The sequence below is a fragment of the Acinetobacter sp. GRABPA_MV_2 genome, assembly GCF_056725885.1.
Genome location: NZ_JBWZNA010000005.1, coordinates 115,343 through 172,857, shown reverse-complemented (window position 1 = coordinate 172,857; position 57,515 = coordinate 115,343). Strand labels below are relative to the sequence as shown.

The window sequence follows — 57,515 nt, the reverse complement described above, 5'->3', positions numbered from 1 at the left end:
AGTAAACCAAATACTGAAAGCTGGTTAATATCATTAAAGAAATGGAAGAATAAAAAGCCAAGTAGCATCACTGCGACAATACTAATTCGGCGGCTAAATTTAAGAACTTTAGGTAAGTGTTTATCGTGTCGTGAAAGCAACTTAAAACGCCACAGTGCGGGCATAATCAAGTCATTACTGAGCATGATAGATAAGGCAACAGATGAAACCAGTAACATGCCTGTTGATGCAGAGAACCCGCCTAAAAAGGCCAGTAGGGCTAACCACTCTTGATTATAACTTAGTGGTAATGAGAGCACCGCAACATCGGGCACGGTTAGGAATTTTGGCGCAGCATGCAATGCCCAGCTTGCAATTGGGATAATAGCTAAAATCGTTAAAATCAGATAAGCCGCAAACCATTTACGTGCACCACGAATGTGCTTTTCATCGCGTAATTCGACAACAGCCACATGAAATTGGCGGGGTAAACAAATAATTGCTAGTCCGGCCAATAATGTCTGAATCCAGAAAGTTTCAGGCACCCCAAACAATTGCACTTCTTGAAAGGTTTGGTTTACGTCGGCTGAGACTTGTACCAAGTTTGCAGGTGCTTCAAAAATAAAAAATAAAGCGACGCAGATCAGTGCGAATAGTTTGACAAAAGATTCAAATGCCACCGCTAACATGAGGCCACCATGCTGCTCGGTATTTGCAATCTGCCTTGTACCAAAAATCATGGCTAAGATTGCAAGTACACTGGTCAAAAGCAAAACACTATTGGTGGTCGTATGAATATGAGCATTTTGCTCTAAAATGACTGAGGTACTTAAGGCAATTGCACGTAACTGTAGGGCGAGGTAGGGAATAATCGCAATAACTGCCAAGATCGTAACCAGCGAAGCCAATACACCGCTTTTGCCATAACGTGCGGCAACAAAGTCGGCAATTGAGGAAATCGCGTGGTGTTGACGTACTCGACCTAAACGTCGCCAGATGTCATAACCAAACCAGACAAATAAGAGGGGACCTAAATAAATAGGTAGGAAAATAACGCCTTCTCGGACGGCAGCTCCGGTTGCGCCATAAAATGTCCAAGATGAACAGTAAACACCTAAGGTCAAACTAAACAGGAACATGCGGCCACGAGTACTCAGACGACTAGCATGCTTTTCGCCAAAAAAAGCACAAATAAATAAGAGTGCTATATAAAGAGTGAGTACCCCAATAATCAGCCAGCTGTTCATATGACCTACATGATTAAAACCTTGCGCCTATCATACCGCAAGCAGAAACAAAGCTATAAATTGATTAAATTTTAACGACCAAAGTCTAAGTTACGAATTACACGTTATTTTGCTAATTTGAATAATGAGAAACTACTATTAAAAAAGTGACCAAGGTTGGGCACAGGCAAGGAGTTTGGTTATGGATCAAAGCCAAGTAGAACAGATTCTACGCAATCCAAAGTTTCAAAAGATGGTCAAGAAAAAAAGTGCATTAAGCTGGACGCTCACAATCATTATGTTAGTGCTTTATGTGGGCTTTATGCTACTTGTTGGCTACAACAAAGAATTTTTGATGAGTTCATTTAGTGGTGGTGTAACGACATGGGGTATTCCACTAGGCTTAGGAATTATTGTTTTATCTTTCCTACTGTGTGGCGTGTATTCCTATATCGCAAACAATACCCTTGACCAGTTGAGTGAAGAAGCGTTGAAGGAAGTTGAAGCCATCACGCATGAGAAAGGATTACACTAATATGAAATGGAATTCATTAAAAGCGAAAGCCTTATTGGCAGCAGCATCGCTATATTCAACTGTTGCTATGGCTGGTCCAGATTTGGGTGAAGCCGAACAGCAAGCCACCAACTGGCATGCCATTATTATGTTCTTGATCTTTGTTGGTTTCACTTTGTTTATTACTAAGTGGGCTGCAAAGCAAACTCAATCAGCACAAGATTTCTATACTGCAGGGGGCGGAATCAGCGGTTTCCAGAATGGATTGGCAATTGCCGGTGACTATATGTCAGCAGCATCTTTCCTTGGTATTTCCGCGATGGTGTTTAGTTCGGGTTTTGATGGCTTACTTTATTCTCTTGGGTTTATGGTAGGTTGGCCAATCGTTTTATTCTTGATTGCGGAGCGTTTACGTAATCTGGGTAAATACAACCTTTCAGATGTAGTGTCATTCCGTCTTGAAGAAAAACCGGTCCGTACCTTAGCTGCCTTGAGCTCGCTTGTTGTTGTCGCATTTTACTTGATTGCTCAAATGGTAGGAGCTGGCCAGCTCATCAAATTACTATTTGGTTTGAACTACAACATCGCTGTTGTCATCGTTGGTCTATTAATGATGGCATACGTAATTTTTGGTGGCATGTTGGCAACGACATGGGTACAGATCATTAAAGCGGTCATGTTACTGAGCGGTGCGACTTTCATGGCATTCATGGTGATGAAAGCGGTTGGTTTTAGCTTCAGCAACATGTTTACTCAATCAATTGAAGTATTCAGTAAAGTTCACAGTATAAGCTTTGAAGAAGCCGCAAAAATTATGGGTCCGGGTAAACTTGCCGCAAACCCGATTGATGCGTTGTCTCTTGGTTTAGCACTCATGTTTGGTACAGCGGGTCTTCCACATATTCTTATGCGTTTCTTCACAGTAAAAGATGCAAAAGAAGCGCGTAAATCGGTTGTAGTTGCAACAGGTTTCATTGGTTACTTCTATCTTTTAACTTTCATTATTGGTTTCGGTGCGATCCTTTTCGTATCAAACAACCCACAATTCCTTGATGTTGCGAAAATGGCTATGACAGGCAAGCTTGAGCTTGTTGGTGGTAACAACATGGCAGCCGTGCATTTAAGTGACGCTTTAGGCGGTGACTTATTTATGGGCTTCATTTCAGCAGTGGCATTCGCAACGATTCTTGCTGTTGTGGCTGGTTTAACACTTTCAGGTGCATCTGCAATCTCACACGACTTATACGCTAACGTATTTAAGAAAGGTCAAACGACTCCAGCTTCAGAACTTCGCATGTCAAAAATTGCGACACTTGGTTTAGCAATCTTTGCCATGATTTTGGGTATTTTGTTTGAAAAGCAAAACGTAGCGTTCATGGTGGGCTTAGCGTTCTCTGTGGCATGTTGTGCAAACTTCCCGATTCTTGTTCTTTCAATGTTCTGGAAAGGTTTAACCACCCGTGGTGCAGTTATTGGCGGTGTAGTTGGTCTTGTAACAGCGGTAGTACTTATTGTTCTATCTAAAGCGGTTTGGGTAGATACTTTAAAAATCTCTGATACACCAATTAACCCATTCAATGGTCCTGCATTATTTGCGATGCCATTATCATTCCTGTGCTGTTGGTTCTTCTCGGTGACTGATAACTCTGCACGAGCTAAAAAAGAACGAGCTGCATTCGATGCCCAATACGTTCGCTCAATGACAGGTATCGGTGCTTCAGGTGCTTCAGATCACTAAAATCAAAATGGATTAAATATCTATCTCATTAAAAGCCCTGCGGGGCTTTTTTTGTTTATCTCATACCTAAAGGCAAAGAAGCTCTTTAATAAAGAACAACTTGTTTGTGCTATTTTCTGTACAGTATGATTTCCTATAATCCAAAATATAATGAAAAAGGAAAATAATTAAATGCGTTCTATCATTGAGTTCTGGGCGAGCTTTCGTTTGCTACCTTCTGCATGGTTGCTGCTTGTGCAATTCATCTTACTCATTTTGGCCATGCTGACTTTTCATGATGTATTTTACCGAACCATAACGTGGGCTTTGGGAGTGCTTGCCTTACTTATTATTGCTAAGGTGATTCGCCAAACCCCAATGTTCACTTTTTTGGGGTTAACGTTTGTTAGTGGAGCGATAATATCTTCAGTCTTTATTTTATTAGGTTATAGCAATTTAACGATCCAGATTTTTGCTCATAGCTGTGAAGCACTAGCTTATTTTTCGGCAGCTTATGGCTTATTTCGTTATATGTTCGCTGATCGATATTTAACAAGAGATGAATTGTTTGCCGCTGCCGCGGTTTTTACCTTGCTTGCATGGGGCTTTGCATTCCTCTACAACATTTGTCAGCTATTGATTCCGACTAGCTTCCAAAATCCAAACAATGTTCATCATTTGCAGACTTGGTTAGATCTACTGTTCCTGAGCTTTAGCTTACAGTCAGCAACAGGCTTATCTGATTTAATGCCGCTTAGTCCACCAGCACGCGTTTTAGCCATGCTACAAATGTTTTGTGGTGTGATGTATCTCGCTTTGATCGTCACGCGTTTAATTGCTTTACAGTACATTGCCCATCCGACAAAAAAGGATTCAGGCAAATAGTGGAGAAGGTGTTTCAATTTATTTACACCTTTGTAACTGCAATATTATTTAAGTTTAACTAAAGTATTATCGGCTTTCTCTATTGAAAGATTTAACTTTGTTCATTCTGTGAATGTCTTTATTGGCTTTATGCCTGTCACTTTTCATTAAAATAACATGGAGGAGTTATGCCTTCCAAACAACCAAGTTGGTTCGCAAACGTTAATCCTAACGTATTTTTTGGTACGGTCATTATCATTGCTTTGTTTTTGGCAGTTGTTGTGATCGCTCCGAGTTCTTTTGAACTTCTAACGCAGCAATTAAAACAATGGATCACCGATTCATTTAGCTGGTTTTATGTTTTATCTGTTGCTTTCTTTCTCATTTTATTGATTTATATCGCCTGTTCATCAATAGGTCGGATTAAATTAGGACCTGACCATAGTCAGCCTGAATATAATAATGGCTCTTGGTTTGCCATGCTGTTTACAGCAGGGATGGGTATCGGTCTCATGTTCTTCGGAGTTGCCGAACCTGTCATGCATTATGTTAATCCACCAAGTGGAGATGCTCAGACTATTGAGGCAGCACAGCAAGCATTAAGGGTGACCTTCTTCCACTGGGGCTTGCATGCGTGGGCTATTTACGCAGTGGTCGGATTGGCATTGGCTTATTTTGCTTATCGACATAATTTACCCTTAAAGACTCGTTCAGCCCTCTATCCACTGATTGGTAAAAAGATTTATGGGCCTTGGGGCGACAGCATCGATATATTCGCAACCATTGGTACAGTATTTGGTGTAGCAACTTCTCTCGGGTTTGGCGTTACCCAGATTAACTCTGGTTTACATTATTTGTTCGGTGTCGAGCAAAGCACCCATATTCAAGTATTACTCATTATTTTTGTGAGCATTTTAGCTTCCTTGTCTGTGTTCTTAGGTCTAGATAAAGGGGTGAAACGCTTATCAGAGCTAAACTTAGTCTTAGCCTTAATATTATTAGTCTTTGTTTTTATTGCTGGTCCTAGTATTTATTTACTCCAGACTACTATTCAAAACACTGGTCAATATATCTCTAATCTTTTTACCATGACATTCAATTTATACGCTTATCAGCCAAATGGATGGATTGGTGGTTGGACAATTTTATATTGGGCTTGGTGGATTTCTTGGTCGCCATTTGTGGGTATGTTTATCGCAAGGGTTTCACGTGGTCGTACCATTCGAGAATTTATTGTAGGGGTTCTACTCATCCCGACAGGCTTTACCATTATCTGGATGGGCTTTTTAGGAAACGCTGCATTATTTAGCATTATCCATGAACATCAAGCCACTCTCATTCAGGCTGTTCAGCAAGACTCTTCAGTTGCTCTATTTGAGTTTTTAGGACACTTACCGTGGTCAGGTGTTATGAATATTCTGGCTACCATTTTAGTGGTTTTATTCTTTGTGACCTCTGCTGATTCGGGAGCATTGGTAACAGACTACTTAACTGCAAAAACTGAAAATTCACCAACTTGGCAGCGTTTGTTCTGGACAGTACTGATGGCTGTACTCGCCATTATTTTATTGTTAGTCGGTGGTTTGGCTGCACTTCAATCTTCAATCATTATGAGCGCATTGCCGTTTACTGTGGTTATGCTGTTCATGAGTTGGGGATTAATCAAAGCATTGCATCTTGATGTCACGAAAATGCAAGCCATTCAAGAAGCACGTATTACCCCACGTGCCATTCATAATCCAAGAAGCTGGCAACAGCGGCTAGGTTTAATCATGCACTATCCTCATAGTGAAGAAGAAGTAAGAGAATATATCGAAAAGCAAGTGGCTCGTGCGTTTGAAAATATTAAACATGAATTTAGGCGCCGCCATTAAGAAGTTTCAATTACTCAACTTGAGGATGGGATGCAGCTTCGGGTCGATCATCACAATGAAATTAATTTTATTTATAAAGTTGTTTCACGTGAAACAGTGCCACCAAGTTTTTTAATTGGGCGTACTGAAGCCGAAGATGGGCAATATTTCCAGGCTGAAGTCTTCTTAAGAGAGGGCGGACAGAACTATGATGTAATGGATTGGACGCAAGAAGATTTAATCCAAGACATTATTGATCAATATGAACGTCATTTATATTTCTTAAATATTGTACGAAGTTAATATTTAGCTATAAAAAAAAGGACTCAATTGAGTCCTTTTTTAATTCGATTTCTAAATTAAATTAGAAGCGGAATTTAGCATTTAAGCCGATAGTTTGTGTATCGTAGCTAGACTTTTTAACGTCAGCTTTCATGTACGATGCACCAACTGCTACAGCTGGAGTAATGAAGTAGTTTACGTTACCACCCCAAGCTTGACGGAATTCACCAAGGTCATTGCCTTTGATGTCAGCTGAACCATCGTTACCAACGAAAGAAGCGCCAACGCTTAACTTAGGAGTTAAGTAAAGGTCAGTTTTCAAACCGTATTGGTTTTCTTGACCGAAAGCACCAGCAGCTTCAAAACCAATTGCCATGTTAGTTCCATCGATTGGACCTACATATTTAGCACGAGCTGTAACAGCATCTTGGTCGTCTTGAATCGCAGCAGTTTGGTTCGCAGCAGTGTAGATACCGTTGCTGATGATACCGAAGTTATCTAAAGCGAATTGGTTAGCAACGCTTGTATAACCAACAGTCATCAAGAAGTTAGGTAACAACATAGCACCAACTTCTAATGCATAACGGTCACCGTTGTCATCACGAGAGATAGCGTTTTTACCATCAACATCAGTGTGGTTATAAGTTGCGCTAGCGTATACAGGAAGGTAAGGAGTAGGAACGTAAGCCTCACCTTTAACACCGTATGTACCAACGTGGTAGTTTAAACCGTTGTTTTGGTCATACTGTTGGTAGCTATAACCTAAAGATACGCTAGAAGCTTGGTTCAAGAAAGCTGCTTCAGCTAAAGGACCCTTAGCGGTATCAACATTTTTTAAATAGAATGTACCAGCAACGTCACCAGTGAAGTTTTTATCATTTGCAGTTGTGTCAACATATTCAGATTGACCTTGAACTTCAAATTGATAAGCATGAGCACCGGTCATGGCTAATAATACAGCAGTGGCTAAACCAAGTTTTTTCATAATCATTTCCAGCATTAACAAGAGATAAAGCTGGGGTCATTGTATTGTAACAATTTATGAAGTCAATAATGGAGTAAAAGTAATGTTAAAGATATTTGACACTTATGTTAAAATTGGTGGAAAACTAATCAAATGAAAAGTAGTTTGTCAACCTGATAAAAAAATGAACATTTACAATAAGCTAATAATTATATTTCATCAGGAATTGAGAAGTAAATGTTAAAAAGATATTACAATTGCGATTGGAAAAATAGATTGTAGCAATCGGTTTTAACGTTAACAAAAATATAACTATGATTACATTGTGGGTGAAAAATAGCCATTTTATTATCAAATTCGTTTTATTTTGAGGAATAGTTAACAATATTTGAATTAGTTTAACTAAAAAATTTAACTATTCTTAATTATTATATAAGTGAATAAAATAAAAGAAATCTCTATTTTAAATTGAAAAATCGATTAAAGTTTTAATCCTGATTAATTTAATCGACTTTACAAAAGTAGAGATAAATCACATAATTTATTTGCAAAGTTCACTACCTAACGTTTTTAGGATTTAAAGTGCTTTCCCAGATACGATGTGTATGACACATCAGATTTTACGAGCTCAGCTTTCCCCAAGGTTGAGCTTTTTTTTATCTATAAGAAAATCTAAAAAACTACAATAAGAATTACGTGAAATTTATTTAAAAAACAGTTGATCAAAAAGAACCCAGCTTAAAGAAGCTGGGCAATGGATGCTGGGAGAAAACATCCAAGAGGACAAGTAAATATGTTTTATTATCATCACTAAAAACGCTTAATCTGTAAAATGGAGTTTTTTTATAAAAACTATTCAATTTTTCGATTAAACTTATTATTTAAGCTTACAAAGGGTAGGACCCGTATAATTATTAAAAAGAGAAAAGAAAGGTTTAATGATGAAATTCTTGTTATTAAAATGCTAGGATGGATTTAAGCCTAATTTATATCGTAGTAAAAATGGCAGGGCATTTACGGAGTACCAGCTAGAAATGTCAGGATTACGTTCAGAACATATTAGTAATCGACTGTTCTTTTTTATGCTGGTTATTATTTTGTCCTTATTATTCATGGCGATACCACTTATTGTGGGAAGCTATCAGGATTATATAAAAACTAGACAAGCCCTAACCGAAATAAAAAGTTTAAGAGCGGTAGCGGATATTGCGTATAAGGTTTCTAAGGAACGTGCTCCTGCCAATAAAATGATGTCGAGTGGTCCTGATGATTTATTAAAGAATCAACAAGAATTAAAAAAATTTCGCTTAATTGTCGATGAGCAAATTAATTCAAGCATACTTATTTTAAAACAAGCAGGTTATGTTTCATTAGCCAATGAACTACAAACGACCTTCAAAGAAAATCTTAGACAAGCCCGACATGTAGTTGATTATTATGGTGAAACCCCATATAGAGCCAGAACTTCTATTCAAATGGATACTGCCATTTTAGGGATGTTTGGAGTATGGGATAACTGTAGGGAAATACTGCAAAAGCTGATGTTGCAGTTAAAAAGTAAAGATAGCCGTATTTCTAATTACTTTACACTCATTATCGTTCTGACTGATATGCGCGATCAGGCTGGGCGTATGGCATCTAATATTATTGCCCCTCTAAGTTTTAATGAAGAAATTCCAAGTAATAATCGTGCTCGTTCGCTACAAACTCAGCATCAAGCTAGATATTTGTGGATTTTGGTCGATACCTTGCAGCCTGAACAAGCAAAAACTCCAGAATATCGTCGGTTATATTCCCGAGTGAAATCGGAATTTATAGACAAGGGTATACCGATTGTAGAAAAGCTATTAGAAGAAAGCCAAAAGGGGGAGCCATATTATTTAAATGGTACCCAATTAACGGAAGCAATCGTTGATAAATTTACTACTGTGGTTGATTTGCAAAGTTATATTCTTAATGAAAGTGTAGTCATTGCCGCTCAAGAAAATGCGATTGCTCGAAATGGTTTCTTTTTAACTTTATTTATTTCTTTAATTTCATTAGCTACTGCATTACTTACCTTGATATATGCTCAAAGAAGAGTATTTTCTCCTTTAATTAAAGCAAGGACTTTAATTTTAGATTTATCGCATAGTTCTGATCATTGTACAGATGAGATGAATGTCACCACAAAAGGGGAATTTTTTTCTTTGTTTGAAGCGATTGATCGATTACAACGAATGTTGCAACAACGAGATGCTTTTGAATTTCAATTAAAGAATATTGCCAATACTGATCCGCTCACTGGTGTGTCTAACCGTTTAGCTTTATCTGAATATTTAAAAATTGTTGAAAGTTACCCTCAAAAATTTACGCAGACTTGTTTAATGATCATAGATATAGATCGTTTTAAACAGGTGAATGATAAATACGGCCATATTGTGGGTGATCACGTCATTGTGAGTATTGCTGAGCAATTAAAGCAAAATATCCGAAGTTCTGATTTAATTGTTCGTTATGGGGGAGATGAGTTTTTAATATTATTAGAACAGGTGCAATTTGTAGATGCTCGTCTTTTAGCAGAGAAAATTCGGATTGGGATTTCTTTAGAAGAAATTTGTTTATCTGGTTCAGATGAAAAATTGCATGTGTCTGTCAGTATTGGTTTTGCCATAGGCGCGGCGAATTGGATCGAACTCTTGGAGAAAGCGGACCGTTCGCTATTAAGGGCTAAAGCCCGAGGCCGGAATGTAGTTGAGGGATAAAAAAAGCCGGAAATGATTTCCGGCTTTTTATTTTATTACTTCAACATCGGTTTTAAGAAGCGTCCAGTGTGGGAAATTTCAACCTCAGCCACTTGTTCAGGTGTGCCTTCAGCAATGATCATCCCACCGCCTGAACCACCTTCAGGGCCTAAGTCGACAACCCAGTCTGCTGTTTTAATCACATCAAGGTTATGTTCAATCACCACAATGGTATTACCCTTGTTGCGTAGCTCATGCAAAATGTCGAGTAACTTGGCAATATCGTGGAAATGCAAACCTGTTGTTGGTTCATCCAAGATATATAAAGTTTTACCCGTATCGCGTTTTGCTAACTCACGTGCAAGTTTTACACGTTGCGCTTCACCACCAGAGAGTGTAGTCGCAGCCTGACCTAAACGAATATAGCCTAAGCCCACTTGAGTTAAGGTTTCTAAACGGCGGTGGATGACCGGAATTGCGCTAAAGAACTCAGCAGCATCTTCAACAGTCATTTCTAAAACATCAGAAATGTTTTTGCCTTTATAGCCCACTTCAAGTGTTTCACGGTTATAACGTTTGCCATGACACGCATCGCAAGGCACATACATATCAGGTAAGAAGTGCATTGCGACTTTAATCATGCCATCGCCTTCACACGCTTCACAGCGTCCGCCTTTTACGTTAAACGAGAAACGGCCAGCGCTATAACCGCGGGCTTTTGCCTCTGGTGCTTGTGCAAATAACTCACGGATTGGTGTAAATAGACCTGTGTACGTTGCAGGGTTAGAACGTGGTGTACGTCCAATCGGACTTTGGTCAATATCAACAACTTTATCCAGATGTTGTAGACCATCAATCGAGTCAAACTTTTCAGCTGTTAACGTTGTTGCACCATTGAGCTGTGTAGCTGCTAATGGAAGCAAAGTACGGTTAATCAGTGTTGATTTACCCGAACCTGAAACACCAGTGACGCAGGTCATAATACCAAGTGGAATAGTTAAATCGACATTTTTTAAGTTATGACCTGCTGCACCTGAAAGCTTGATGAATTCATCTGGACGTGGTGATTCAGTACGTTTTTTTGGCACTTCAATTTTGAGTTTGCCAGAAAGATACTGTCCTGTAAGGGAATCAGCATGTTTAGCCAATTCATCATACGTACCTTCAGCAATAATTACACCGCCGTGTACACCAGCACCAGGACCGATATCAATAATATGGTCAGCAGCACGGATTGCATCTTCATCGTGTTCAACGACTAATACTGTGTTACCTAAATCACGTAAGCGAATCAGGGTCTGTAATAAACGATCGTTATCACGTTGATGTAGACCAATTGAAGGTTCATCAAGGACATACATGACGCCCATTAAACCTGCACCAATTTGCGAAGCTAAACGGATACGCTGTGCCTCACCACCAGATAGGGTTTCGGCAGAGCGAGCTAGACTTAAATAATTCAGTCCCACGCTCACCAAGAAATGTAAACGCTCTCGAATCTCTTTAAAGATTTTATCTGCAATTTCACCTTTAGCACCTTCAAGGTTTAATCCTTGATAATAGCTTTCAGCGTCACCAATCGACATACGTGTAATGTCAGCAATGGTCTTGTCTTTCACACGAACATGACGTGAAATTTCATTGAGACGTGAACCATCACATGCATCACACGCTGCATTGGAAAGATATTGAGCTAAATCATCTCGTACATAGTTACTTTCAGTTTCACGGTAACGACGTTCAAGGTGCGGTAAAATTCCTTCAAACGGTTGTACGCGAGTGTGTTTACGTCCACGTTCGTCGATATAGCTTAAATCGACTTTTTCTTTGCCCGTACCTTGTAAGAATTTCTTCTGAGTATCTTTATCAAGCTGGTTCCAAGGCGTATCAAGTTGAAAACCAAAATGATCGGCAACTTTTTGCAGCATCGAATAATAATAAGGACGCTGACGATCCCATCCACGAATAGCACCCTCACTAATTGCAAGATCAGGATTTGGAATCAGTTTTTCAGAGCTAAAATGACTGCGTGTACCTAAACCATCACAAACAGGGCAGGCACCGAACGGGTTGTTAAATGAAAACAAACGTGGCTCAAGCTCTGCAACAGCGCGATCACATTCAGGACATGAGTGCTTTGCAGAAAAAACGCGATCAGGATGTTCACCATTCATCCATGATAAAACAGCAATATCACCACCTAAACGCAGTGCAGTTTCAAATGATTCGGCAATACGGTTACCTAAATCTTCACGCACTTTGAAACGGTCGACTACAACTTCGATGGTATGTTTTTTCTTTTTGTCGAGTTCTGGTGGTGTATCAATATCAATGATTTCACCATCCACACGGGCACGAACAAAACCTTGACCTTGTAGCTGCTCGAACAAGTTACTGTATTCACCTTTACGTTCACGAACCACTGGGGCAAGCAACATAAGTGCTGTACCTTCCTCAAGGTTTTTTACCGCATCGACCATTTCAGAAACAGTTTGCGCGACCATCGGCAAATCATGTTCAGGGCAGTAGGGCGTGCCGACACGTGCATAAAGCAAACGCAAATAGTCATAAATTTCGGTAATCGTACCGACGGTTGAACGTGGGTTATGGCTGGTAGATTTTTGCTCAATGGCAATCGCTGGTGATAAACCCTCAATCGAGTCGACTTCAGGCTTTTCCATTTGCGATAAAAACTGGCGGGCATAGGCCGAAAGTGATTCGACGTAACGGCGTTGTCCTTCGGCGTATAGGGTATCGAAGGCAAGAGAAGATTTTCCTGAACCTGATAACCCCGTAATTACCACAAATTTGTCGCGTGGAATATCGAGGGACACATTTTTTAAATTATGGGTGCGTGCGCCTCGAATACGGATATGACTTTGGCTCATAAAACATCTCAATTATGTATTGATGAAAATTTAGGTGTTGATTGCTCAGTCGCAGAGAGGTGTGACTGGTTATAAACAACAGACCCTATATATGATAACGATTTAAAATTGTTCAAGTGGTACAAAATGATTTAAAGCGACAAATTGTGACGGTTAAACGACAATCGACAAAATTTGTTTAATTAAGCAGGTTGTATTTTTAACATTCCTCACTTCAGATTTCTACTCTAAGCAAATTTTAACCAGCAACATAACTTTACTAGACGACTGGTCTAATAGTTGTTTATGATGTATGCATGAAACGATTAAATAAAAGTGAAACCACACGACAGCACATTTTAGATACCAGCTTTGAGTTGGTGCTACGAAAAGGGTTTGTCGGTGTTGGTTTGCAAGAAATTTTAAAGGCTTGTGACGTACCTAAAGGTTCGTTCTATCACTACTTTGCTTCGAAAGAGGCATTTGGCTGTGCATTGCTAGAGCAATATATGGCTGACTATAAAGTGCGTATGGAACAACTTTGGCAACATAGCGAGCAAAGTGCTCATGCCCGTTTAATGGCTCTATGGCAGGCATGGATTGATGATCCGGTAAACGGTAGCTGGGCTGAGAACTGCCTGATTGTGAAACTGGCAGCCGAGGTTTCTGACTTGTCGGAAGATATGCGTCAAATTCTCAATGACGGTGTGCACAAACTAACGCAGCGTTTGGCTCTACTACTCAAAGAAGGGCAACAAGAAGGATCAATTCCAAAACACGTTGAGCCTTTAAAAACTGCGCAAGTCATGTATCAGTTATGGTTAGGTGCTGCTTTACTCACAAAATTGTCGCAAGACAAAGCACATCTACATCTAGCTTTAGAAACCACCCAACAACTCTTAAAACCGATAGAGGAATAAAGCATGCGAAGTATTATCCATCGTAATTTTGGCGAACCTGTAGACGTTTTAGAGCAGGCGGATATGCCAAAGCCGGAACCGAAAGCAGGCGAAGTACGTATTAAAACCATCATGTCTCCGATCCATAACCATGATGTATGGACAGTACGCGGAAGCTATGGCTATAAGCCGACTTTACCTGCGATTGGTGGTAGTGAAGCAGTTGGTATTGTTGATGCGTTGGGCGAAGGCGTTACTCATGTACAAGTCGGGCAACGTATTGCAGTTGCAGCTGTGCATGGCAGTTGGGCTGAATACTTTACTGCACCAGCACAAGGGCTTATTCCGCTCAATGATGAAATTGATGATGAGACAGCAGCGCAGCTGATTGGTATGCCAATTAGTGCTCTCATGCTATTGGACTTTGTAAATGTTCAACCGGGTCAATGGCTCATTCAAAACACGGCGAATGGCGCAGTAGGTAAAACGGTTGCCATGATTGCGCAGGCACGTGGTTTACCTGTCATTAATTTAGTTCGTCGTACTGACGCAATTGCAGAGATGCAAGCATTAGGTATTCAGCATATTGTTGCAACTGATCAACCTAACTGGAAAGAGCAAGTTAAACAAATTCACGGCGACCAACCTCTGATTGCTGGTGTGGACTCGATTGGTGGCAGCGCAAGTGGTGAAATGCTTAATCTGCTCAGTGAAAATAGCTTGCTTGTTTCGTTTGGCAGTATGACTGGTGAAACTATGCAGATTTCATCGGGTGATTTGATTTTTAAACAAGCGACAGTAAAAGGTTTCTGGGCGAGTGTGGTCAACAAAGAAATGCCAGCAGCGCGTAAAAAGGAACTGATTGTTGAACTATTAACGCTAGCGACTCAGAAAAAATTAATCCTACCTGTAGAAGGGGTGTTTAGTTTTGATGAGATTAAAACAGCTGCTCAAAGAGCAACGCAAGGTGCTCGTCAAGGCAAAGTGTTGTTAAAGCCCTAACACATAAAAGATCAGTCGAGAGACTGATCTTTTTTCATATCTTTAAAATAAAAAGGAAAATTGTATGATCGGACAAATTTTAATTGCGCTTATCGCAATATTACATGTCTATATTTTAGTACTAGAGATGTTTTTGTGGGACAAGCCTTATGGCATGAAAGCCTTTGGAAATAATGCAGAAAAAGCAAAACTCACCAAAGTCATGGCACAGAACCAAGGTCTTTATAATGGCTTTTTAGCGGCGGGTTTATTTTGGTCTTTATTGGTAGATGCACCATTTGCCACATCACTTGCCAATTTCTTTTTAGGCTGTGTATTCATTGCAGGTATTTATGGTGGTCTAACTGCCAGCAAAAAGATTATTTATATTCAGGCAGTTCCAGCTTTGATTGCATTGGTTGCTGTTAATTTTCTTTAAAAAGCGCAAAATACAGCGTTTTGGGCTGGAATGACCAGATAGGATCAGCGCATGTGGGCGTTATTTTTAAAATGTATGTTGGGGGCTGGGGTTGTCCTCATTATTTCGATTTTATCGAAAAGTAAGGCATTTTATATTGCAGGCTTAGTCCCGCTTTTTCCTACATTTGCTTTGATTGCTCACGTGATTGTTTTTCAGCAAAAAGGGGCGGAGGCGTTACAAAAAACAGCTCTGTTTGGTCTATGGTCACTTATTCCCTATGCCATTTATTTAATTGCTGTTTATGTGCTGGCAACGCGTATGTCGATGTGGTCTTGTCTAGGACTGGCAACTTTATGTTGGGTTGTGGCCGCGGCAGGTTTGATTTACGGTTGGCAGTTGTTTCAAAGTTAAATTTAAGGCTGACCATTTAAATAATTAAATGGTCAAAGCCTCATCTTGATTTAGATATGATCTAAACCTAACCATTGTCTTTGATGGTAGGCGCTATCCCAAAACAACCATTCAAGTTTTGCACCCATGGTGTAAGCAGCATGCATTTTTTCTAAAGTGTCTGCATCACAACGTGCAGCAACTTTATCTACTGTCGCAATCACATTACGAACGGCGGTATGGAACTCTTCACCTGCGTAAGTATCAATCCATGCTTGGTAAGGGTTATTAGGAATTGATTTGTTCACAATATCTTTACCGACTTCGGCGTAAATCCAGAAGCAAGGTAAAAGCGCAGCGAGTACAACAGGGTAGCTTTCAGACCAAGCAGTGGCTGTCAAAAATGAAGTGTAATGGTGGCCTGCTAATGTTAATGGGGTATTTTTAAATTCTTCTTTAGTTACACCAAAATTTTTCATGAAGTCATCATGCAAACTACGCTCCACGACAATTGCAATTTTAGCTGCATCTGAAAATTGCATAATATCGTCGGCCTCGAAAGCTTTTGCAGCTGCAACGGCAAGCACACGGCCATAGGCCACTAAATATTGAGCATCTTGAATAACATAATGACAAAATGCTTCTTTATCTAAAGTACCGTTAGCAAGTTCCTGATTAAAAGGCAGGTCGAGAATTTTTTGATATAAATTTAAATTACGTTGCCAGAGTTCTTGAGAAAAAAGCATAAAATCATTCCATTTAAAATTAGACAGCTAAACTGGATTTTAAATCAATTTTAAAATACAAAAATAAGAATGATAGATATATCGAAAGAAAATATTTAATCCGATTAATAAGTTAATTGAATATTACAAATTTCTTTATTAAACAGAGAGATAAAGTAAAGGGAATAACGGCACAAAACAACATCGTTTTGTGGTTAATTATCGATATAATAGCGGCGGTTTTAAGAAAGATTAAATTTAGTTCTTGGTATAGGTCTGATCCATGAAGCATTTCCGATTTTCGATATTTTTTACGGTGGTGTGTTTAGCACTGTCCGCGTATTGGGGTTTTACCCACGGACCTGAAGCGGGCGTGTCTACCATGCTTAAAGCTTTAACAATTACAGCCATTTTAGCTGTAATGGAGGTCTCTTTATCTTTTGACAATGCTGTCGTAAATGCATCGGTTCTACGTAACTGGGATCCGTTCTGGAAAATGCTCTTTTTAACGGTTGGTATTTTAATCGCCGTTTTTGGTATGCGTTTAATTTTCCCAGTAGCGATTGTTGCCGTGACTGCGGATATGGGAATGATTGAAGTGGCTAAATTGGCACTCAATGATCCGAAAACTTACTCTGAACGTTTAATGGCACACCACGCAGAAATTTCAGCATTTGGTGGAACATTCTTATTATTGGTATTCTTAAACTTCTTCTTTGACGAAGAGAAAGAAACCCATTGGTTTAGATGGCTTGAAGCTAAACTTTCTAGCTTGGCCAGCGTACCGGCAATGTCTGTTTTTATTGCTTTAATTGCGATGTTAATTATGGCAGCAAATGTTGATGAATCGCAGCGCCTTGCTGTGACTATGGCCGGTATTTGGGGCATTGTAGTTTATATTGGCGTTGAAGTTTTAAGTCATATGTTAGGTGGCGAACCTGAAATTGATGAAGATGGTAATGCCATTATGAAAGATGGATCAGGTGCTGCTTCTGGTGTAGTTAAAGCTGGTATAGGTGGTTTCTTGTATCTTGAAGTATTAGATGCATCATTCAGTTTTGACGGTGTGATTGGTGCTTTTGCAATCACTAGCGATGTTGTCGTGATTATGCTGGGTCTTGCAATCGGTGCTATTTTTGTCCGTTCAATGACAGTTTATCTTGTAGAAAAAGGCACGCTAGATGCTTATGTGTTCTTAGAACATGGCGCACATTATGCAATTGGTGCTTTAGCATTCATTATGATTGCAAGTGGTACAGGCGTACATGTGCCTGAAGTGGTAACAGGTTTAATTGGTGTAGCGTTTATTGTTTGGGCTGTCATTGCTTCAATTCAATATTCGAAGCGCGAGCATCAGTCGCCTTAAGCTAATTTTCAGTAAAGTTCGATAGAATGAAGAGGCTAAATGCCTCTTTATTTTTTTAAGCCCAAATCGTTATTTTAAATAAGGTGTTCCGTATTTTTAGAAACGAATCGGCTTATAATTTACCTAGTTTGATAACGTGTATTGATATGATGAATGCTTTGGAACGTCGCTCAACTTTTGCCTTAAGTAGTATTTTCGCACTACGCATGTTGGGCTTGTTCATGATTATTCCTGTCTTTTCTGTAGTTGGACAGTCATATCAATATGCGACTCCAGCACTCATTGGTTTGGCTGTAGGTGTCTACGGCTTAAGCCAGGCGATTTTGCAAATTCCATTTAGCTTATTGGCAGACCGTTTTAGCCGTAAACCGCTTGTGGTATTTGGTCTATTACTGTTTGCGATTGGTGGTGCAATTGCGGGTTTATCTGACACGATTTATGGCGTAATTATTGGCCGTGCTATCGCTGGTGCTGGTGCAGTTTCAGCAGTAGTCATGGCGCTTTTAGCTGATGTGACGCGTGAAGAACAGCGTACTAAAGCCATGGCTGCAATGGGCATGAGTATTGGTCTGTCTTTTGTGGTGGCTTTTAGCCTTGGGCCTTGGCTCACAAGCCTTGTCGGTATTTCTGGTTTGTTCTTTGTGACAACCATTATGGGCTTGATTGCGATTGCGATGTTATTGCTTGTACCTAAAGTGACTCGCCACCATCGTAATTATCAGCAAGGCTATATGGCGCAGCTTAAGCAAGTCATTCAAATGGGTGATTTAAACCGTTTGCATGTTTCGGTTTTTGCATTGCATTTATTGCTGACAGCCATGTTTATTTATGTGCCTTCACAACTCATCGAGTTTGCGCATATTCCTTTGGCGAGCCATGGTTTGGTGTATTTACCGCTGTTAGTCATTAGCCTGTTCTTTGCATTTCCAAGCATCATCATTGCTGAAAAATATCGCAAAATGCGCGGGATTTTCTTAACAGCAATTACAGGCATTATTGCAGGTTTGCTGCTGCTCATATTTGGTTATCAATCCAAATATGTATTACTTGCAGGTCTAGGTATTTTCTTTATTGCATTTAATGTGATGGAGGCTTTATTGCCTTCTTGGCTGTCGAAGTCTGCTCCAATTCAGTCAAAAGCGACGGCTATGGGTGTAAATGCCAGTAGTCAGTTTTTAGGTGCTTTTTTTGGTGGCACACTAGGTGGTCAATTATTGATGTTACATAATACTGCGATTGGATGGAGTGTCTTAGCAGGGATTGCTATAATATGGTTGCTAATTAGTTTTGGTTTAGCTCAGCCGCGGTATTTGTCATCAATTGTGTTGCCATTGCCGCAAGTGCAACAGGTGAATGAGTGGACCACACAGCTATTAGCAATTCGTGGTATCGAAGAAGTTGTGGTGATGCCTGACCAGCAAGTTGCTTATATTAAAGTCGATAAACAGTCTCTAGATGATGCTGCGCGACGTGATTTAACGCAGTTGTTCGGTAAAGAGGTAGCCATTTAAGCATAACTCTTATAAAGTAAAACATAGAAATGTATAGGATGAAGACAGCTAATGCGTGGTGTAAATAAGGTTATTTTGGTTGGTACTTTGGGTCGTGATCCTGAAACAAAAACTTTTCCAAATGGGGGCTCGTTGACCCAATTTTCAATCGCGACAAGTGAAGCTTGGACTGATAAAAATACCGGTGAACGTAAAGAACAAACAGAATGGCACCGTATTGTTTTGCATAACCGTTTAGGGGAAATTGCTCAGCAGTTCTTGCGTAAAGGTTCTAAGGTTTATATTGAAGGTTCACTACGTACGCGTCAGTGGACAGACCAAAATGGCCAAGAGCGTTACACGACAGAAATTCGTGGCGACCAGATGCAAATGTTAGATGCTCGTCAACAAGGTGAACAAGGTTTCGCTGGCGGTAATGATTTTAATCAACCACGTTTTAACGCACCTCAACAAGGTGGTAATGGTTATCAAAATAATAACAACCAAGGTGGCGGCTATGGCCAAAACAGCGGTGGTTATGGTAACCAAGGTGGTTTCGGTAATGGTGGAAGCAACCCTCAAGCGGGTGGTTTCGCGCCTAAAGCTCCGCAACAACCGGCTTCTGCACCAGCTGATTTAGACGACGATTTACCGTTCTAATCAAAGTTGCAAAAAAGGCGAGTTTATCTCGCCTTTTTTATTACTCAATTCCAAGCAAACGTATCAGTGCCGTGCCAGCAGCTGCCAAGCAAATCACCAATAACAGCGGTACTTTTTTCCAAACCAAGAACAGTGCTAAGCCAACACCAAATATACGCGCGAACCCCGCAAAATGTTGACCTTCAAAAAATGTTGTCGTCACTGCAATCGCACAGAGCAAAACAGTCGCACCATTTGAGAGTAAAACTTGGTATTTTTCAGAAAAAGAGAACTTGGCACCCAAATGAAAACCAGCGAAACGAATCCCATAGGTTCCAAGTGCTAGTAAGCCGATACCTAAAATAATTAGTAATTGTTGACTCATTTCTTTCTACCAAATATCAAGCCAAAAAGTGAAATCAGAATTGGAAGTCCTGAGGCCAAAAAGGGCGTGGTGATCAGTGCTAAAGTTGATCCGGCAAATGCAACTTTTCGAGTAGATTTATTCTTTAAAGCATTAAAAGTAAGTGCAATTAAAATCGCTGGGAAAATGGCATCTAAGCCAAATGTTTTAGGGTCTGGAATAGCACTTCCAATAAAATAACCCGCCGTTACACCAAGTGGCCAACTGAGCATAATGCCTATACCACATAACCAGTAAGCAGCTTTTTTCGTCTCAAAATTGGGCTGTGCCATACCAAACAAAACGCTTTCATCGTTCATGATATGTGCCCCAAAATATCGAGAGAATTTGCCTCGTATTAGTTCATTGACTGCAATACCAAAAGGTAGATGTCTTAAATTGACGAGTAGTCCTGCAATTGCCGCTGCAATTGGGCTACCACCTACAGCCAAGAAACCAATAAAGATAAATTCGGCAGTTCCTGCGAGCACAAAAACGGATAGGCAAAGCGGGATCCAGAGCGCTAAGCCATAACTTGCAGCAAGTGAACCTAAAGACATACCGACGACACTCGTCGCTAGGCACACAAAGAAAATCGAGCGGGTAGTGTCTTTACTTAGTTTTTTAATCAGAGAGTATGTGGACATAGCATGATATAACGAACGATTTTCCATTATAATGAATAAGTCTGATCGTTTTGTCAAAACGAACGATCGTTTTTTTTATAGAACGGATGTGGTGAATGTCTCAGCCAATTGAAATTATTGCCAAAGGTTTAACGCGTGAACGTCAAAGAGCAGGGCTTTCATTGGCAGAGGTTGCTCGTCGTGCAGGTGTCGCTAAATCTACACTGTCACAATTAGAGGCAGGGCAAGGTAATCCTAGTATTGAAACTTTATGGGCACTTTGTGTTGCACTGAATATTCCATTTGCACGCTTGATGGAAGAACCAAGTAATCAGGTACAAGTGATTCGCTGTGGCGATGGGCCAACAGTGAGTTCTGAGATTGCCAATTACAAAGCAATTTTGTTAGCGACTTGTCCGCCACATGCGCGCCGAGATGTTTATTTACTAATTGTTGAACCAGGCGAAGATCGTCTTTCAGAACCACATCCAGTGGGCTCTGTGGAGCATATTATTGTGGTTGAAGGTAAAGCTTTGGTGGGCTTAATTGATGAAGCTGTTGAGCTTGGTGTTGGAGACTATATTTGTTATCCAGCTGACCAGAAACATATATTTAGAGCTTTGGAAACAGGCACAAAGGCATTATTAATTTCTGAACAAAACTAAAGAAATTCAATCTGATTAAAATAAAAACTAAAAGCCATTTACCAGCATCCCCTACAAAAAGGGCCAATTTTGCGTATAAATTTTGCAATTGGCTCTCTCTTTTATTACAAAAATGGCTCTCGTTTCTTGAGTGCCGAAACGACAAATTAAAGCTATTGGAAGTATGCATACGGAAGCGCCGGATAAGCTCAGTGAATTTACTGTTTTAGGAATTGGGCAGAACGGCTAAATTTTTAGGGGATATTTTTTGGCTTCGGAGGATTTCCGAGACTAGCCGATATCCTCCATATATTAAGGAAAATGATATGGCAGCTCATCAAAATGGTTCTGAAGCCAATCACTCCCAAAGTTTAAAACATGGACTCAAATCACGCCACCTGACCATGATCTCGATTGCAGGGGTTATTGGTGGTTCTCTATTCGTGGGCTCAGGCAGTATTATTTACAATACCGGACCTGTAGTTTTCTTAACTTACGCTTTAGGTGGTCTACTCGTTTGGTTCATCATGCGTATGTTAGGCGAGATGGCCGTTTTAAACCCTGATAGTGGCTCTTTTTCAACTTATGCTGACCGTGCGATTGGCCGTTGGGCAGGTTTCTCAATTGGCTGGTTGTACTGGTGTACTCTGGCCATGCTCATGGGGTGGGAAGCCTATGTGGCAGGAAAAATTCTAAACAATTGGTTCCCCTTTATACCGATCTGGGTCTATATGGTCGTGGTGATTGGCGCACTGGTTGTTGTTAATTTACAAAACGTGAAAAACTATGGTGAATTTGAGTTTTGGTTCGCCCTCATCAAAGTCATTGCGATTGTTATTTTCCTTGTGATTGGTAGTTTAGCCATCATGCACTTGTGGCCTTGGGGTAATCCGGCTGCTTCTGGTATGAGTAATTTAACCTCTCAAGGCTTTATGCCAAATGGCGGCTCATCCGTTATTACAGCCTTGCTTGGGGTCATGTTTGCCTACATTGGTGCTGAAATTGTTACGGTAGCGGCAGCAGAGTCGGCAAATCCATCGAAAGAAATTCGTAAAGCATCGAACTCGGTGGTTTGGCGAATTATTTTATTCTACGTAGGCTCTATGTTTGTTGCAGTATGTTTGATTCCTCACAACAATGAACTTTTGAAAGATTCAACTTGGGGAACCTATAGCGTGACTCTGTCTGCACTTGGTATTCCAGGGGCGCGCCATATCGTAAACTTTGTGGTTCTAACCTCAGTATGTAGTTGCTTTAACTCAGCTCTTTATACGTGTTCACGTATGTTGTTCTCTTTGGCTAAACGTGGTGATGCACCGAAAAGTTTTGGTTCTGTAAACAGTAAAAGCAGTCCATGGGTAGGCGTGATTGTGTCATGCTTCTTCTCTGTGATTGCGGTAGTTTTAACTGCAACCGAGAGTATGAATGTTTATGACTTTTTCATGTTAACAACAGGCGCGGCAACACTGTATGTTTACCTGACTATTGCTTATTCTCAGCTTCGTATGCGTAAAAAGTTAGAAGCTGAAGGCGTGAAAATTGACTTTAAAATGTGGATGTTCCCTTATCTAACTTACGTGGTGATTTTTGCAATTATTGGTGCAATTCTTACCATGTTGATTGAAGGCACCTATTTTAAAGAAGTGATTTACACCACAGCTCTGTTTGGGATTATTGTGTTCTTCGGATTGTTGTCTGAAAAACTGGGTTGGGGTAAAGATCGTAGAGCGACCCATTTAACTCATAGTCATGAAGAAAAGTTAGTTTAAATTTTTAAATAAAAAAGAGCCTTACAAACAGGCTCTTTTTTATTTGTTTTAATAACAGAGGGAAGTTAATTTAGCGTAGGTACGCCTGCTTCACGTAAGCATTGGAGCAAGACGCCAAAAGCCATCACCATATCTTTTTCATTTACACAAGCAAAGCCCATCAGTAAACCACGCTCTGCATGTGCATGCGACTGCATGTAGTATTGAGATAAGGGACGAACTTTGACACCACGTTCAAGCGCTGTGGCTGCAATCGCGACATCATCGCAAGAGTTTGGCAGTTTTAAAACCAGATGTAATCCTGCTGCTTCGTCATATTCATGAATAAATTCGGGGCCAAGATAACGTTGAATTAAGCTCACCAAGTAGTCGCGGCGCTTGCCATAAAGTAGGCGCATACGGCGAATATGCGCTTCATAATGGCCTTCACGAATAAATTCAGCTAGGGCTTTTTGCTCAAGCAAGTGCCCACCACGATAAAGCTCGGCTGCCACAATGCGTAATGGTGAAAATAACGGCTTAGGTACGACTAAATAGCCAATTCTTAAGGATGGATAAATAGTTTTACTAAACGTGCCCATGTACAGCACAGGCGCATCATTTTCTAAACCTTGTAAAGATGGATAAGGCTGACCCGAGAAACGGAACTCACTGTCATAGTCATCCTCGACAATCCAGCTATTATGCTGACGTGCAATCTCAATCAGTTTACGTCGGCGGTTTAGGCTTAAGTGAGAGCCAAGAGGATATTGGTGTGAAGGCGTGACAAAAATAAGTTTTGGTGGCTTTGCCGGATTTTCCTCAGGAATAATGCCTTCAGCATCGACAGGCATCGGCTGAATATCGAGACCATTAATACGCAATGTATTACGCATTCCCCAATAAGCAGGATCTTCAATCCAGATTTTATCTCCCATATCACTGAGCGCACGTGAGACTAAATCAATCGCTTGGTGAATGCCTTCGGTAATAATAATTTGGTCAGCATCGCACTGGACTGAACGCGCAACACGTAAGTAATCTGCCAATGCACTTCGAAGCTCTATACATCCACCTGCATTGCTATAAATCAGGCGATTAATATCGGGTTCGCGGCTTAAGCGTGCTTGAATACGACTAAAAATATGATGTGGGAACTCGGTCACATCGGGTGCTCCCGGCACAAAAGCACCCCATTGGTGTGGCGATGCTGCTGCATAGCCTAATAAGTTAGAACCACGCTGTGACAGCGCATAAGAGCTTTGAACTTTCGGGCTAGAAACCACTTTTTTCTTGTTTTGTGTATTTAAAAAACTCTCTGGTAATTTTTCGGCAACCCATGTGCCGTGCCCCGTACGGGCTTCTAAGTAGCCTTCAGCTTGTAGCTGTTCATAGGCACTAAGCACGGTATTTCTTGAAACATGAATTTCACTGGCTAAGTCGCGTGACGCAGGTAGACGAGTCTTGGGCTGGATGACTCCATCAATAATCGCACCACGCAGGCAACGGAAAAGGCGTTGATGTAGTTTCCCTTCAGTGTCCTGTTGGAGTCGTTGCAGCAAATGATCTCCAAGTAAACTACGCAATTGGCTCTCTCCTACAGTTAAAAAGTGGCTCTCGTCAGTTGGCATCAGACGAGCGAAATTACATGCATAGGCAGTCGTTGTAAAGCACCCTGAAAATTAAGCACAGGATGCAAAAAACCAAAGCTGCAACTGATGATGAAAATATGAGGGAATCAAATGGATAATCAACATTCTGCACTTAACGCACGTAAACAGCAAGCAACTCCACGTGGTGTAGGCGTGATGTGTCAGTGGTATGCGGAAAAAGCTGAAAATGCCACGCTTTGGGACAAGGAAGGCAACCAATTTATCGACTTTGCTGGTGGTATCGCGGTTTTAAATACAGGCCATCGCCACCCTAAAGTGATTGCAGCAGTAACTGAGCAACTTACTAAATTTACTCACACTGCCTATCAAGTAACACCATATGAAAGCTATGTCGCTTTAGCTGAGCGTATTAATGAACGCGCGCCAATTGCTGGTCCTGCAAAGTCAGCTTTTTTCACAACTGGTGCAGAAGCAGTTGAAAATGCGGTGAAGATTGCGCGTTCTTATACAGGTCGTCACGGCATTATCACTTTCGGTAACGGTTTCCACGGTCGTTCATTTATGACGATGGCAATGACAGGTAAAACGGCTCCTTACAAACGTGATTTCGGCGTAATGCCAGCGGGTGTTTTCCATGCACGTTACCCAGTGCCTGCTAAAGGTATTTCAGTAGACGCGGCAATTGAAAGCGTTGAAGATATTTTCAGTGAAGACATTGCACCACATGATGTTGCTGCAATTGTGCTGGAGCCAGTACAAGGTGAAGGCGGTTTCAATGTTGTGCCAGCTGAGTTCTTAAAACGTTTACGTTCAATTTGCGACAAGCACGGTATTTTATTGGTTGCTGACGAAGTGCAATCCGGTTTTGCCCGTACTGGTAAATTGTTCGCAATGAACTATTACGAGACTAAAGCAGACCTCATCACGATGGCGAAAAGCTTGGGCGGTGGTTTCCCTATTTCAGGTGTTGTGGGCCGTGCAGAAGTGATGGATGCACCAAATCCAGGTGGATTAGGCGGTACTTACGCAGGTAGTCCGATTGCGGTTGCTGCTGCGCATGCGGTTATTGATGCGATTGAAGAAGAAAACCTATGCGACCGTGCAAATGAATTAGGTGCAGAGTTAGTCGCTACCCTTAAAGATATTCAGCAAGCAACAGGCGATGTAGTAACTGATATTCGTGCATTGGGTTCAATGGTTGCAGTAGAGCTTGAAACAGCTGAACAAGCAAAAGTTGTACAAAACTATGCAATGGAAAACGGGTTGTTACTTCTTACTTGTGGTAAATACGGTAATGTAATTCGTTTCTTATATCCATTAACCATTCCTGCTGAACAATTCCGTCAAGGCCTTGATATCTTGAAACAAGGTTTTGCAACTCTAAAAGCAGGTAGTGCAAAAGCAATGGAGCAATCTGCATGATTCAAAATAATTTGCAGTATTTATTAAAACATCCTGATATTTCATTAGAAGCACCTGCATCAAATGACTATATCGAAGTTAATGATGCTGCTACAGGTGAAACTTTGGCATGGGTAAAAACCTATGACCGTGCAGGAGTTGAAGCCGCAATTAACCGTTCAGCAAAAGCGCAGGCTGCTTGGAAAAAGCAAACTGCCTTGGCTCGTGCTGATGTGCTATTGGCATGGTACAACCTCATGCTTGAGCACAAAGAAAATCTGGCTCAAATCTTAACTGCTGAGCAAGGTAAGCCATTAGCAGAAGCACGTGGTGAAATTGGTTATGCAGCATCATTCATTCGCTGGTTTGCGGAGCAAGCTCGCCGTATTGATGGTGAAGTTTTAACACCAACCTTGCCAAACCAACGTTTGCTTGTGATTAAACAAGCAATTGGTGTTACTGCTGCAATTACGCCGTGGAACTTCCCAGCGGCCATGATTACGCGTAAAGCAGGTCCAGCGATTGCTGCGGGTTGTTCAATGTTGGTTAAACCGGCAGAGCAAACGCCGTTAACCGCCTATGCGCTTGAAGTATTGGCATTACAAGCAGGCTTACCAGCTGATGTTTTAATTAACATTAGTGGTGATGCGGTTGAAGTGGGTAAAACCCTATGTGAAAGCGATATTGTTCGTAAGTTAAGCTTCACAGGTTCAACTCAAGTTGGCCGTATCTTGATGCAACAATGTGCGCCAACCATTAAAAAGCTTTCGCTTGAACTCGGTGGTAATGCACCAGTTGTGGTATTTGATGACGCCAATCTTGAACAAGCTGTTCAGGGCATTATGGCAAGTAAATATCGTAACAGCGGTCAAACCTGTGTATGTGCGAACCGTATTTATGTTCAAGACGGTATTTATGATGCATTGGCAGAGCGTTTGGTTGAAGCCGTGTCTAAGCTTAAAGTTGGTGATGGCCGTCAAGAAGGTTCAACTCAAGGGCCTTTAATTGATGAAGATGCGATTGCAAAAGTTCAGTCTCATATTGCAGATGCAACTGAGAAAGGCGCAACAGTTCGTATTGGTGGTCAACGCTCGGCACTTGGCGGCACATTCTTTGAGCCAACAGTTTTAACTGGCGTAACGCAAGACATGAAAGTGTCTAAAGAAGAAACTTTTGGTCCGCTTGCACCACTATTCCGCTTTAAAACTGAAGATGAAGCAGTGGCAATGGCGAACGATACCGAGTTTGGTTTAGCTGCTTATTTATTTACTCAAAGCACAGCTCGTCAATGGCGAGTGGGTGAAGCACTTGAGTACGGTATGGTCGGCATTAACACGGGCGCGATTTCAAACGAAGTTGCTCCGTTTGGTGGCGTAAAACAGTCAGGTCTAGGTCGTGAAGGTTCAAAATTCGGCATCGAAGAATATGTCGAAATGAAATACCTATGCGTAGACTTATCTGAGTAAGGAACAAAGCGAGTTCGTTTTGTTCTGAACGAAAACATACAGTTATGCTGTATGTGATGTTTCACAAAAAACCGGTCATGCCCATTCATGACCGGTTTTTTATTTTAAGTCGATAGATAGCCATCACGACTTTCAGGCAAACGCCTGAGTTCATCAATCAGCGTTTCAATGAGTTTTTCAACCACAAGACGTTGGCCTTTTCTCGAAACATAAACCAATTGCAGTGTACCAATATTCGACTTCCAGTCAGGAAGAATATGTATAAGCGTACCTTTACGAATTTCAGATTCGACGGTCAAAAAAGGAAGGTCGGCAATGCCTAAACTATCCATGACGGCATAATACACACCAGCCAAATCATTACTTTTGATTCGTGGTTGATAAGGCACATCAACAGTTTCACCATTACGAATATTGCATAGATGCCAAATAGGATTTTGCTTTTGAGTACCTAAGCTAATACTCGGAAAGTCCTGTAATTCAGAATAATGTTCAATGATGCGACCTTGAAGTAATTCAGGCGAAGCCACCAGACAATGATCGGTTTTAATCACATCACGAACAATTAAATTCGAATCTTCATTGGGTTCAAAATTGGTACGAATCGCGAGGTCGATGTCATCATGCAAGATATCTACTCGACGGCTGGTTAGCTCGAGTGCGATTTCAACTTTGGGGTAGGTTTTTAAAAACTGATTTAAAATTTTTCTAATTTGAAAATGCATCATTAAAGGTGGGCAACTTACTTTTACCAGACCTTGAGGCTCACTTTTTTGCTTTAATAACACGTTTTCTGCACATTCAACTTGAGTAATAACTTTGCAGCATTCCTCATAAAACTCTTGGCCTAAATCGGTCACTTTAAAATGGCGTGTTGTTCTTTGAATCAGGCTGACATTAAATTTATTTTCAAGGTCAATAATGCGTCGGCTGAGCTTAGATTTACTAATATTTTCAGCATCACTGGCCGCACTAAAGCCGCCGTGTTTTACGACCAAATAGAAATAATAAAAATCATCAAAAGAGCTTATCAATGTCCGATCAATCCATTTAAATTTAAGATTAGAGCGCTTAAGCACTCTAATCTTGGCAATAGAACTTATTTTTGTGAGGTATTAAAGCTATAGCTTGTCATCAGGTTGCGGTAATCAGGGATATGATTTGAGAACAATGCACCTAGACCTTCCACATCATTACGCCAGTCGCGGTGTAACTCACACGCCATACCAAACCACGTCATAAGCTGAGCACCTGCTTTTGACATACGGTCCCAGGCAGCATCACGTGTTAATTCATTGAAAGTACCAGAAGCATCGGTAATCACAAACACTTCAAAGCCTTCAGCGAGTGCAGATAAAGCTGGGAATGCCACACAAACCTCAGTCACTACCCCTGCAATAATCAGTTGTTTTTTACCTGTCGCTTTAACCGCTTTTACGAAGTCTTCATTGTCCCATGCATTGATTTGACCAGGACGTGGAATAAATGGTGCATCTGGGAAAAGTTCTTTTAATTCTGGAACTAAAGGACCATTTGGACCATTTTCAAAACTAGTGGTAAGAATAGTTGGTAAATTAAAATATTTAGCAGCATCTGCAAGTGCTAATACATTGTTTTTAAATTTATCTGGATCGATATCTCGAACTAAAGAAAGCAAACCTGCTTGGTGGTCAACTAAAAGAACCGCAGCATTATCCTTGTCTAAACGCACGTAATCTTGAGCCATTTTTTATGTCCTCGTGTTATCAAAATAAATAATCAAAAATTATTGAGTAGGTCGTTATTGCCTAAAATTATGCTAGTTGAGTTTTATGTCGTGATTAAGTCTAAAAAATAGGATTAAGAATTTTAAAAATAGGACGATCTTAAAAAGAGCACATTAAATTCTTAGATTGTCTCATAGATGAAATAATGTGTTGCTAATCCTGATCTATAAACTGCAATTATTGAGGCGTAAAATCAATACCAGTTCAAGAAAATCCTACATATATAGGAGAGATCAGATGAAGAAATTTCTTGGTGCATATCAAAATAACCACATGCATTGGGTGGGTGATGGTTTCCCTGTATATAACCTATTCTCTTATGACCGTTTAGGCCAAACCTTAAGCCCATTTTTGCTACTCGATTATGCAGCGCCTTATACATTCTCGCCAACGACTGAACAGCAAGGCGTAGGTTCGCATCCTCATCGTGGCTTTGAAACAGTGACCATCGCCTACCAAGGTGAGGTGACCCATAAAGACTCAAGTGGCGGCGGCGGAACCATTAAAACTGGTGATGTACAGTGGATGACTGCGGGTGCAGGCGTGTTGCATGAAGAGTTCCATTCTCCTGAATTTGCTGAGCACGGTGGTCTTTTTGAAATGGTGCAATTGTGGGTAAATTTACCTGCTCATTCAAAAATGACGCCTGGAAAATACCAAGCGATTGAAGCTAAAGATATTCCAGACATTGCACTAGACGAAGAAGGTAGTCATTTGCGGGTTATTGCAGGTGAATATGCAGATGCAAAAGGTGCTGCAACTACATTTAGTCCATTAAATGTATGGGATGGTAAATTGGTTAAAGGCCAAAAACATACCCTCTATGTACCTGAAGGTCACACCACGCTTGTTGTGATATTAGATGGCGCGGTTGTGGTTAATGATGCAAATCGTCTTGAAGGTAAAACCGTTGCGATTTTGTCTCGTGAGGGTGTTGAGTTTAGCTTAAATGCTGAAGAAGACACTAAATTCTTGGTGTTGACTGGCCAACCACTCAATGAACCAATCGAAGGTTATGGTCCATTCGTCATGAATACCAAAGCCGAGATTATGGAAGCGATTAATGATTTTAATCGTGGAAAATTCGGTTCACTCATGCAAGAAGGTTAAACTGTTTAATTGTGCTTAATTGTCTATTAAAGCAAAGTAATAAAAAGCCCGCTATCAAGTGTGAATAGCGGGCTTTTTCGCTGTAAAGATTCTATTTTTATGATGGTTTTCATTATTCTCTCGGCATTGTTTTGTGTGATTTGCTTCTCATTATTGTGGGCTAATGATATCTTAAAAAAAGATAGTTGTAAAACAAATGATATAAATATAGTTAAATTATCTTATTTTATTTAAAAGATTTTTTTTAAATTTTTAAAAAATATAGATTTTTATACACTCATCCTCTTTTGTAAAATTTTATGAAAAACTTTTGGGCGGATCTGTTAAATTTTTTCTATATAAATTGATGCAAAAAATAAAAATCTGGTAGTTTTTAATACGGTGTTTTTTTGGGGTATGAGTGATAATCAAAAAAATTCTCGAAAAATGGGACATCATTTTGAATATCGCAATTATTGGCAGTGGAATGGCAGGGCTTGCGGCAGCAAGAATTCTGAAAGATGCAGGGCATACGATCACGATATTTGAAGCACTTCCTGGCCGGGGAATGGATAGCCATAGCATTGAGTTCGATGGTGGAATTATTGATGCACCGCTACGTGTGATGAATCCACATCTGTGGAAGAATACACTCAGCCTTGCTGCTCATTTAGGCATTAAAACCTTCCCAGTTCGTACTTATATGTCATGTAGCTGGTTATTCGAAGATCGTACGGAAACATGGTTAACGACATCTCGTAGCCGTATTGGTAATTTCCCGATTATTAATAACCGTAAAGGCATTCAGCAATATGGCTGGCGTCTTGTGAAAGGGATGTTGCAACTAAAAACTGCGATTCACCAGTTTTTCAAATCTAAAAATCAAGATATTACCCTCGCTGAATTTATTAATCAGAACGATATTGAAGAAGTATTCTGGCACGGTGTGGTTATGCCAGTGCTCTATACAATTTGTACGTGTAATCCAAAAACAATTGGTGATTGGCCTGCAAAAAACTTACTTGAGTTTTTACGTCACTTAACTGATGGAGACATGTTATTGCGCATGAAAGGTGGCACACCTGCATTTGTAGATAGCTTGATTAAAGGCATCGATATCCATAGCGGATCGGCAATTAAGAAAGTTGAATTACAAGGCGAAAAAGTACTGGTTGAAAACAGCCAAGGCGAACAGAACTTATTTGATCGAGTAATTGTTGCAACGCCAACATCTAAAATCGATGAGTTTTTAAATCCTGAACAATTTGCAGAAGATATGAACCTGCTTAAGCAATTCCGCTTTGAGCAAGGTGATCTTGTGATTCATACCGATGCGACCGTCATGCCGCCACGCCGTAAAGACTGGTCAGTGCTGAGCTACATGATGGACCGTAAGTTTACGCGTCAGCAATTTACAGTTTGGATGAATGCGGTTGAACCAACACTCGTGGGTAAAAATCCTGTATTCCAAACTTGGCGTCCAGTGGTTGATATTGACCCTAAAAAAGTTATTTCAAAAGTGACTTTAACGCGTGCGGTTGTAGACTCACAAACGGTTGCTTTAAACAAAGAATTGCAACAACGTCATTTAGACCCAAGCCGTAAAGTATTCTACTGTGGTTCATGGTCGTGTGATGGCTTGCCAATTTTAGAGTCAGCAGTTACTTCTGCCATGCATATTGCTGAAATTTTAGGTGCACCTTTACCATTTGTAGGCTTAAAACCTAAGGTGGAAGTTGCCCCAGAACTCGGCTACTAAAATTGTGAAAACAAAAGTTCGAGCAGCTCTCTCTCGATTCATTCCCCATAAATATGCAATTGATGCATCAAGCTTAGGGGATGATGAAGAGCTTGCTTGGACAAATTTGGGTTTTTGGAAAAATACCCAAAACTACCGTGAAGCTTGTCGCCAATTGGCTGACCATTTGGCACAAGCTGTCAATTTAAATTCAAAAGATCATCTCTTAGATTTAGGCTGCGGACAGGGTGCAAGTTTGTTGCACTTGTTACAGCATTATCAGCCTAAAAGCCTCAGTGCAGTTGAATTGCAAACCCAATGTGTTCATAAAATTCAAAAGCTTATTCCCGAAATAAGCCAGATTTTCTGTGGTTCATTTTTAAATTTAAAACAATTTGAATTTAAACAATACTTCGATGTGGTGATGTGTATTGATGCCGCTTATCACAGTCATTTAAATTCATTTCTAGATTCCATCGCGCCAGTTTTGAATTCAAAAGGCCGATTAGGTTTTCACTACCTAATGCGTGCTGACACATGTCAAAACATGACCGCTCTACAAGAACAAAAGCATCGTTATTTACTCAAAGCAGCAAATGTCGCTTGGGATGCTGTGCCAAATGAAAAAATGCTCAGAGCTACCTTGGAGCAGCAAGGTTTTGTCGATATTCAAATTGAAGATTTATCTGAGCAAGTATTACTCGGTTTTTCGCAATATATTCAAAATCAACAAGGACAAAAACAAAGCCGAGGATTGGCAAATTTTAAAATTCAAATGACTGCAAAGTTATGCCAACAACTCTACCAAAATGGATATGTACGTTATATTCAAACCACAGCAATAAAAAAATAGGATGAGCTATGTCAGCCAAATATCAAGGATCGTGTTTATGTGGAGCTGTGAGCTACCAAAGTGAAGCAGAGCCACGCTATAGCTTTAATTGCCACTGTCGAGATTGCCAAAAGGCCACAGGTTCGGCCTATGCGCCAATCGCTTTTTTTCACCAATCTGAATTGAAAGTAAGTGGTGAACTTAAATATTTTGAGACTTTGGGATCTTCTGGCCGACCTATTAAAAGAGCGTTTTGCCCGACGTGTGGTTCTCAGCTTTTTGGCTTACCTGAAATTGCGCCTGAAATGATTTCAATACGTGCAGGTACTTTGGATGACCCGAGTCTCTATCAGCCTAGAGCAGAGGTGTTTGTGAGCCAAGCCTATGCATGGGATACACTGAACCCAAACCTTAAACACTTTGAAAAAATGATAGAGAAGAGCAAGAAATAAAGCTTAATAAAAAAAGCCAAATATTCCTAAAATAATCATTAAAGTAAGACTGCCAATAGCTAAAAATAATATGGTTTTTCTATATTTTAGCTGCGGCATTTTACTTACAAGGATAATAAGGCATGCAAGTATGATCACTAAGGGCTGAAAAATATTTGATGGCAAAGTAAACATCTCGTTCCTTGTTATTTTTAAATTTATTTTAGAAATAAAGTAATAAACTCATTATATCGTTTTCTTATTTAATTGACGAACAGAACTTGTTTATAAATTCATATTTTTATTTCCATGATAGATAAATCAAATTTTAAATTTAAAAGAATCATGTACGCTTTTTCGTACATATATTCGGGAAATTGGCGTCTTTTTATGGCGTGATGAATTGCCTATGATGAACTCATCAGGAACAGGAAGTTCCGAAACGTAAAACAACAATAATAAGTTTAAGCATCAGGACGTGAGGTATTACAGGAAGTGTACCTAGTAACGAAATACGAAAAAAGCCCAACAGGATGTTGGGCTTTTTTCATTTCTTATTAACGAATTTATTTGCCACCTAAGACAATAGAGTCACAAGGTAGATTGTAAAATCTACAGACAACAAAAAACCCCATAAATCAAATATTCATGAGGTTTAATGATGGTGCCGGCACACGGATTCGAACTGTGGACCTACTGATTACAAGTCAGTTGCTCTACCAACTGAGCTATGCCGGCGATGTGGAGTGAATTTTACAGTTTCTTAAAAAAAATACAAGCCAAAAAATGAGCATTTAAATTTTTTCATATGATTTTTAAATGTTCATAGATTTTGGTCTAAAAAAGTTAGGGTTTTACTACATTAATGTGCTTTGGCATGTGAAGTATAAACCGCTAAAAATATTCCAATTAAAGACAAGACCACGGTTAAACCGACAATCGCACCCCAGCCACCGTGTAACCAGAACCAACCGCCCGCCGAGCCGACAATACTTGAACCCATATAGTAAAAAAGTAAGTAGAGCGAACTAGCATGTGCTTTAGCTTGTTTGCTTTCAGCGCCCACAGAACTACTGGTAAGTGAGTGGGTAATAAAGAAACCTGTGGTAATAAATGCAATACCAATAATAATGCCGAAAAGCGAGCTGAGTAGGGTCATGAGGCTCCCTACAATCATTAAGGCAAAACCACCCATCATCATGGTTTTTTTACCAAAGCGATCCGCTAAGCTACCTGCCAACGATGAAGACACCATGCCAAAGCTATACGACAAGAAAATAAGGCTAATTTGTGTCTGACTGAGTGAATAAGGCGCGCCGCTTAAACGGAAAGTGGCATAGTTAAACAAAGTCACAAAAACACTAGTCAGCAAGAAACCAATCGCAAATAGGCGTAATAATTTTGTATTGCTTAAATGAGCGTGCCACATTTGCATGTGAAAGTCTAAATTCAGCCCTTTTTTCTGCACAAAATTACGCGATGTGGGAAGTAATTTTAAAAAGGCAATTGAGCAAACAAAACAGATTGTCCCAAGTAAGCCTAAGGCGGTGCGCCATGAAAAATATTCAACCAAAATACCCATACCGACACGGCCCATCATGCCACCAAAAGCCGTACCTGCAATATATAAACCCATAGTTTTACCGAGGTGCTCAGGCGCAATTTCTTCGGCAATCCAAGCCATCGTCACTGCGGGTACGCCACCAAGTAATAAACCTTCTAAAGCGCGCGCCATCAATAAACTGTGCCAGTTCGGTGTGAACATAGAGACAATATTAAGAATTGCTGCACACAGCATTGACGTAAAGATTACACCACGACGGCCAAGGGCTTGTGAAAAGGCGCTTGATAGCACAATCGAAATCGCTAAAAAGGCAGTCGTTAATGACAGTGCCAAAGAGCTACTCGCAGGGCTAATCTGGAAGCTTTGGCTAAATGCGGGCAGGAGTGGCTGTACACAATAAATCAGTGAGAAACTGGCAAAACCTACGAGGAATAAAGCAAATCCTGCGTGTTTATAGGCTTTAGTCCCTTTGTGAATCCACTCATGGGAAAGAACAGACTTTGCCTCAGTGTTTAAGGTACTGGGTGTAGATGAAGAGTTCATATCATGACCATGACAGAAAAAGAGCAGTGCCTAAAGGCATGCTGCATCGAGAAAATTCGATAAATTAAAATTAGCAATTTGAGAGGTATTTTTCTAATATATTTAACAATGGATCATGATATGTTTTATATATAGCAATGGAACTCAGGCATATACGCTACTTTTTAGCGGTAGCAGAAGAAAAAAACTTTACCAAAGCTGCGCAACGTTTAAACATGAGCCAGCCGCCTTTAAGCATGCAAATACGAGACTTAGAAGAAGAGCTAGGTGCAGATTTATTTATTCGTTCGCCACATGGGGTGGAGCTGACCGAAGCAGGGCTTGCCTTTTTAAATGCGATTCAGCCTGTACAGCAGCGTGTAGAAGATGCAGCGAGCTTAGTTAAACAAGTGGCAAATGGCGAAGTGGGCCAATTGCGATTAGGCTTTACAGGCACTTCAATGTTGAACCCTTTAATTCCTAAATGCGTTCGTTATTTTCAGCAGCAATATCCGGAAGTGAATTTAAAACTTGAAGAAGCCAACACTTTACTGCTCATCGATTTATTACTTGAAGACCGCTTAGATGTCGCGATTATTCGTTCACCACGAAATATTCCAGATAGTTTAATTATTCAAGAATTATTAGCAGAGCCGCTCATTGCTGCTTTACCTTCAGAGTCTTTTAATCTGGACGATTCATCACAAGAAATTGATTTAACGGCACTACGAGAGCTTGATTTTATTGTCTCGCCACCATCCATTAGCGCAGGGCTTTTCGATGCGATTAAACAAGCCTGCCATGAGCGTGGCTTTGAACCGAAAATTGGACAAAATGCTCCGCAAATTGTGTCGATTTTATCGTTAGTGTCTGCAAATTTGGGGGTATCTTTGGTTCCCGAGTCGACCAAACAATTGCAAATACAGGGTGTGGCTTATCGCTCTTTGAAAGCGCCTGTTCCTACGGTGGGTTTAGGGCTTGCCTATAAAAAACATGCCCCTTCACAAATGGCGATTAACTTTGCCAGTGTGGTGCAAGTCGCTTGTCACCATGCAGAGGAATATCAATAAAATCGACTAGCTTGATTTCGGCGCTTTGTTCATCAATAAGATGCCTAAAATAATAAAAATCGCACCATATAAAAACGATAAAGTCGGCTGTTCATGAATGAAAACCCAAGCCATAAGTGCTGCAAAAATCGGTTCTGAAAGCTCGGTTACTTGTACCTTTGCCGCACTCATATAAGACAATGCTTTAGTGGTACAGAAAAAGCCGAGTATGGTCGGCAGAACAGCTAAGCCAACTAAACCTAAAATGATGTCACTATTAAAAGTAATGGTGTGAAAATTAATTAAAAACGGAACCGCAAGATAAACGCTACCAAACAGCAGTAAGTATTTAGTCAGAAATAGTCCACCGTTTAATTTGAACTTTTTAACTAAAACCGAAAATAAGCCATAACCCGTACCGGCAATAGAAGCGTTGATGAGCATTAAAAGGCTATTTTCGCCTTTCCACGAAATAATACTAATCCCCGCGACAGCCAATAATGTTCCAATAAGAGAGTGAATGTAGATACTTTCTTTTAAAATGAATCGACCAAAAAATAGGGCAGAGATGGCAGCCGAAGCCATAAGTACCACCACAACATTCGCCGCAGCACCGTGGTTGTAGGCAATGGTTTCGAAAAAGAATAAAGAGAAAATCCCTAAAAAAGCACAGATAGCAATTTGAGTAAAAACGCTGAGTTTACTTGGCGTGCTGCTAATAAAAGCAAGCTTTTGGCTAACAGGGACTTTAAATAAAAACACGCTTAAAAAGAAAAAGGCGATAATGGTTTTTAAAAAGGCAATGTCTTGTGGGTTTAAACCACTGTGCATGAGTAATTTGCTAATCACACCAATAGAGGCATTTAAAGCCGCTGCACAAAGTGCAAATAGGGTTCCAGTAATTAAATTATTCACTCTTATAATTCTTCCTAAGTTTTACACATGCAGTCTACATTATTTTTTTGTTGAATATTCAATTAAAATAATCAGTTAACACTTAACACCTTCCATGATTTATTCTGTATTGATTTAACCATTTTTATAAAAACATAAACTCTTCTAAGAGACTTTTGTTTCAGAGAATTGTGATTTATGGAGCTTACTCATATTATATAATTAGTTAATTATTAAAGAATTTTAAAAATGATTAAATCGATTATTTCAGGTTGCGCGGTTCTCACACTTTCGGCTTTGGCGGTCACGCATGCAGAATTTTCTTTTGAACAAGAATTACAACAAGGCTGTAATAAAGTGAAGCAATACGCGAGCTTAGGTAAGAAAAACTACGACCAAAAACAATATAAAAAAGCGCTCGAAAATTTCCAGAACCAAGCCTCTTGGACAGCATTTTGTAAAGCCAATGCAGACGAAACCACAGTTAAATTTACCGACCGAGATATTGAAGTTGCCAACAATAATGTGGGCTTAGCCTATGCCAAATTAGGCCAGCCACTTTGGGCGAGAGCATGGTTTATGCTCGATGAAAAATCAAAATCTAGCCAGTTTAATCTTAAACAGTTACCTGCACCTAAAGCATCAAATGATTTGTCAGGTGAGTACGTCCGTTACTCTGGTTTTGGTGAGTGGGATCACATCACGGTAAGCCGTAAGCAGGGCCAATATGCAGTTAGCTATGCCGGTTTATATATGGGACTTCGAAGCTTGATCTATGGCCCAAATATGGGTGAGTTTGACACTAAAATGCCGACTAATAAAAAGCAAACGGTTTATAAAAATGAAGACTGCCGAATTCAGCTCGACTTTAAAACCAACGCGAAATTAGGTAACTATATTCAAGTTAAACAAAGCGAAGGCGAGTCGGGTTGTGGCTTTGGACATAACGTCTATGCAGATGGAACGTATTTAAAAGTTGAGTCTGGGAAATAAGACCAAACATATAGGAACTAAATAATGAAAAATATATTTGCGCCTTTACTACTTCTTTCGACGGTTATTTTTTCTGCTCACATTTATGCAGAGCCAACTAGCACATGCAAAGAAGTGAAATTCCAAAAGGCCGATCAAACTTGGAGTGGGCACTATTATCTAAATGGTGTGATGGAAGTGGGTTCGGAACTTTTACTTCAACCAGACGGCAAGTTTCAATGGATGCTCGCTGTTGGCGCTTTAGATCAATATGCCGAAGGCACATGGTGGAAAAATGGAGACTGTATTGGTTTAAAACCAGAGGCTAAATTTAAAAAGGATTTAAGCATTTTCCCTGAAAGCCTAACGATTTCGGATAAATCCTTAGATGCGATCTGGGAAGGTGGACGCCAGCAGGGCACATATAGCAAAAATTAAATTAAAAAGTCCGACACAGAGTCGGACTTTTTTTATAGCTTCGTTTTTAATGATTTACCGCAGCAAGTTGCTGAGCGTTATAGCGTGCGCCCATGTTTGGATATCTCGCAATAATCGCGTCGATTTCTGCCAAATCTGCCGCTGTTAAATGAAGGTCTACAGCACCTGCATTTTCCACAAGTCGCTCGATTTTACGTGTACCCGGAATTGGAATAATGTCGTCACCTTGCGCCAAAATCCAAGCCAAAGCCAGTTGAGCCGCTGTTGTGTTTTTGCTTTGAGCAAAGTCGCTAAATGCTTGCGCCAAGCTTTGGTTATTTTTCCAGTTATCGCCTTGATAGCGTGGCAATTGACGACGGAAATCGTTTTCGTCTAGGCTACCCACATCAAGCGTATTGGTGATTAAACCACGTGACAGCGGTGAATACGGCACAAGGCTAATGCCTAACTCGCGAATGGTTTGCAAATGGGTTTGCTCAAACTCACGGGTAAGTAGCGAATATTCATGTTGAACTGCTGTAATTGGGTGAATCGCATTTGCTTTACGAATAGTTTCAGCCGACGCTTCACTGAGTCCTAGGTAACGAACTTTACCTTGTTTGACCAAGTCAGCCATTGCGCCAATGGTGTCTTCAACTGGAACATTTGGGTCTATGCGGTGCGCATAATACAAATCAATTACGTCTGTATTTAAGCGTCTTAAACTGTTTTCGACCGCAACTTTAATCCACTCAGGAGAACCGTCGATATAAGACTCTAAAGAGTTTTTCGGGTTAAGGTTGTCTTCTTTATAGCGAAAGCCAAATTTGGTCGCCAAAAATACTTTGTCGCGGTGTTTTTCTAAAACTTTTGAGAGTAAAACTTCATTTGCGCCGTTGCCGTACATGTCGGCAGTGTCCCAAAAGTTAATGCCGAGGTCTAATGCCTTTTCTAGAGTTGCAATGCTTTGTGTGTCATCTGAGGCACCATAGGCAAAGCTCATTCCCATGCAACCTAAACCAAGTGCTGATACTTTTTCGCCTGTTTGTCCTAAAGTTCTATATTTCATTTTTCACACTCTTTTTGCAAAATCACTTGAGTAGAAAAACTATAAAATGCTTTGGTTCAAACTGACGTATAACATTCAAACCAATAATTATAAAATTCAAACAATCTGTTTTTAGGCCACACAGTCTTCACGGAATTTTTTAGGTGAAAAGCCAGTATTTTTCTTAAAGAAATTGGTGAAATACGCTGAATATTCAAAGCCTAAGCTATAGGCAATTTCGGAAATATTCCAACTGGTGTGCTGTAGCAGCGCTTTGGCTTCTTGCGTAATGCGCGAGCTAATATGTTCAGAGGTGGTTTTACCTGTGGCTTCTTTTACAGCCCGGTTTAAATGGTTTACATGTACCGACAAACCATAGGCATAGTCATTTGCTGTTTTGAGTTTCAGCTGAAAATGGGGCGAGTCGATGGGGAACTGGCGTTCTAATAATTCAAAGAATAAATGGCAAATCCGAACCGCCGCATTGCTATGTTTTTCAAACTGTTGGGTCGGTTGCATTTTCATGGCTTCATGCACAATCAGGTGCAAATAGTTTCTTAAAACGTTGTATTTATGAATATAGTCTGAATTTATTTCAGTCATCATCTTTTTGAAAATAAATGAAATTTCTTCAACTTGTTGATCATTTAAAAAATACAGCGGGTCGCCGTCGACTTTAAACAGCGGTGAGTCTTTTAAAAAACTTTGTCTTGATTCTTGGTTTACAAACTCTTCGGTAAATAGACAAAACCAGCCTGCCTGTTCAGGCGAATTAATTTCCCATGCATAGGGAACCATTGGGTTTGAAAACAGTAAAGCAGGGCGGTCGACTCGTATCCAGCGGTTGGCGTAGTGAAGTTCACCTGTGCCTAAAACCAGTGAAATTTTATAATAATCACGGCGGCTATAAGGTGTGAGGAACGAGCAGGCATCGCGTTGGAACACGTTAAAATGACCAAACGAAGTGGATGGAACCGAGTAATCGCTATCTCTGGTTAAAGAAAAGCGGCGATAAAAATCATGTATGGTTTCCATGTCTTTGCCTGCATGCGTTATCAATTTATTTAAAGTTATAAAATTCAAACTTTATTTACTGTAGCTTTTATTTATAGCGTGATCAATCAGGTCATTTCAGCAGTTTTGAAAATGAATGATAAATTAACAATGAAAAAATGAGCCAATAGAAATAAAAATATTTTATAAATTAATAATATATGAGCGTTGACACTTAAAAACTTGAGAATTATTCTTTGTCTGCAAACTACTCTAGGGTAGAACGATAAGGGGACACCTTCGAGTGTGCTGGTGCTGTACCCAGTCTGCTAACCCCTTTCGTTTTGCCACCATTCTATGGTAGAGCGATAAGGGGACACTTTCGAGTGTACTGGTTCTGTGTGTCCAGTCTGCTAACCTCTTTTCGTTCTGCCACCAATTTTACTATTATGATGATATCATTAAATTTAAGTTGAAGGTCTTTTTAGCTTAAATATCTAATTGAATAAACAACAATAATTATTTAACCAATTTCTATTCAACCTTACATTGACACTCCAAAACACGCGGATTATCCTTTGCCTGCTGGCCACATTGCCAGTCGATTTTGACAGATCGATATAACACACAAGACATCAAAAAGTTCTCTTTTTGGTGGCGAACTCGTTCGTCCCCCTTCGTAGCGGTAGGGCGAGGGAGGGACGCCTTGTGCGTGCTGATTCTTGTGTGTCAGTCTGTCAACCTTCTCTCGTTCTACCACCATCATTTGACAGTGATCGGGTAGAACTCCTTTACACACAAGGAGTCCGCACATGCGCACTATTTCATCTCTCTCATTGGCAACCATTGCCAAAATCTTTGACTCTATACCCAACTGGTCTTTAAAACGGTTTAACCGACTCTAGGTTTTAAGCCATAGGTCATTACGACTAAAAAATCATAGCAACAATAAAACCTGAGATAGGCGAGCACACCTTTTTGTGCGGCTTTTGCATGCCTGTTTTTAGCGCTCAATTTAAGAGTGACGGCATTCCTATCTCTTTTATTTACAACAAAAAATTATTTTAAACGGTATACATGAAAAATTTAGAAGCTTCCTTTCGAGCGACGCGAGCGCTATACACAGCAGCAGAGTTATTTAAACAACATGGCTTCAACAAGGTCGGGGTGGACCGAATTGTTCGCGAGGCCAAAATGACTAAAGCCACCTTTTACAACTACTTTCACTCCAAAGAAAGACTGATTGAAATGTGTTTGTTGGTTCAAAAGGAACAGTTAAAAGAAAAAGTGCGGTCGGTAAGCGAGGCTCGCCAATATCCAGATTTGGTTCATCAACTCAGGCAAATTTACCTTTTACATGCTGACCTAAAAGGTGCCTATTACCTTTTGTTTAAAGCGATTTTTGAAATTAAAAAGCTTTATCCAAATGCCTATCAAACTGCACTCAGATATAGGCGCTGGCTTAAAAATGAAATTTTTTGGGTACTGAGGGAATCTAAAAAAAGAGCCACATATGAAGAGTCTGATATTTTTGTATTTATGATTGATGGCGCGATTTTTGGACTTTTATGTTCAGATCAGGCAAAGGACAGAGATACATTGCTTGAGTATTTTTTAAGGCGGGTTTGATGGAGGGAAGGCCCGACGGGAGTTGGGCTTTAGCGTAATTAAAAAGAAATTTTAAATAGCAAACAGATTAAAGATAAATATTTTCGCTATACGAGAGGTTATTATTTAATTCATTAAATTTAAATAGCTCTCATATATTATTGATTAATTATAAAGGTTAGAAAAAACTATTTTATTTAAGGTTAGACATGAATAACTTCAAAATTCTTTTCATTACTATAGGACTAATGTTTTCAATGAATTTATTTGCTAATCCAATGTTCTCAGATGACCTATTAAAGAGAGCTACAAATGGCGATACATCAGCTCAACTAGAGTTAGCAGATGTTTATATATATGGATGGGGTATCGAAGAGAATGAAACTCAAGCGGAATACTGGGCAACTAAATCAGCCGAAAGCGGTAATGTAAAAGCAATGCAATGGCTCGGTGAGGGATATGCGACTTACGCTGGTCTTGTTGGAGATATGGATCCAACAGATGCTGATGAACATTATAAAAAAGCTTTTAAGTGGTTTTCCAAAGGAACTCAACTAAATGATGCAGATTGTATGGTTGGTTTAGCTAACTTATATAGTAACGGTGACGGAGTTGAGAAGGATACTAAAAAAGCCTTAGAGCTACGTAAAAAAGCTGCTGCTCTTGGTAATAAAGAGGCTATGAGAGATATTGCCTTTATGTATAAATATGGATTGGGCGTAGAGAAAAATTTAGAGACTGCAAAATTTTGGAGTGAGAAAGGAAAGATTTAATAGTTTTATATTTTATATCGAGTTCCATTTTATTTGAGAATGGAAAGACCTAAATCTCTAGTTTTAGGTCTTTAAAAAGGAAAGTTTCTAATGAAGCATAAATTAATAATTATTTTTTCAATTATTTTTGTACTTATAGGTTGTGGAAAGAAATATAAAATTTCTCCTGAGAGTTTACCTGTCGCTCATATTAATCAAGAATACCAACAAATTATTAAGATTTCTGGAGGAAAGGTTATAGATAAATACGCTGAATTAGAAACAAATATTCCAGAAAATCTAGGCGTTACCGTTAAACCTGTTGATGACTTGGATGGATATAATGTTATACAAATCAAAGGAACCCCTAAACACAAAGGAGAATATAGAATTCATATAAGAGCTGATTTCTATGCAGGTGGTGGTGCTGAAATTGACAAGACATATAGCTTTATTGTTCAGGATTAAAAATTATCGCAGAGTCGGGAAATAGCAAAGTAGAGAAGTTGGTAATGACGGTAAAATTTAAACAATATTTCCTAATCTTTATTTTTGGATTATTACTTTCCGCTTGTCAGCCAACATCAGAACATAATGAGAATTTGACTTTGAATCAGCAAGCCTACACTTTGCATATGGGTGAACAAGGTATTCAAGATTTTTCAAAATATAGTGATGGCAATGTAGATAATCATCCAGCTGGTGTTAGCTTTAGAGAACTTCAATTTTCTCCTCCTAATTTAGGAAAATTAATTATAGATAATGGTCCTAACAGTTTGTTAATAGAGCATGTTTTCTCTGTACTAGGTACTCAATATGACAAAAATGAAGGGATCCAAGTTTTAGATATTGATGCTGGCCTCACAAAAGAAGAATTTGCTACCCCAGAGCAGGTTTATCAAAGCTATGTAGCTTTAATGAAACGTATTAATCAGGCTGGTTGGAAAAACTATTTCTTTACAGATGCTCCGCGTATCGCTAAAGAAGATAATATTAAGCATCTATCGAAAAGTCGTGATGTCATTGACCCGAGTTATATTTTTAGCTTTGAGGAGTGGAAAAATATAATAAACAACAGCCCGACAAAATCATTGGGTTATAGGTTGTATGCTAATGGGGTTATTTTAGATATCAGTTTAAAAAGAACAGCTAAGAATGAGCGGAATGAAGAATAATATATGCTTAGATTTAGCTTTCAGAGTGTGCGATACAATGAAAGAGACTCAATTCCTGACTCTGATAAAATGACATCTAGTGAATTCGAGCAAGCGTTTAAAAAAAGATTAATTGAAAATAAAAAATATCGGGAAAAGGAAGAAAGAAAAGCTAAGGCTGAGGGTTATCATATCGATGAAGAATATATAGATCCTGATGTTTGGCCTTATGTTAAGTAATTAATTTTTAAGTTTAAAATAATGAAAAGGCTTAAATTTAAGCCTTTTCGAATAACTCTAATTACCGCTCATTTAAAACCAACTGTTTAATCTTAACTGCCTTCTCGAAGTGATCTAGCTTGTGTACCATAATCCACCAATGCGCTGCTTCCATCAGTAACTCAGGGTTATCATTCTTATTTTTAAAAAAAGCATAAAAAGATAGACCGACATTGTCTCCCTTCTTTTCAATTTTCTCGTCGCATCCCTTAATAAAAATTTCTCTTAATTCATTTCTCATATTTAGTATCACTTCAAGTCTATAAAATTAAGAATTCATATTCCGCTCGCCCCAATCACACATCATATCTAACAAAGGAATTAAAGATTGTCCTTTTTCTGAAAGTCGATACTCAACCTTTGGCGGAATTTGAGGATATTCCTTGCGTGTAATCAGTCCATCTCTTTCCAATTCTTTAAGTGTATTGCTGAGTGTTCTAAACGAAATATTACCAATGCAGCGTTGCATCTCATTAAAACGCATGACATTTTTTTCATACAGCCAGTACATAATAATCATTTTATATTTGCCATTAATTAAAGAAAGAGTGTATCCAAAACCTGTTTCTTCTAATGGCGTATGTGATGGAACGCATTCAGTCATTTTTAAAATCCACACAATATTTTAGTATAGTATATAACACAAATTACCGTACTTATATTTAGGAAAGCACACTTCTATAATCGATTTATCAACTTTTCGATAAGAGTGTTTTCATAATGAAAAAGACATTAGTCATTGTTACTCATCCCCACATAGACCAGTCTGTTGTAAATAAAAGATGGGTAGAGGAACTAGAAAAACACCCAGACCAATTTACAGTTCACCAAATTTATCAAGCCTACCCAGATGGGGTGATTGATGTTGCCAAAGAGCAAGCGCTGGTCGAAGAACACGAAAATTTAGTTTTTCAATTTCCAGTGTATTGGTTTAACTGCCCGCCGCTTCTGAAACAATGGCTTGATGAAGTTTTGACTTATGGTTGGGCGTATGGTTCAACAGGTGACAAGCTTAAAAATAAGAAATTTATGTTGGCTGTGTCTGCTGGTGTAAAAGAAAAAGTTTATTCAGAGTATGGTGAATATAAGCTTTCTTTAGAGCAGATTTTTACTCCATTTAAGCTAACAGCTTTATATATTGGAGCGGACTATCAACCACTTCATGCATTTTATGGTTTAGATACCAATCCATCAGAAGATGATGATATTCCGACGCACCAAGATATAGAAAATAATGCGATTGAGTATGTTCAGAAGTTATTAGCGTTGTCTGAGTAATTTTTAAGGTAGGGAGGCCTAAGCGTGAGAGTTTGGGTCTTTTAAAAGTGAAAAATAGTTTTGCTATCTTTCTGATTTTCGATAAGTCATTTGCAAAAATCAAATTTGTCTATAAGTTGAAAATACAATAATACGTCTTTGGAAAAAATTATGAATATCGCGCCTTTTCCATTTCAAATTACAAACTGGGAAGAAATTGAAGTCACTGAATATAGCGGTGAAACTGGAAAAGCTTATTGGAAAACTCAATTTTTTGGTGAAGAAACAAATAAAATTAGAGTAAGACTTGTCGAGTACTCAGCAAACTACTTGGCTGACCATTGGTGTGAAAAAGGGCACATACTATTTTGCCTAGAAGGTGAGCTAGAAAGTAGATTGAAAGACGGACGAACATTTACTTTAACGTCAGGCATGAGTTATCAAGTAGGAGATAATTCAGAGCCACACCAGTCTTTTAGCCTGAATGGTGCGAAGTTACTTATTGTTGATTAGATTGTCTTTATTTAGATTTATTAAAAAAGTGCAATAAAAAAGACCTAAATCAAAACGATTTAGGTCTTTTTTGAATTCTGGCGGTGAGAGAGGGATTCGAACCCTCGATACGCGCAAACGTATACACACTTTCCAGGCGTGCTCCTTCAGCCACTCGGACACCTCACCAAGGCGTGCGATAGTAACTAAAAAAACGAGTTCTGCCAAGTTGTAGTCAAACAGATTTGCAGAAAAACTTTTTAGCTAGTGATAATATTGCGGCATACAACGTTCTATTTTGAAGACAACATATGCAAAGCACTGCAAAAAAAGCCGGATTGTCAGTGATGACACTGGCAGCCTTAGGGGTGGTCTTTGGAGACATTGGAACAAGTCCATTGTATGCCATACGTGAGTGTTTCAGAACGGGGCATATGCCAATTAACGAAGCATCTGTTTTAGGTATATTGTCACTGATTTTTTGGTGTATGAATTTAAGTATCAGCTATAAATATGTTTCCGTAATTATGCGTGCTGATAACAATGGTGAAGGGGGGATCATATCGCTGTTGGCGTTAAATCTTCGCTCTACAGTCTTTTCAGATAAAAATAAGATCTATCTCATTGCCCTTGGTTTTATTGGCGCATCCTTATTTTTTGGCGATGGAATCATTACACCTGCAATTTCTGTACTCTCTGCGATTGAAGGTTTGAGTTTAATTACACCTGCTTTAGATCAATGGCTAGTTCCAATTGCATTAGGAATTTTAACCGCACTGTTTATGGTACAGCGACATGGTACAGCGACAATGGGGAAATTCTTTGGTCCAATTACCTTACTTTGGTTTATTTCTATCGGCTTGATTGGTCTATGGAGTATTATCCAAACACCATATGTATTGATGATGATAAATCCATACTGGGCACTGAATTTCGTGTTTGAACAACCAGCCGTTGCTTTTATCACCATGGGTGCTGTTGTACTGACGATGACAGGTGGCGAGGCGCTATATGCTGATATGGGACACTTTGGACGTATGCCAATTAAATTGGCATGGTTCATTATTGTATTACCATGTCTATTGTTGAATTATGCGGGTCAAGGCGCATTGTTATTGCGTAATCCTCAAGCGATTGAAAATCCATTCTATATTTTAGTTCCAGAATGGGCTTTGTTCCCGATGATTGGATTAGCCACAGCTGCGGCAGTGATTGCTTCACAAGCCGTGATTACAGGTGTATTTTCGGTTGCTAATCAGGCAATTCAATTGCGTTATTTACCTCGATTGACAGTTCACCATACATCGGACGTAGAGCAAGGGCAGATTTATCTACCTTTTATTAATTGGGTATTATTTATTTCTGTCTTGATTCTGATTTTACTTTTTGAAAGTAGTGCAGAGCTTGCTAGTGCATATGGTGTCGCGGTTACCATGACCATGTTATGTGGTACGATTTTAATCTCAACATTGGCTTATGGGGTTTGGCGTTGGGCGTGGTGGAAAGTCGCATTATTTACTATTCCATTCTTATTCCTTGATTTAGTTTTTGTTACATCAACATCGCTTAAAATTTTAGCTGGTGGATGGGTGCCAATTCTAATAGGTGTCGTGGTTTATACGATTTTGATGACATGGAAACGTGGGCGTGAAATCGTATATAAGCGTATGGAAACCAATGCATTACCGATCGATTTATTCATAAAAAGCATTGGGATGAGTAAAGAGACACATTTTGTTCCTGGTGAAGCAATCTTTTTAACAGGTACTCCAAATATTGTTCCACATGCAATGTTGCATAATATTAAACATAATAAAGTGCTGCACAATCGTAATGTAATGCTCACGGTATATACTCAGGATATTCCTTATGTAGCTGCGGCTGACCGCTTAAAAGTAGAGAAACTTGATGATCATTTCTATCGCATCTTTGTTTACTATGGTTTTAAGGATCAACCGAATATTCCAAATGCTTTGGAACAAGCTTATAAAGAGCTAGATTTTGAATTTGATATGATGCAAATGAGTTTCTTTATTTCAAGAGACCGTATTGTGCATACAGTGGGTGAAGGTATGTCTCCATGGAGAGAGAAACTATTTATCTCTATGCAGCGTAATACTAGTCCAGTGAGTGATTTCTACCAAATTCCAACCAACCGTGTGGTTGAGTTAGGTAGCCAAATCGAAATATAAAAACTGATGTAATAAAAAAACCAAGACAGATGTCTTGGTTTTTTTATGGCTCTGATTATTGAGCTTGTTGCATTGGTGCATCTGCTGGTAAAGCACCATCTTTTGCCATCGGATCTGCCGACTGATTTGGAGCTGCCGGAGGCGGTGGTGTGTTTGGATCTTGTGGCGCTGGAGGCGCTTGATTTGGTGCAGGTGGTACTGCATCAGTTGGTGCTGCTGGTGGCGCCATTTCACCACCTGTAGGCGCTGCATTTGTTGGTGCAGCAGAAACTTGCTGTACTTGTCCGCTATTGACTAAATCGCTAATAGAACCAGGTTGGCCATTTACAGTGGTAGTAACTTTCACTTTAGACAAACTTTCTAAAGTATCTCCTGGCTGGACTGCTGGCTCAGCTAATGCTGCCATACTACACAATCCTGTGATTACGCCAATACCAATAATCTTTGAATGGATCATTAAGTGGACTCCGATTATATTTTTATCCAAATTTGTGGAGCTAACCATGTCATAAGCCATAAGTGCTTTTCAACGAAAGATACGCAATTGACGTAATTCAATAGCCAAAGCCTCTCATAATTCCAACAGATTGTTACGTAAGGGGAAATAGAGTTACAAAAAAGATGACCATGTTTTAACCATATGAAAGATAAGAGATATACTTAAAAAAGCAGGATTGTTAAGCTGCGTCTGGACAGTAGTATTGATAGAAACATGGCAAGTAAAAAACGCAGTAAAGGCAAAAATTCATTCTCTCTAAGTGAGCATTTTGGCAAGATTATTCTTGCTTGTATTGCAGCCGGAAGCTTTGCAATTGCTTTCGGTAGTGAAAAGATTTCGCAGTGGTTTTCGCCTTTAAGTACTAACTCGACTTGTCTTAACCAGTTTTATCGAGAAGTTCCGCCTGCTTTAAATAAAGACAGTCTAAAAAAAGACAGCTATCCACTGTGCTTTAACGGTTTTAATGTCCTCTATTCAGGCATTTCTAAAACACCATTATGGTCGGCTGAGCATTTAAATGCAGAACGTTTGAGTGTCAAAATTAAACGTGAAGATAACTTCCATGAAGAAACGCGTGTTCCTCAAAAGCATCGGGCACTGTTAAGTGACTATCGCGGTTCAGGCTATGACCGTGGGCATATGGCACCTAATGGTGATATGTCAAATAAAGAATCCCAATCTGATAGTTTCTCGCTCAGTAACATGGTGCCGCAAGCACCAAAAAATAACCAAGAAGTCTGGCGTAAGCTCGAAGAAGCGACCCGTGCTATTGCCACTAAACAAAAACAAGATGTTTATGTGGTGACAGGCCCTGTTTTTGAAGGCAAACGTCTTAAAACGATTGGGCAGGGTGTGATTGTACCAACCGCAGTTTATAAAGCGGTCTATATGCCAAAAACTGGCGCGATCGGGGCTTATTACGCACCTAACAATAACTCTCTACAAGTAAAAGTCGTGAGTGTTTGCTACCTTGAGGAGCGCTTAGGCGTTAACCTATTCCCGCAATTAACCGAGCAACAAAAGCGTAATGTCTATCGCCTACCTTTAACAGCGAGTCAAGTTAAGGCAAATCAAAAGTTAGACTATTTACACTGGGATGGTGAAAGTCAGTGTGAACAAGACTTAAATGCCGAACAAATTCAAGCGTTACAAGACCAGTTTAAAAAGCAAAAAAGTGGCTCTACAGAACCGATGGAAGCAAAAGTTCCAACGATTGACGAAGAAACACGCCAAGCTATTGTGAAGCAACTGGTTGAAGCATTGGTGAACTACTTCTTGCAAATAATGAAATAAGCAGCTTTTTTTGATTGTTATTGCAACATCGTAATTATTTAAAATAGAATCCATAGACAGATCTGTCTATGGATTCTATTTTAATAAGGACAATAACAATGTTTGCCTCGATGTTTCTTTTTTCATTTGCAATGTCTATTACCCCAGGCCCAGTCAATACTGTCATTTTATCGACCAGTTTAAATCATGGTTTAAAAAGATCGATTCCCTATATTTCAGGGGCCACGATTGGTTTTACCTTACTTTTAATTTTTATGGCATTTGGTCTTCAGAGTTTATTAACTCAGTTTCCTGTTGTATTAAAAATTCTTGCAGTTTGTGGAACGCTATTTGTTTGTTATATCGGGATTAAAATTATTCTTTCTGCTGCAAATATTTCTATTTCCAATGTTCCTGCAGAGCAAATGATTATTCCTAATTTTAAAGATGGTTTCTTGTTACAGTGGCTGAATCCCAAAGCGTGGTTGGCTTGTGTGTCAGGCATTACCATGTTTACTAGCATTGAAAACCCAGAGTCGTTGCCGATCTTTATCGTTATTTATTTTTTCACTTGCTACGCGTGTTTGTTCTTTTGGGGACTATGTGGTGATAAATTTTCAGTGGTGCTTAATCAGGGCAACCGGTTGAAATATTTTAATATCTTAATGGGCGCTTTCTTAATTTTATCGGCACTTTTAATTTTGATCGATTTTTTTTAAATTGATCGTATTACACTGTGAATATATAACAACGAGACAACACATATGTTTAAGCCATTTGAAAAGGGTACAGAGTCTTCATCAATTGAAGATTTAACATTAGAAAATGATGTCGATTGCGTCAGTATTTATGGCAATTTGCAAATTACCAAAGACAAAGTCGGGTTAGAACAGGCAAAGGCTTTACAGAGCTTTTTAAACGATGTAGTTGCAGCTTTGGAAAAAGAAGAATTACCTGAGAAAATTGAACGTCCAGCTGAACAAGAAATTAATAATCCGTTTTTATAATTTATGCATGCTATGCGTGATGTTTAGCATGGTCATGTTGCAATACAGTCTTTAATACCACGTTAAATTTTATTAATTGTGTATAGACATTTTTTACTTTTGAAAGCCCAAAAGTAAACAAAAGGCTTTGTTGATCAGAGGGTACATCCATGTACCCCTGCTCAACAGGTGACATCCATGTCACCCTCCGCGATAGTAGATTGAGTCTAGGTAAAGTTAATCTTTATCTCCAGCAACCACCTTATAAATAATTGCCCCAATCACAGCCCCTAAAATCGGCGCCACCCAGAACAACCACAACTGACTTAATGCAGCCGTTTCAGCAAAGAACGCAACACCTGTACTACGTGCAGGGTTTACCGAAGTGTTCGTGACTGGAATACTGATTAAGTGAATGAGTGTTAAGCCTAAACCAATCGCAATAGGAGCGAAGCCAGCAGGCGCGCGGCGATCGGTTGCACCTAAAATAATGATTAAGAAGAAAGCTGTAAGTACTACTTCAATAATGAAAGCTGAACTTAAGCCAAACTTGTTTGGTGATAAATCTCCAAAACCATTTGAAGCAAAACCACCAACACCACTAAAGCCTGCTTGGCCTTGAGCAATAATATAGAGAACAAATGCAGCAGCAGTTGCACCGACCACTTGAGCAACGATATAGGGAATTAAATCTTTAACATCAAAGCGGCCACCGACCCAAAGGCCAACACTTACCGCGGGATTAAAATGTCCACCTGAGATATGCCCTAGAGCATAAGCACCTGTGAGTACGGTTAAACCAAAGGCAAGGGCTACACCTGCAAAGCCAATACCAAGTTCAGGGAAAGCTGCGGCTAATACTGCGCTACCACAACCACCAAAGACTAGCCAAAACGTACCTAGAAATTCAGCAAAATATTTATTCATTGTGATTACTCATCTATTTAATCTATTTTAATTAATGTGAAATACGTCACAGAAATTTGAAGCATGTGACTATATGAAATTTTTGTTTTCAGTGTTGTTTTAATCAAGAAAAGATTTGTAAGTTTTGGTAGGTTATTCTTTGTTTAAAAGTTGATCTCTCCATTGTTGCGGTGTTTGATGAGTCCAATGTTTAAATGCTCTCTGGAAGGCACTTTGTTCTGAATAACAAAGCAAAAGCGCAATCTCTTGTAGGCTTAAATGTGGGTTTTTTAAATACTCGGTTGCAAGCATAAATCGCACTTGCTGAACGCGTTCCTGAAAGGTGGTGCCTTGTTGCTGTAAGTGTCTTTGGAGTTGTCGAATTGACAGACCTAATTGAGCAGCAATATGTTCAATTTGATATTGATTCTTTTGTAGACCAGTCAAAATCGAATGCTGTAAACGCTGATCAAGTTGGGTCGAATTTGGTAATTGTTCTAAAAGTGCTTGTGCTTGCTGAACCAATAGTTGCTGTAAGGTGTGGTCGGCGCTGCTAAGTGGCTTATGAATTTCTGTAATTGGAATGAGTAACTCTGTACGCGGCTGGCTAAAACGAACGGGACATTGAAAATATTGTTCATAGACTCTGATATTTTTAGGGGCAGCATTTAAGAAACGCACTTCATGTAAATGCACGTCTTCATGAGACATAAAAAGACGTAAGAACTGAATCACCAACGCAATCGCGATTTCATCGGTAAGCTGGGTAGGGTGTAGCTCGGTCGCTTCCCAGCGAATAGAACCATACCGCCCCTGTAGCTCAACCACTAAAGGGCTACCGTCATAAATCAGACGATGAAAATCATGATAGCGAATTAAGGCTTCACCTAAGTTATCGCAAGAGAGCGCGAGATAGGCAATAATCCCTAAGTGTTTGGGTTGTACATATTTGGCAATTTCTAGCCCTAAACCCGGCTTCGGGTCTAGTTTATAAATCACTTCTAATAGGTCACGCCAAACCACATAGTCAAATCGTTCCAGATTTTGAATTTGTTCTAATTGTTCTGGAATAGCTAATTCATTGGCTTCGCAATAAGCTTTTAAAAGATGCCCCAGTCCTCCATACACTGAGCCTGTATAATTTTTTAGTTGTGGCATCCCTAACCACCTCTTTCTTGTCGTGATTTGTCAATGAAACCATTAATTCTGGTCAATACCTAGCATAACGAATTTTATATGCTGAATAAAAAGAAAAAAGGAGTTAGGTGATGTTAAAAGGGTTTATTGCAGGAATTGCAGTTGCGAATGCATTTGAATGGGTAGCGCACAAATATATTTTACATGGTGTACACCGTGCTGGAAAACCACGTTATAGCCCAGTGCCAAAAAGCATGGAATCTCATTGGGCACACCATCGTGAAGTCCGCAAACAACAATTTCATGATGATTGCTATGTGGAAGGCGTGGGAAACTGGCGAACTAAAAATGAGTTAATTTCGCTTGCTGTGGTGGCAACCGTTTCAAGTGCAATTTTTTACCCTTTTTCAAAAGGTATGGCACTCGCAGCTTGGTACAGTGCTGGAAATTATTATTATATTCATCGCCGTGCACATTTAGAGCCTGACTGGGCAAAGCGTAAAATTCCATGGCATTACGACCACCATATGAACTCTAATCAAGACGCTAATTGGTGTGTGACCAAACCTTGGTTTGACTATGTAATGGGAACACGGGTGGTGTCGTCGGCAGATTTAAAAGAACAAAATCCTTTGGGTATACGGTTACCTACTGCGCTTGCTAGACCATTGTCTCAAGCTATAGAAAAAATTTTTCCTGCAAAATGGGTCGAGAAAAAAGAAAAGCCTCAATTGGTTAGTGACATAAATGCGGTAGATGGCGCTGCATAAAAAAATAAAGGGGCATGTCGCCCCTTTAAATATCAATAAGTTTACAAGCGCATTTCGATGCCTTGTTCAGCTAAATATTGTTTAGCTTCTGGAATGGTGAACTGACCAAAGTGGAAAATACTTGCTGCCAATACTGCATCGGCACCACCTTGTAAAATACCGTCTGCAAGATGTTGTAAGTTGCCCACACCACCTGAAGCGATCGTTGGAATGGTAACGCGGTCATTAATGGCACGCATTAACGCAATATCATAACCCGCTTTAGTACCGTCGGCATCCATACTGGTAATTAGTAATTCGCCCGCACCATAGTCAGCCATTTTTACAGCCCATTCAATGGCATCAATACCTGTTGGTTTACGTCCACCGTGAGTAAAGATTTCCCATTTGTTATCGCCAGTTTTTTTGGCATCAATCGCAACCACAATGCATTGTGCGCCAAAGTGCTGAGAAGCTTCTTGAACAAATTCCGGATTAAATACGGCAGCCGAGTTAATACTCACTTTATCTGCACCTGCATTTAATAACGCACGAATATCTTCAACCTTACGTACACCACCACCGACAGTTAATGGCACAAATACAGTCTCGGCCATACGCTCAACAGTACGGTAAGTGGTATCGCGTCCATGATGTGTAGCGGTAATGTCTAAGAAAGTAATTTCGTCTGCACCTTGTTCGTTATAGCGACGTGCCACTTCAACAGGGTCGCCAGCATCACGAATATCGAGGAATTGAACGCCTTTAACTACGCGTCCGTTATCAACGTCTAGGCAAGGAATAATACGTTTAGCAAGCATAGCTTTTTCCAAAAATAATCGCCGTTGGTGAAAGTTCCTACACAGGCGCTACACCTTCATGGAGGGAAGAGGTATTCTATCAAACTTCACAGATGTTTTTTGCAGGTTTTCCATGTCGGTTTATACCCCGTTGAGTTTAGATGAAGTTCGCACCTTTGCTGCACCTTATGGATTAGAGGTGTTGGAGCTGAACCCAATTCAGGGAGGTATTCAAAACACCAATTATTTTCTGGTTGATGTAAACCGCAAACAATATGTACTCACCGTATTTGAAGAGTTAGATGCACAAGGTGCAGGCGAACTCATTCCTGTGCTTGAGCAATTAGGTACTCATGATGTACCCGTTGCCGTGCCATTAAAGCACAGTGGCCAAGCGGTTCATGTGATTGCAGACAAGCCTGCACAAATTGCACCACGTTTAATGGGGCACCATCCCATGCAAACTACAGTAGCTCAAGTTGCTGCAATTGCAGATGCACAGGCGAAGTTACATGTAGCTTTACAAGATTTTCCGCTTGAACGTGAATATCGCCGTGATCATCAATATTGGACAGGTGTTGCAGAGCAGCTTAAACCAAGCATGACTCAAGATGACCAAACTTTACTTGAGCAGGTCTATCAAGCTTTTAATGCGAAAACAGCGCAGTATTCAAATCGACCAACAGGTTTTATTCACTCTGATTTGTTCCGTGACAATACCTTGTTTGAAGGTGAGCAATTACAAGGTATCCTAGATTTTTATGAGTTAAATCAAGATGAACTGCTATTTGATATTGCGATTACTATCAATGATTTTTGTACCGAATATCCAGCAGCACACTTAAACTCAGACAAAGTCGCAGCTTACTTAGCGGCATACCAAAAAGTTCGTGCGCTTACAACAGATGAGCTAGCATGTTTAGATGTATTCTTGGCAATGGCAGCATGCCGTTTTTGGTCAATGCGTTTGCAAGTTGCTCAAAAAAATAAAGAAGAAGGACGTACCGGTGATGACATTTTGCAAAAAGACCCGCAAGAAATGCGAGCAATGATGCAAGATCGTTTAAGCCATGTAAAAGCATAAAAGGGAATGAAGATGCGAGATCAGGGGCGTTTAGTCGAATGGTTCGACGAAAAAGGATATGGCTTTATTCAGCCAGATGATGCTGAAAAAGAGCGAGTCTTTTTGCATATCAAAGATTTTGCACGCCCCGGACCTCGGCCAATTATTGGCTGTGCACTGGAATATCGGGTGATTCTCGACGAAAGAGGCCGTTTTCGTGCTCAGCAGGTCACTTATTTAAAGGCATCTCAAACTCGGAAAGCTTCAAAAACTGCAAAAGCAGAATCTTCATTTCAAGCCAGCCCGTTGTCTGTAATGCAAATGGGGATTGTGTTTTATTTCGTTTTAATGGGCATTATGAGTTTTATTCATGTTCTGCCAGCTTATACTTTATTGTTCGTCTTAATGATGAATGTGTTGAGTTATTGGCTTTATTCACAAGACAAAGAAGCCGCACAATTAGGTAATCGCCGTGTACCTGAACAAACATTGCACATTGTTAGCTTTCTAGGAGGTTGGCCAGCTGCATGGTGGGCACAACAAAAACTGAGACATAAAACACAAAAACAACCCTTTCGTAAGATTTATTTTTGTACCATATTCTTTCATTTACTTTTGATTTTGTGGCTAATTTCTCCCTTAAATGTATTGCGTGGCTCATAAAAGTAAATCGTTTTATTAAACTTGAGAGGTATAAAAATGAATAGTTCTATCGACCAAGATCCAAATCGTACTTTAACACTTATTTTATATGTACTTTATATTGTTGCCATTTTTACAGGCGGCTTACTTGCGGTTATTGCTTTAATTATTAACTACGTAAAACGTTCTGATGTACAAGGCTCGATTTTTGCGAGCCACTTTACATGGCAAATCAGAACATTCTGGTGGTATCTCGCTTGGAATATTATTGCCTTTTTGCCGTTTATTTTCTTGTTCTTTACGGGCGAAAATACTGACCTATTTGCAGGCGTTGCCATTTCATCGACCGTATTCTGTGTGGGTGTAATTGGTGCTGCATGGATTTGGATTGTATATCGTGCAATTCGTGGATTGATTGCGTTAAATGATAACCGTCCGATGTATCAATAAATCATGATTATTGAACATGTGTATCTGAGTATAAAGTCTGGGCAAAGTGAAGCATTTCTTAAAGCATTCGAGCAGGCTAAACATATTGTTTATCCAATGGAAGGCTTTAATGCTGTCCAATTGATTAAGCATGCAAAAGATCCCCATCATTATATTTTAAT

General features: G+C 39.7%; 56 protein-coding genes, 2 tRNA genes and 2 pseudogenes (2 of these 60 running past the window's edge). 38 read left to right on the top strand and 22 right to left on the bottom strand.

Features of this window, described 5'->3' with window-relative positions; all coding sequences use genetic code 11:
• A protein-coding gene (locus tag ACXM0J_RS06925) for a hybrid sensor histidine kinase/response regulator (RefSeq protein WP_086264736.1) crosses the window boundary here: on the bottom strand, positions 1–1,226 show its beginning. Its footprint begins 2,272 nt before the window's first position; only the first 1,226 of its 3,498 coding nucleotides appear in the window; it begins with the start codon at positions 1,224–1,226; its stop codon lies off the left edge, out of view.
• Between the two features lie 181 nt (positions 1,227–1,407).
• On the opposite strand from ACXM0J_RS06925, the gene ACXM0J_RS06920 reads away from it, so the two are divergent.
• The 4 genes and pseudogenes from ACXM0J_RS06920 (at position 1,408) to ACXM0J_RS06905 (ending at position 6,456) form a co-directional block, all read left to right on the top strand.
• Positions 1,408–1,740, top strand: a complete 333-nt coding sequence (locus ACXM0J_RS06920; protein WP_000372818.1) for a DUF485 domain-containing protein — start codon at positions 1,408–1,410, stop codon at positions 1,738–1,740.
• Position 1,741: 1 nt separating this feature from the next.
• Positions 1,742–3,457: a cation acetate symporter gene (locus ACXM0J_RS06915; RefSeq protein WP_086264737.1), complete on the top strand. Its 1,716-nt coding sequence runs from the start codon at positions 1,742–1,744 to the stop codon at positions 3,455–3,457.
• A 171-nt stretch (positions 3,458–3,628) separates the two neighbouring features.
• Positions 3,629–4,321, top strand: coding sequence for an ion channel (locus ACXM0J_RS06910; RefSeq protein ID WP_199964054.1), 693 nt, complete (start codon positions 3,629–3,631; stop codon positions 4,319–4,321).
• Positions 4,322–4,488: 167 nt separating this feature from the next.
• Positions 4,489–6,456 (top strand): annotated as a pseudogene (locus ACXM0J_RS06905) (BCCT family transporter).
• A gap of 61 nt (positions 6,457–6,517) precedes the next feature.
• On the opposite strand, the gene omp33-36 reads toward ACXM0J_RS06905, so the two are convergent.
• Positions 6,518–7,420 (bottom strand): porin Omp33-36, encoded by a 903-nt coding sequence (gene omp33-36, locus ACXM0J_RS06900; protein ID WP_002122006.1) that lies wholly within the window; start codon positions 7,418–7,420, stop codon positions 6,518–6,520.
• 1,013 nt (positions 7,421–8,433) lie between these two features.
• Between omp33-36 and ACXM0J_RS06895 the strand changes: the two genes are divergently transcribed.
• Positions 8,434–10,143 (top strand): GGDEF domain-containing protein, encoded by a 1,710-nt coding sequence (locus ACXM0J_RS06895; protein WP_086264739.1) that lies wholly within the window; start codon positions 8,434–8,436, stop codon positions 10,141–10,143.
• 35 nt (positions 10,144–10,178) lie between these two features.
• Here the strand turns inward: ACXM0J_RS06895 and uvrA are convergent, their stop codons facing one another.
• The gene (gene uvrA / locus ACXM0J_RS06890) at positions 10,179–13,010 is read right to left on the bottom strand and encodes an excinuclease ABC subunit UvrA (protein WP_086264740.1); all 2,832 of its coding nucleotides are present in this window, start codon (positions 13,008–13,010) and stop codon (positions 10,179–10,181) included.
• A 296-nt stretch (positions 13,011–13,306) separates the two neighbouring features.
• Between uvrA and ACXM0J_RS06885 the strand changes: the two genes are divergently transcribed.
• The 4 genes from ACXM0J_RS06885 (at position 13,307) to ACXM0J_RS06870 (ending at position 15,701) form a co-directional block, all read left to right on the top strand.
• Entirely contained in the window at positions 13,307–13,909 is a 603-nt protein-coding gene (locus ACXM0J_RS06885; protein WP_017387551.1) for a TetR/AcrR family transcriptional regulator, read from the top strand.
• A gap of 3 nt (positions 13,910–13,912) precedes the next feature.
• A complete protein-coding gene (locus ACXM0J_RS06880) occupies positions 13,913–14,890 on the top strand; it encodes a zinc-binding dehydrogenase (protein ID WP_086264741.1) in 978 nt (325 codons plus the stop codon).
• 64 nt (positions 14,891–14,954) lie between these two features.
• A complete protein-coding gene (locus ACXM0J_RS06875; protein ID WP_086264742.1) occupies positions 14,955–15,308 on the top strand; it encodes a DUF1304 domain-containing protein in 354 nt (117 codons plus the stop codon).
• 51 nt (positions 15,309–15,359) lie between these two features.
• Positions 15,360–15,701: a GlpM family protein gene (locus ACXM0J_RS06870; RefSeq protein ID WP_005804458.1), complete on the top strand. Its 342-nt coding sequence runs from the start codon at positions 15,360–15,362 to the stop codon at positions 15,699–15,701.
• 50 nt (positions 15,702–15,751) lie between these two features.
• Here the strand turns inward: ACXM0J_RS06870 and tenA are convergent, their stop codons facing one another.
• Positions 15,752–16,426: a thiaminase II gene (gene tenA / locus ACXM0J_RS06865; RefSeq protein ID WP_005066884.1), complete on the bottom strand. Its 675-nt coding sequence runs from the start codon at positions 16,424–16,426 to the stop codon at positions 15,752–15,754.
• 262 nt (positions 16,427–16,688) lie between these two features.
• On the opposite strand from tenA, the gene ACXM0J_RS06860 reads away from it, so the two are divergent.
• The 3 genes from ACXM0J_RS06860 to ssb all read left to right on the top strand — a co-directional run bounded on the left by ACXM0J_RS06860 (position 16,689) and on the right by ssb (position 19,921).
• Positions 16,689–17,771: a DUF475 domain-containing protein gene (locus ACXM0J_RS06860; protein ID WP_017399821.1), complete on the top strand. Its 1,083-nt coding sequence runs from the start codon at positions 16,689–16,691 to the stop codon at positions 17,769–17,771.
• 146 nt (positions 17,772–17,917) lie between these two features.
• The gene (locus tag ACXM0J_RS06855; RefSeq protein ID WP_005078603.1) at positions 17,918–19,282 is read left to right on the top strand and encodes an MFS transporter; all 1,365 of its coding nucleotides are present in this window, start codon (positions 17,918–17,920) and stop codon (positions 19,280–19,282) included.
• A gap of 51 nt (positions 19,283–19,333) precedes the next feature.
• Positions 19,334–19,921, top strand: coding sequence for a single-stranded DNA-binding protein (gene ssb / locus ACXM0J_RS06850; RefSeq protein WP_005066890.1), 588 nt, complete (start codon positions 19,334–19,336; stop codon positions 19,919–19,921).
• A gap of 40 nt (positions 19,922–19,961) precedes the next feature.
• Here ssb and ACXM0J_RS06845 read toward each other — a convergent pair whose 3' ends face one another.
• Positions 19,962–20,285, bottom strand: coding sequence for an AzlD domain-containing protein (locus ACXM0J_RS06845; RefSeq protein WP_002117414.1), 324 nt, complete (start codon positions 20,283–20,285; stop codon positions 19,962–19,964).
• On the bottom strand, positions 20,282–20,977 hold the full coding sequence (locus ACXM0J_RS06840) for an AzlC family ABC transporter permease (RefSeq protein WP_086264743.1): 696 nt from the start codon (positions 20,975–20,977) through the stop codon (positions 20,282–20,284). Before ACXM0J_RS06840 ends, ACXM0J_RS06845 begins: the two co-directional genes overlap by 4 nt.
• A gap of 68 nt (positions 20,978–21,045) precedes the next feature.
• Here ACXM0J_RS06840 and ACXM0J_RS06835 point away from each other — a divergent pair, with 68 nt between their 5' ends.
• Together ACXM0J_RS06835 and ACXM0J_RS06830 are read left to right on the top strand one after the other, a co-directional pair.
• On the top strand, positions 21,046–21,594 hold the full coding sequence (locus ACXM0J_RS06835) for a helix-turn-helix domain-containing protein (RefSeq protein ID WP_002117406.1): 549 nt from the start codon (positions 21,046–21,048) through the stop codon (positions 21,592–21,594).
• Positions 21,595–21,899: 305 nt separating this feature from the next.
• A complete protein-coding gene (locus ACXM0J_RS06830) occupies positions 21,900–23,342 on the top strand; it encodes an amino acid permease (protein WP_086264744.1) in 1,443 nt (480 codons plus the stop codon).
• A 65-nt stretch (positions 23,343–23,407) separates the two neighbouring features.
• On the opposite strand, the gene pdxR is transcribed toward ACXM0J_RS06830, so the two are convergent.
• Complete coding sequence (gene pdxR, locus ACXM0J_RS06825; protein ID WP_199964055.1) at positions 23,408–24,907, bottom strand: MocR-like pyridoxine biosynthesis transcription factor PdxR; 1,500 nt, start codon at positions 24,905–24,907, stop codon at positions 23,408–23,410.
• Between the two features lie 156 nt (positions 24,908–25,063).
• Between pdxR and gabT the strand changes: the two genes are divergently transcribed.
• Complete coding sequence (gene gabT / locus ACXM0J_RS06820) at positions 25,064–26,356, top strand: 4-aminobutyrate--2-oxoglutarate transaminase (RefSeq protein ID WP_002117401.1); 1,293 nt, start codon at positions 25,064–25,066, stop codon at positions 26,354–26,356.
• Positions 26,353–27,801, top strand: a complete 1,449-nt coding sequence (locus ACXM0J_RS06815) for an NAD-dependent succinate-semialdehyde dehydrogenase (protein WP_000615686.1) — start codon at positions 26,353–26,355, stop codon at positions 27,799–27,801. Before gabT ends, ACXM0J_RS06815 begins: the two co-directional genes overlap by 4 nt.
• A gap of 104 nt (positions 27,802–27,905) precedes the next feature.
• Here the strand turns inward: ACXM0J_RS06815 and ACXM0J_RS06810 are convergent, their stop codons facing one another.
• Together ACXM0J_RS06810 and ycaC are read right to left on the bottom strand one after the other, a co-directional pair.
• Positions 27,906–28,880 carry a LysR substrate-binding domain-containing protein gene (locus ACXM0J_RS06810; RefSeq protein ID WP_086264746.1) on the bottom strand — a complete coding sequence of 325 codons (975 nt, stop codon included), beginning with the start codon at positions 28,878–28,880 and terminating at the stop codon, positions 27,906–27,908.
• 20 nt (positions 28,881–28,900) lie between these two features.
• A complete protein-coding gene (ycaC, locus tag ACXM0J_RS06805) occupies positions 28,901–29,527 on the bottom strand; it encodes an isochorismate family cysteine hydrolase YcaC (protein WP_002052204.1) in 627 nt (208 codons plus the stop codon).
• A 277-nt stretch (positions 29,528–29,804) separates the two neighbouring features.
• Here ycaC and ACXM0J_RS06800 point away from each other — a divergent pair, with 277 nt between their 5' ends.
• The 4 genes from ACXM0J_RS06800 to ACXM0J_RS06785 all read left to right on the top strand — a co-directional run bounded on the left by ACXM0J_RS06800 (position 29,805) and on the right by ACXM0J_RS06785 (position 33,678).
• Entirely contained in the window at positions 29,805–30,677 is an 873-nt protein-coding gene (locus ACXM0J_RS06800) for a pirin family protein (protein ID WP_068564491.1), read from the top strand.
• Between the two features lie 439 nt (positions 30,678–31,116).
• Positions 31,117–32,415 carry an FAD-dependent oxidoreductase gene (locus tag ACXM0J_RS06795; RefSeq protein WP_050501297.1) on the top strand — a complete coding sequence of 433 codons (1,299 nt, stop codon included), beginning with the start codon at positions 31,117–31,119 and terminating at the stop codon, positions 32,413–32,415.
• A gap of 4 nt (positions 32,416–32,419) precedes the next feature.
• Positions 32,420–33,247: an SAM-dependent methyltransferase gene (locus ACXM0J_RS06790; RefSeq protein ID WP_086264748.1), complete on the top strand. Its 828-nt coding sequence runs from the start codon at positions 32,420–32,422 to the stop codon at positions 33,245–33,247.
• Positions 33,248–33,255: 8 nt separating this feature from the next.
• Positions 33,256–33,678: a GFA family protein gene (locus tag ACXM0J_RS06785; RefSeq protein WP_002117390.1), complete on the top strand. Its 423-nt coding sequence runs from the start codon at positions 33,256–33,258 to the stop codon at positions 33,676–33,678.
• A 641-nt stretch (positions 33,679–34,319) separates the two neighbouring features.
• Here ACXM0J_RS06785 and ACXM0J_RS06780 read toward each other — a convergent pair.
• Positions 34,320–34,395, bottom strand: a tRNA-Thr gene (locus tag ACXM0J_RS06780).
• A gap of 124 nt (positions 34,396–34,519) precedes the next feature.
• Positions 34,520–35,764 carry a multidrug efflux MFS transporter SxtP gene (sxtP, locus tag ACXM0J_RS06775; protein WP_086264749.1) on the bottom strand — a complete coding sequence of 415 codons (1,245 nt, stop codon included), beginning with the start codon at positions 35,762–35,764 and terminating at the stop codon, positions 34,520–34,522.
• A 137-nt stretch (positions 35,765–35,901) separates the two neighbouring features.
• Here sxtP and sxtR point away from each other — a divergent pair, with 137 nt between their 5' ends.
• Positions 35,902–36,813: a multidrug efflux pump transcriptional activator SxtR gene (sxtR, locus tag ACXM0J_RS06770; protein WP_086264750.1), complete on the top strand. Its 912-nt coding sequence runs from the start codon at positions 35,902–35,904 to the stop codon at positions 36,811–36,813.
• 6 nt (positions 36,814–36,819) lie between these two features.
• Here the strand turns inward: sxtR and ACXM0J_RS06765 are convergent, their stop codons facing one another.
• A complete protein-coding gene (locus ACXM0J_RS06765) occupies positions 36,820–37,707 on the bottom strand; it encodes a DMT family transporter (protein WP_086264751.1) in 888 nt (295 codons plus the stop codon).
• A 228-nt stretch (positions 37,708–37,935) separates the two neighbouring features.
• Between ACXM0J_RS06765 and ACXM0J_RS06760 the strand changes: the two genes are divergently transcribed.
• Positions 37,936–38,679, top strand: coding sequence for a hypothetical protein (locus ACXM0J_RS06760; protein ID WP_086264752.1), 744 nt, complete (start codon positions 37,936–37,938; stop codon positions 38,677–38,679).
• 24 nt (positions 38,680–38,703) lie between these two features.
• Positions 38,704–39,096, top strand: coding sequence for a hypothetical protein (locus ACXM0J_RS06755; protein WP_086264753.1), 393 nt, complete (start codon positions 38,704–38,706; stop codon positions 39,094–39,096).
• A gap of 46 nt (positions 39,097–39,142) precedes the next feature.
• On the opposite strand, the gene ACXM0J_RS06750 is transcribed toward ACXM0J_RS06755, so the two are convergent.
• Together ACXM0J_RS06750 and ACXM0J_RS06745 are read right to left on the bottom strand one after the other, a co-directional pair.
• A complete protein-coding gene (locus tag ACXM0J_RS06750) occupies positions 39,143–40,144 on the bottom strand; it encodes an aldo/keto reductase (protein ID WP_086264754.1) in 1,002 nt (333 codons plus the stop codon).
• Positions 40,145–40,255: 111 nt separating this feature from the next.
• Positions 40,256–41,158 (bottom strand): helix-turn-helix domain-containing protein, encoded by a 903-nt coding sequence (locus tag ACXM0J_RS06745; protein ID WP_002052189.1) that lies wholly within the window; start codon positions 41,156–41,158, stop codon positions 40,256–40,258.
• A gap of 1,035 nt (positions 41,159–42,193) precedes the next feature.
• Between ACXM0J_RS06745 and ACXM0J_RS06740 the strand changes: the two genes are divergently transcribed.
• The 4 genes and pseudogenes from ACXM0J_RS06740 (at position 42,194) to ACXM0J_RS06725 (ending at position 44,870) form a co-directional block, all read left to right on the top strand.
• Complete coding sequence (locus ACXM0J_RS06740; protein ID WP_479750356.1) at positions 42,194–42,745, top strand: TetR/AcrR family transcriptional regulator; 552 nt, start codon at positions 42,194–42,196, stop codon at positions 42,743–42,745.
• Between the two features lie 188 nt (positions 42,746–42,933).
• A complete protein-coding gene (locus ACXM0J_RS06735) occupies positions 42,934–43,497 on the top strand; it encodes a tetratricopeptide repeat protein (RefSeq protein ID WP_086264756.1) in 564 nt (187 codons plus the stop codon).
• A 90-nt stretch (positions 43,498–43,587) separates the two neighbouring features.
• Complete coding sequence (locus ACXM0J_RS06730; RefSeq protein ID WP_086264757.1) at positions 43,588–43,944, top strand: hypothetical protein; 357 nt, start codon at positions 43,588–43,590, stop codon at positions 43,942–43,944.
• A gap of 44 nt (positions 43,945–43,988) precedes the next feature.
• Positions 43,989–44,870 (top strand): annotated as a pseudogene (locus ACXM0J_RS06725) (hypothetical protein).
• A gap of 61 nt (positions 44,871–44,931) precedes the next feature.
• On the opposite strand, the gene ACXM0J_RS06720 reads toward ACXM0J_RS06725, so the two are convergent.
• Entirely contained in the window at positions 44,932–45,150 is a 219-nt protein-coding gene (locus tag ACXM0J_RS06720) for a DUF6500 family protein (protein WP_086264758.1), read from the bottom strand.
• Positions 45,151–45,177: 27 nt separating this feature from the next.
• The gene (locus ACXM0J_RS06715; protein WP_086264759.1) at positions 45,178–45,513 is read right to left on the bottom strand and encodes a winged helix-turn-helix transcriptional regulator; all 336 of its coding nucleotides are present in this window, start codon (positions 45,511–45,513) and stop codon (positions 45,178–45,180) included.
• 116 nt (positions 45,514–45,629) lie between these two features.
• On the opposite strand from ACXM0J_RS06715, the gene ACXM0J_RS06710 reads away from it, so the two are divergent.
• A complete protein-coding gene (locus ACXM0J_RS06710) occupies positions 45,630–46,187 on the top strand; it encodes an NAD(P)H-dependent oxidoreductase (protein WP_068613980.1) in 558 nt (185 codons plus the stop codon).
• 150 nt (positions 46,188–46,337) lie between these two features.
• A complete protein-coding gene (locus ACXM0J_RS06705) occupies positions 46,338–46,679 on the top strand; it encodes a DHCW motif cupin fold protein (RefSeq protein ID WP_001017481.1) in 342 nt (113 codons plus the stop codon).
• A gap of 78 nt (positions 46,680–46,757) precedes the next feature.
• On the opposite strand, the gene ACXM0J_RS06700 is transcribed toward ACXM0J_RS06705, so the two are convergent.
• Positions 46,758–46,847: transfer RNA gene (locus tag ACXM0J_RS06700), tRNA-Ser, on the bottom strand.
• 122 nt (positions 46,848–46,969) lie between these two features.
• On the opposite strand from ACXM0J_RS06700, the gene ACXM0J_RS06695 reads away from it, so the two are divergent.
• Positions 46,970–48,850 carry a potassium transporter Kup gene (locus ACXM0J_RS06695; protein ID WP_086264760.1) on the top strand — a complete coding sequence of 627 codons (1,881 nt, stop codon included), beginning with the start codon at positions 46,970–46,972 and terminating at the stop codon, positions 48,848–48,850.
• Between the two features lie 55 nt (positions 48,851–48,905).
• On the opposite strand, the gene ACXM0J_RS06690 is transcribed toward ACXM0J_RS06695, so the two are convergent.
• On the bottom strand, positions 48,906–49,307 hold the full coding sequence (locus tag ACXM0J_RS06690) for a hypothetical protein (protein ID WP_086264761.1): 402 nt from the start codon (positions 49,305–49,307) through the stop codon (positions 48,906–48,908).
• 255 nt (positions 49,308–49,562) lie between these two features.
• Here ACXM0J_RS06690 and ACXM0J_RS06685 point away from each other — a divergent pair, with 255 nt between their 5' ends.
• The 3 genes from ACXM0J_RS06685 (at position 49,563) to ACXM0J_RS06675 (ending at position 51,628) form a co-directional block, all read left to right on the top strand.
• Positions 49,563–50,642: a DNA/RNA non-specific endonuclease gene (locus tag ACXM0J_RS06685; RefSeq protein ID WP_199964070.1), complete on the top strand. Its 1,080-nt coding sequence runs from the start codon at positions 49,563–49,565 to the stop codon at positions 50,640–50,642.
• A gap of 98 nt (positions 50,643–50,740) precedes the next feature.
• The gene (locus tag ACXM0J_RS06680) at positions 50,741–51,340 is read left to right on the top strand and encodes a LysE family translocator (protein WP_199964071.1); all 600 of its coding nucleotides are present in this window, start codon (positions 50,741–50,743) and stop codon (positions 51,338–51,340) included.
• Positions 51,341–51,385: 45 nt separating this feature from the next.
• On the top strand, positions 51,386–51,628 hold the full coding sequence (locus ACXM0J_RS06675; protein ID WP_000476055.1) for a hypothetical protein: 243 nt from the start codon (positions 51,386–51,388) through the stop codon (positions 51,626–51,628).
• Between the two features lie 10 nt (positions 51,629–51,638).
• On the opposite strand, the gene ACXM0J_RS06670 is transcribed toward ACXM0J_RS06675, so the two are convergent.
• The 3 genes from ACXM0J_RS06670 to ACXM0J_RS06660 form a co-directional block, all read right to left on the bottom strand.
• Entirely contained in the window at positions 51,639–51,803 is a 165-nt protein-coding gene (locus tag ACXM0J_RS06670; RefSeq protein ID WP_086264763.1) for a hypothetical protein, read from the bottom strand.
• Positions 51,804–51,844: 41 nt separating this feature from the next.
• Positions 51,845–52,534: an aquaporin Z gene (gene aqpZ / locus ACXM0J_RS06665; RefSeq protein ID WP_078224946.1), complete on the bottom strand. Its 690-nt coding sequence runs from the start codon at positions 52,532–52,534 to the stop codon at positions 51,845–51,847.
• 132 nt (positions 52,535–52,666) lie between these two features.
• Complete coding sequence (locus ACXM0J_RS06660) at positions 52,667–53,671, bottom strand: AraC family transcriptional regulator (protein WP_086264764.1); 1,005 nt, start codon at positions 53,669–53,671, stop codon at positions 52,667–52,669.
• Between the two features lie 110 nt (positions 53,672–53,781).
• Between ACXM0J_RS06660 and ACXM0J_RS06655 the strand changes: the two genes are divergently transcribed.
• Entirely contained in the window at positions 53,782–54,420 is a 639-nt protein-coding gene (locus ACXM0J_RS06655) for a hypothetical protein (protein WP_078224948.1), read from the top strand.
• Positions 54,421–54,461: 41 nt separating this feature from the next.
• On the opposite strand, the gene hisF is transcribed toward ACXM0J_RS06655, so the two are convergent.
• Positions 54,462–55,220 (bottom strand): imidazole glycerol phosphate synthase subunit HisF, encoded by a 759-nt coding sequence (gene hisF / locus ACXM0J_RS06650; protein ID WP_044119127.1) that lies wholly within the window; start codon positions 55,218–55,220, stop codon positions 54,462–54,464.
• Positions 55,221–55,332: 112 nt separating this feature from the next.
• On the opposite strand from hisF, the gene ACXM0J_RS06645 reads away from it, so the two are divergent.
• The 4 genes in view from ACXM0J_RS06645 to ACXM0J_RS06630 are tightly spaced (at most 36 nt apart) and all read left to right on the top strand, a layout consistent with a single transcriptional unit that may run on beyond the window.
• On the top strand, positions 55,333–56,283 hold the full coding sequence (locus ACXM0J_RS06645) for a homoserine kinase (RefSeq protein WP_086264765.1): 951 nt from the start codon (positions 55,333–55,335) through the stop codon (positions 56,281–56,283).
• A gap of 12 nt (positions 56,284–56,295) precedes the next feature.
• Positions 56,296–56,925, top strand: a complete 630-nt coding sequence (locus ACXM0J_RS06640) for a DUF1294 domain-containing protein (protein WP_069141278.1) — start codon at positions 56,296–56,298, stop codon at positions 56,923–56,925.
• 36 nt (positions 56,926–56,961) lie between these two features.
• The gene (locus ACXM0J_RS06635) at positions 56,962–57,354 is read left to right on the top strand and encodes a DUF4870 family protein (RefSeq protein ID WP_005300857.1); all 393 of its coding nucleotides are present in this window, start codon (positions 56,962–56,964) and stop codon (positions 57,352–57,354) included.
• Between the two features lie 3 nt (positions 57,355–57,357).
• Positions 57,358–57,515: the 5' portion of an antibiotic biosynthesis monooxygenase family protein gene (locus tag ACXM0J_RS06630; RefSeq protein WP_086264766.1), read on the top strand. 148 nt of this gene lie beyond the right edge of the window; the window shows 158 of its 306 coding nt (coding positions 1–158); its start codon is at positions 57,358–57,360; its stop codon lies beyond the right edge, outside the window.

Bases quoted from the DNA above. Each gene is read 5' to 3' on its own strand.
- sxtP (WP_086264749.1), bottom strand. From the start codon at position 35,764: ATGAACTCTTCATCTACACCCAGTACCTTAAACACTGAGGCAAAGTCT.
- ACXM0J_RS06645 (WP_086264765.1), top strand. From the start codon at position 55,333: ATGTCGGTTTATACCCCGTTGAGTTTAGATGAAGTTCGCACCTTTGCT.
- ACXM0J_RS06715 (WP_086264759.1), bottom strand. From the start codon at position 45,513: ATGACTGAATGCGTTCCATCACATACGCCATTAGAAGAAACAGGTTTT.
- ACXM0J_RS06885 (WP_017387551.1), top strand. From the start codon at position 13,307: ATGAAACGATTAAATAAAAGTGAAACCACACGACAGCACATTTTAGAT.
- ACXM0J_RS06860 (WP_017399821.1), top strand. From the start codon at position 16,689: ATGAAGCATTTCCGATTTTCGATATTTTTTACGGTGGTGTGTTTAGCA.
- ACXM0J_RS06910 (WP_199964054.1), top strand. From the start codon at position 3,629: ATGCGTTCTATCATTGAGTTCTGGGCGAGCTTTCGTTTGCTACCTTCT.
- ACXM0J_RS06730 (WP_086264757.1), top strand. From the start codon at position 43,588: ATGAAGCATAAATTAATAATTATTTTTTCAATTATTTTTGTACTTATA.
- ACXM0J_RS06705 (WP_001017481.1), top strand. From the start codon at position 46,338: ATGAATATCGCGCCTTTTCCATTTCAAATTACAAACTGGGAAGAAATT.
- ACXM0J_RS06845 (WP_002117414.1), bottom strand. From the start codon at position 20,285: ATGAGTCAACAATTACTAATTATTTTAGGTATCGGCTTACTAGCACTT.
- ACXM0J_RS06855 (WP_005078603.1), top strand. From the start codon at position 17,918: ATGATGAATGCTTTGGAACGTCGCTCAACTTTTGCCTTAAGTAGTATT.
- ACXM0J_RS06830 (WP_086264744.1), top strand. From the start codon at position 21,900: ATGGCAGCTCATCAAAATGGTTCTGAAGCCAATCACTCCCAAAGTTTA.
- ACXM0J_RS06840 (WP_086264743.1), bottom strand. From the start codon at position 20,977: ATGGAAAATCGTTCGTTATATCATGCTATGTCCACATACTCTCTGATT.
- ACXM0J_RS06660 (WP_086264764.1), bottom strand. From the start codon at position 53,671: ATGCCACAACTAAAAAATTATACAGGCTCAGTGTATGGAGGACTGGGG.
- ACXM0J_RS06745 (WP_002052189.1), bottom strand. From the start codon at position 41,158: ATGGAAACCATACATGATTTTTATCGCCGCTTTTCTTTAACCAGAGAT.
- ACXM0J_RS06880 (WP_086264741.1), top strand. From the start codon at position 13,913: ATGCGAAGTATTATCCATCGTAATTTTGGCGAACCTGTAGACGTTTTA.
- aqpZ (WP_078224946.1), bottom strand. From the start codon at position 52,534: ATGAATAAATATTTTGCTGAATTTCTAGGTACGTTTTGGCTAGTCTTT.
- ACXM0J_RS06655 (WP_078224948.1), top strand. From the start codon at position 53,782: ATGTTAAAAGGGTTTATTGCAGGAATTGCAGTTGCGAATGCATTTGAA.
- uvrA (WP_086264740.1), bottom strand. From the start codon at position 13,010: ATGAGCCAAAGTCATATCCGTATTCGAGGCGCACGCACCCATAATTTA.
- gabT (WP_002117401.1), top strand. From the start codon at position 25,064: ATGGATAATCAACATTCTGCACTTAACGCACGTAAACAGCAAGCAACT.
- ACXM0J_RS06750 (WP_086264754.1), bottom strand. From the start codon at position 40,144: ATGAAATATAGAACTTTAGGACAAACAGGCGAAAAAGTATCAGCACTT.
- ACXM0J_RS06895 (WP_086264739.1), top strand. From the start codon at position 8,434: ATGTCAGGATTACGTTCAGAACATATTAGTAATCGACTGTTCTTTTTT.
- ACXM0J_RS06635 (WP_005300857.1), top strand. From the start codon at position 56,962: ATGAATAGTTCTATCGACCAAGATCCAAATCGTACTTTAACACTTATT.
- ACXM0J_RS06785 (WP_002117390.1), top strand. From the start codon at position 33,256: ATGTCAGCCAAATATCAAGGATCGTGTTTATGTGGAGCTGTGAGCTAC.
- ACXM0J_RS06735 (WP_086264756.1), top strand. From the start codon at position 42,934: ATGAATAACTTCAAAATTCTTTTCATTACTATAGGACTAATGTTTTCA.
- sxtR (WP_086264750.1), top strand. From the start codon at position 35,902: ATGGAACTCAGGCATATACGCTACTTTTTAGCGGTAGCAGAAGAAAAA.
- ACXM0J_RS06640 (WP_069141278.1), top strand. From the start codon at position 56,296: ATGCGAGATCAGGGGCGTTTAGTCGAATGGTTCGACGAAAAAGGATAT.
- ACXM0J_RS06755 (WP_086264753.1), top strand. From the start codon at position 38,704: ATGAAAAATATATTTGCGCCTTTACTACTTCTTTCGACGGTTATTTTT.
- ycaC (WP_002052204.1), bottom strand. From the start codon at position 29,527: ATGGCTCAAGATTACGTGCGTTTAGACAAGGATAATGCTGCGGTTCTT.
- tenA (WP_005066884.1), bottom strand. From the start codon at position 16,426: ATGCTTTTTTCTCAAGAACTCTGGCAACGTAATTTAAATTTATATCAA.
- ACXM0J_RS06740 (WP_479750356.1), top strand. From the start codon at position 42,194: ATGAAAAATTTAGAAGCTTCCTTTCGAGCGACGCGAGCGCTATACACA.
- ACXM0J_RS06815 (WP_000615686.1), top strand. From the start codon at position 26,353: ATGATTCAAAATAATTTGCAGTATTTATTAAAACATCCTGATATTTCA.
- ACXM0J_RS06915 (WP_086264737.1), top strand. From the start codon at position 1,742: ATGAAATGGAATTCATTAAAAGCGAAAGCCTTATTGGCAGCAGCATCG.
- ACXM0J_RS06720 (WP_086264758.1), bottom strand. From the start codon at position 45,150: ATGAGAAATGAATTAAGAGAAATTTTTATTAAGGGATGCGACGAGAAA.
- hisF (WP_044119127.1), bottom strand. From the start codon at position 55,220: ATGCTTGCTAAACGTATTATTCCTTGCCTAGACGTTGATAACGGACGC.
- omp33-36 (WP_002122006.1), bottom strand. From the start codon at position 7,420: ATGAAAAAACTTGGTTTAGCCACTGCTGTATTATTAGCCATGACCGGT.
- ACXM0J_RS06875 (WP_086264742.1), top strand. From the start codon at position 14,955: ATGATCGGACAAATTTTAATTGCGCTTATCGCAATATTACATGTCTAT.
- ACXM0J_RS06710 (WP_068613980.1), top strand. From the start codon at position 45,630: ATGAAAAAGACATTAGTCATTGTTACTCATCCCCACATAGACCAGTCT.
- ACXM0J_RS06675 (WP_000476055.1), top strand. From the start codon at position 51,386: ATGTTTAAGCCATTTGAAAAGGGTACAGAGTCTTCATCAATTGAAGAT.
- ACXM0J_RS06835 (WP_002117406.1), top strand. From the start codon at position 21,046: ATGTCTCAGCCAATTGAAATTATTGCCAAAGGTTTAACGCGTGAACGT.
- ACXM0J_RS06670 (WP_086264763.1), bottom strand. From the start codon at position 51,803: ATGTCACCTGTTGAGCAGGGGTACATGGATGTACCCTCTGATCAACAA.
- ssb (WP_005066890.1), top strand. From the start codon at position 19,334: ATGCGTGGTGTAAATAAGGTTATTTTGGTTGGTACTTTGGGTCGTGAT.
- ACXM0J_RS06760 (WP_086264752.1), top strand. From the start codon at position 37,936: ATGATTAAATCGATTATTTCAGGTTGCGCGGTTCTCACACTTTCGGCT.
- ACXM0J_RS06685 (WP_199964070.1), top strand. From the start codon at position 49,563: ATGGCAAGTAAAAAACGCAGTAAAGGCAAAAATTCATTCTCTCTAAGT.
- ACXM0J_RS06680 (WP_199964071.1), top strand. From the start codon at position 50,741: ATGTTTGCCTCGATGTTTCTTTTTTCATTTGCAATGTCTATTACCCCA.
- ACXM0J_RS06695 (WP_086264760.1), top strand. From the start codon at position 46,970: ATGCAAAGCACTGCAAAAAAAGCCGGATTGTCAGTGATGACACTGGCA.
- ACXM0J_RS06800 (WP_068564491.1), top strand. From the start codon at position 29,805: ATGAAGAAATTTCTTGGTGCATATCAAAATAACCACATGCATTGGGTG.
- ACXM0J_RS06690 (WP_086264761.1), bottom strand. From the start codon at position 49,307: ATGATCCATTCAAAGATTATTGGTATTGGCGTAATCACAGGATTGTGT.
- ACXM0J_RS06870 (WP_005804458.1), top strand. From the start codon at position 15,360: ATGTGGGCGTTATTTTTAAAATGTATGTTGGGGGCTGGGGTTGTCCTC.
- ACXM0J_RS06920 (WP_000372818.1), top strand. From the start codon at position 1,408: ATGGATCAAAGCCAAGTAGAACAGATTCTACGCAATCCAAAGTTTCAA.